The following is a 49,876-nucleotide window of genomic DNA, read 5'->3' as shown; positions in this document are numbered from 1 at the left end:
CCTTCAAAACGTCGAAACTCCGGGCTAAATAAATGAAGTCCGAAATTCCCCATGTTTACGTTCCCTATTGTGCACCAACAACTGGTTACATTTTTCTGAACGAACGTATTTTGTATCATATCCCATTATAGACAACGATACAAAATTTATACAGAAAAATTAAACGCGGCGACGTTTTGGCGGACGGCATCCGTTATGAGGAACTGGAGTAACGTCTCTGATTGCAGTAACCTCAAGACCGGCAGCTTGAAGAGCACGGATGGCAGCTTCACGTCCAGCTCCAGGTCCTTTAACTGTTACTTCAAGAGTTTTCAAACCGTGTTCCTGGGAAGCTTTTGCAGCAGTTTCAGCAGCCATTTGTGCTGCGAAAGGAGTAGATTTACGAGAACCTCTGAATCCTAGTGAACCTGCACTTGACCATGCAACAGCGTTTCCGTGAACATCAGTGATAGTTACGATTGTGTTATTAAATGTAGAACGAATGTGTGCAATACCAGCTTCGATATTCTTTTTCACACGACGTTTACGAGTGTTAGTTTTACGTGCCATGTTAAGAAGTAACCTCCTTTACCTATTATTTTTTCTTGTTTGCTACAGTCTTACGAGGACCTTTACGTGTACGAGCGTTGTTCTTCGTATGTTGTCCACGAACAGGTAGTCCACGACGGTGACGAAGACCGCGGTATGAACCGATTTCCATAAGACGTTTGATGTTTAGAGAGATCTCACGACGAAGATCACCTTCAACCTTTAATTTATCAACGATATCACGAATCTTTCCTAGTTCGTCTTCAGTTAGATCACGAACGCGAGTATCTGCAGAGACACCAGCTTCTGAAAGAATTTGTTGTGCAGTATTTTTACCAATACCGTAGATGTATGTTAATGAAATGACAACACGTTTGTCACGTGGAATGTCTACACCAGCAATACGTGCCATAGTGATAGCGCACCTCCTTTAAGTTTAGCCTTGTTTTTGTTTGTGTTTAGGGTTTTCACAGATAACCATGACTTTACCTTTTCTGCGGATGACTTTACACTTTTCGCAGATCGGCTTAACAGATGGTCTAACTTTCATCTTATTCTAACCTCCTTAATAGTACGGAGTGCAATGAATTATTTATAACGATAAGTGATTCTACCACGAGTTAAGTCATACGGTGATAATTCAACTGTCACCTTGTCACCAGGTAAGATACGGATGAAATGCATACGAATCTTTCCTGAAACATGGGCCAGAACTGTATGACCATTTTCTAATTCTACCTTAAACATCGCGTTAGGCAAAGTCTCGGCGACCGTACCTTCCACTTCAATTACATCATCCTTAGCCATCGAACATGTCTCCCTTCTTCTCATCAATTAATACTTCATTCACAAACTTTGTAACAGCATAGCGCAGTTTACCGTTCGTTACTTTTCCTGTTTCGATAATACTGTTTTGAACTTCTGGAGAAACATAGTCAAACAGTTGAAGATGTCCGATATTCTTTCGCTTGGCGCGGTCGAATTTCCTTCTATCTCCGTCTGCTATGAGTACAAAACGTTCATCCAATTGCTGAACAACGACCGAATACGTTCCAGCTTCCCTGCCCTTAAGCGGCAGGACGATCTGGCCTATACTCGGAACCGTCGAATCTGACTCGATCAATCCAATCACCTTCACTTAGGCTTTCGTCAATATCTCATAGCCGTCTTCAGTAATTGCAATGGTGTGTTCAAAGTGCGCACACATTTTATCATCAACTGTCACGACTGTCCAGTTATCCGATAACGTTCTAACATATCGACTTCCTGCATTAACCATTGGTTCAATCGCCAGTACCATGCCAGGCTTCAAGCGAGGACCTTTGTTAGGCGGTCCATAATGAGGAATCTGAGGGTCCTCATGTAAGTCTTGACCAACTCCGTGTCCCACATACTCTCGAACGATAGAAAAGCCATTTGCCTCAACAAAAGTTTGAATACTATGAGAGATATTCGACAGACGTTCGCCTGGTTTAGCTTCCTTAAGCCCCAGATATAAAGATTCCTCTGTTACATCCAGAAGCTTGCGGGTTTCATCATCAATCTTCCCAACTGGATAGGTCCAGGCGGAGTCACCGTGATAGCCGTTATATTTCGCACCGATATCGATACTGATTATATCGCCATCTTTCAGCACCCGATCTCCCGGAATTCCATGTACCAGCTCGTTGTTGACCGAAGCACAGATGCTGCCACGAAACCCATTATACCCTTTAAAAGATGGAATTGCATCATGTTTACGAATGAATTTTTCAGCAATTGCATCCAATTCTTTCGTCGATATTCCAGGAAGAATATGCTTTTGCAATTCCGCATGAGTCAGTGCCACGATTTTGCCAGCGTGACGCATGATCTCAATCTCTCTCGGAGTTTTACAAATGATCATACTGAAAGGCCTCCAAGTAGTACATCAATGTCAGCAAACACTTTATCGATGTCTTGTTGACCGTCAATGTTTTTGAGATAGCCTTTATCTTCGTAGTATGCCAAAAGCGGCTGGGTTTGTTTGATGTTTACATCCAGGCGGTTTTGAACTGTTTCTTCGTTATCATCAGCACGCTGATACAGTTCTCCTCCACAGCGGTCGCAAACGCCCTCTTCTTTTGGCGGATTAAAGACAAGATGATAAGTAGCGCCGCACTCTTTACAGATTCTGCGACCTGTCAAGCGCTCCATCAGGATGTCCTTATCTACATCTATATTAATGACATAATTCATTTTTTTACCAAGATCAGCGAGAATGTTTTCAAGTGCTTCTGCCTGGGCTACCGTTCTCGGGAACCCGTCAAGCAAGAAGCCCTTTTCACAGTCCTCTTTGCTTAATCGTTCACGGACGATTCCGATTGTCACTTCATCAGGGACAAGATCGCCGTTATCCATGAATGATTTAGCCTTCAAGCCAAGCTCAGTGCCATCTTTGATAGCAGCACGGAACATGTCACCAGTCGAAATATGAGGGATACCATATTTTTCAACGATTTTCTCAGCTTGAGTGCCTTTTCCTGCGCCTGGTAAGCCCATAAGAACAATATTCACTCGAACTCCCCCTCAATGTCTATAAAATGGCTTCAGGAACTGGACGTTCCCGAAAACCCTCTTATTTAATGAATCCTTTGTAGTGACGCTTCACTAGCTGTGCTTCCAATTGCTTCATTGTCTCAAGTGCCACACCGACTACGATGAGCAGGCTTGTTCCGCCAATTTGTGCCGCAGGCGGCAGACCGGCGAAGTTAATGAAAAGCATTGGGAGAATTGAGATCACAGATAAGAATATAGCCCCTACAAATGTTAGGCGGTACAGAACGCGAGTGAGATACTCCTGAGTGGTTTTACCCGGTCGGATACCAGGGATATATCCACCCTGCTTCTTCAAGTTCTCCGCCATTTGTTCCGGATTTACTTGAATGAAAGCATAGAAGTAAGTAAACGCGACGATCAATGCAACATAGATGATCATACCGACCGGCTTCGTGTAATCAAAGATGTACTGGATCGTACTTGTCACATCATTATCTCCAAAGAAAGTCGAGATGGTCTGAGGTGTAATGATAAAGGAAATCGCGAAGATTACCGGAATAACACCTGCAGCATTGACTTTCAAAGGAAGATGCGTTGATTGTCCGCCAACCGGACTGCGCCCCACTAAACGTTTTGCATATTGAATCGGGATTTTACGAAGTGCTTGTTGAATGAACACTGTACCAACCACGATTGCAATAACTGCCAAAAGTATAAGTGCAAGAACCACAATGCGAAGGAAAAGCTGCTCGCCTGCACCTTCGATTTGTTGAGCATAAATTTGGTTTACAGTGTTAGGAATCGCAGCTACGATACCTGCAAAGATCAGGATCGAGATACCATTTCCAACACCCTTAGCCGTGATTTGTTCACCCAGCCACATAAGAAAAGCCGTACCGGCTGTCAATACCAAAGCGATTAACAGGTACGTGCTTACTCCAGGGCTTTGGATAAGCATTCCACCATAAATTCGGTTAAAGCCGTAGGACATACCCAGAGCTTGGATGAAACCGAGAATGATTGTGAAATAACGAGTGAACTGAGCTAATTTACGGCGGCCTACTTCACCTTGCTTCGACCATTCAGTGAACTTAGGGACAACGTCCATTTGAAGCAGCTGAACAATGATCGAAGCCGTGATGTAAGGCATGATTCCCATCGCGAAGATGGAGAAGTTCTGCAGCGCACCACCGCCAAAAGTATTCAGGAATCCGAGAATTCCTGCCTGGTCTTGCATCTTCAATACATTTGCGTCTACGTTTGGCACCGGAATGAAGGTACCAAGACGGAAGACGACTAACATTAAAAGGGTGAAGATAATTTTATTTCTTATATCACCCACGCGCATAAAATTGGAGATAGTTTGGAACATTAGATCACCTCAGATGTACCGCCAGCAGCTTCGATAGCTTCTTTAGCAGTGGTTGAGAATTTGTGTGCTTTTACTGTAAGCTTTTTCTCGATTGAACCTTTACCAAGAATCTTGATTCCTGCTTTTTCGTTACTTACTAGACCAGTTTCAACTAGTAGAGTAGGAGTAACTTCTGTACCATCTTCGAAGCGATTCAATGCGTCAAGATTGACGATTGCATATTCTTTACGGTTGATGTTGGTGAAACCGCGTTTAGGTAAACGTTGGAATAAAGGAGTTTGACCACCCTCGAATCCTGGGCGAGTTCCTCCGCCTGAACGAGCGTTTTGTCCTTTATGACCTTTACCGGCAGTTTTACCATTACCAGAACCAATTCCACGTCCTACGCGATTGCGGACTTTACGTGAACCTTCTGCAGGTTGTAACTCATGTAATTTCATGTCGGCACCTCCTTGTTATCGAAAGAAATCGATTATTTTTCTGTTACCGTTACAAGGTGAGCAACCTTGTTGATCATTCCGCGGATAGCAGCGTTGTCTTGTTGCTCAACTGTTTGATGCATTTTACGAAGTCCTAAGGCTTCAACAGTCTTACGTTGGTCTTGTGGACGTCCGATTACACTGCGAGTGAGGGTAATTTCTAGTTTGTTAGCCATCGTTATCCCTCCCTTATCCTAGTAGTTCTTCTACTGATTTACCACGTAACTTAGCTACGTCTTCAGCACGCTTTAATTGTTTTAAACCTTCGATTGTTGCACGAACCATGTTGATCGGAGTGTTGGATCCTAGTGATTTAGAAAGGATATCTTGTACCCCTGCTAATTCTAGTACCGCACGAACAGGTCCACCAGCAATAATTCCTGTACCCGCAGAAGCAGGCTTGATAAGAATTTGACCAGCACCAAATCGTCCAGTTACTACGTGAGGAGTTGTACCTCCTACCATAGGAACTTCAACAAGATTCTTTTTCGCATCTTCAATTGCTTTGCGGATTGCCTCAGGTACTTCTTGAGCTTTACCCGTTCCGAAACCAACGTGACCGTTTTTGTCGCCTACTACTACAAGAGCAGCGAAACGGAAACGACGTCCACCTTTAACAACTTTCGCAACACGATTGACTGTAACTACGCGTTCTTCAAATTCTAGTTTGCTTGGATCAATATTACGCATCTGGATTGTCCCTCCTTTTTATTAAAATTCTAAGCCGTTTTCACGAGCTGATTCAGCTAGAGCTTTGATACGGCCATGATATAGATATCCACCACGGTCAAATACTACAGATTTTACACCTTTATCTGCCGCACGCTTCGCAACTAGTTCTCCAACTTTAGCAGCTGCATCAACAGTTGCTGTGGATTCTAATCCGAAATCTTTATCTTTAGAAGATGCACTTGCAAGAGTAACACCGTTCATATCATCGATAATTTGAGCATAGATGTTTTTGTTAGAACGGAAAACGTTCAGACGAGGACGAGTTTCAGTTCCAGTAATTTTTGAACGTACACGGGCATGTCTTTTCTTACGTGTTTTGTTCTTATCTGGCTTAGTAATCACCTACGGTCACTCCTTTCTTTTGCCTACGCGGCATTATTTACCTGTTTTACCTTCTTTACGACGAACATATTCACCTTCGTAGCGAATACCTTTTCCTTTGTAAGGCTCAGGAGAGCGTACTGCACGAATGTTAGCTGCTAATGCACCAACACGTTCTTTGTCGATCCCTTTGATAGAGATCTTTGTATTTGCTGGTACTTCGATTTCGATACCTGCTTCAGGCTCGATTTCAACCGGGTGAGAGTACCCAACGTTAAGCACAAGCTTAGTACCTTGTTTTTGAGCACGGTAACCTACACCGACAAGCTCAAGATTTCTTTCGAATCCTTTAGATACACCTTCAACCATGTTCGCGATCAAGGCACGAGTTGTACCGTGTAACGCGCGGTGTTCTTTTGCATCAGAAGGACGCGTAACTGTTACTGTGTTACCTTCTAATTCAACTTTAATATCAGAACTGAATGTACGAGAAAGTTCACCTTTTGGTCCTTTTACAGTTACTAGGTTGTCTTCACCTACTGTAAGAGTAACGTCAGATGGCATTTCGATAGGCTGTTTTCCTACACGTGACATCCTGTTGCACCTCCATTCATTTAAAAACTATTACCAAACGTAAGCTAATACTTCTCCGCCCACTTGTTGTGCACGAGCTTCTTTATCAGTTAAAACACCTTGAGAAGTGGAAACAAGTGCGATACCTAATCCGTTTAATACTTTAGGTACTTCTGTAGATTTTGCATATACACGTAAACCTGGTTTAGAGATACGCTTTAATCCAGTGATTACGCGCTCGTTGTTTGCTCCATATTTTAAGAAAATGCGGATAACACCTTGTTTGTTATCTTCAACATATTCTACGTCACGTACGAAACCTTCACGCTTGAGGATTTCGGCGATTTCTTTCTTGATGTTAGAAGCAGGAACTTCCAGTCTTTCGTGACGAACCATGTTCGCATTACGGATGCGAGTAAGCAAATCTGCAATTGGATCTGTCATTGTCATAATAATTTACCTCCTTCCCAATATAGGGTATTACCAACTAGCTTTCTTAACGCCAGGAATCTGACCCTTGTATGCAAGTTCACGGAAACAAATACGGCAAAGCTTGAATTTACGGATTACTGAATGAGGACGTCCGCAACGTTCGCAACGAGTGTACGCTTGAACATTATGCTTTGGCGTGCGTTTTTGTTTCGCAATCATTGATTTTTTAGCCACATTTTCGCCTCCCTTATATAGCGATTACTTTTGGAATGGCATTCCGATTTGAGTCAATAGCTCACGAGCTTCTTCGTCTGTGTTAGCAGTAGTAACGATAACGATATCCATACCGCGTACTTTAGACACTTTATCATAATCAATCTCAGGGAAAATCAATTGCTCTTTCACACCAAGAGTGTAGTTACCGCGACCGTCGAATGCTTTTTTAGAAACACCGCGGAAGTCACGTACACGTGGAAGTGATACAGAGATCAATTTATCTAAGAATTGGTACATACGCTCTCCGCGTAGAGTAACTTTTGCACCGATAGGCATACCTTCACGAAGACGGAAGCCTGCGATAGATTTTTTAGCTTTTGTTACAACTGGTTTTTGACCAGTGATTTGAGTCAATTCGTCAACTGCTACATCAAGAGCCTTTGAGTTTTGAACTGCATCACCGATACCCATGTTGACAACGATCTTTTCAACTTTAGGTACTTCCATTACTGATTTGTAATTGAATTTGCTCACTAGAGCTGGGCTGATTTCACTTTGAAATTTTTCTTTTAGGCGGTTCATTCAGAATACCTCCCTTCTTAATCGTACTATTTATCTAGAACTTCACCTGATTTTTTTGCTACACGTACTTTTTTACCGTTTTCCGTTTTGTAACCTACACGAGTTGCCTCGTTAGATTTCGGATCTAGAAGCATAACGTTTGATACGTGGATAGATGCTTCCTGGCTGATGATTCCGCCTTGCGGGTTCATCTGTGAAGGCTTAGCGTGTTTTTTCACAACGTTGATTCCTTCAACAAGCACTCGGTCGTTCTTAGGGAACGCAGCAAGAACAGTTCCTGTTTTGCCTTTGTCTTTCCCAGTAATGACCACTACTTTATCGCCTTTTTTCACATGCATTTCATCGCACCTCCTTGATTGGCCAATGCTAATCTATTAAAGAACTTCTGGAGCTAAAGATACAATTTTCATAAAGTTGCTGTCACGTAATTCACGAGCAACAGGTCCGAAGATACGAGTTCCACGTGGTCCTTTATCGTCACGGATGATTACACATGCGTTCTCGTCGAACTTGATGTAAGTACCGTCTTGACGGCGCACACCAGACTTCGTACGAACGACAACTGCCTTTACTACGTCACCTTTTTTAACAACGCCACCTGGTGTTGCTTGTTTTACTGTACATACGATTACATCACCGATGTTAGCAGTCTTGCGTCCAGAACCACCAAGAACTTTAATCGTTAATACTTCACGAGCACCAGAGTTGTCAGCAACTTTTAAACGTGATTCTTGTTGAATCATGTAGGTTACCTCCCTTCGGAATTACAAATTATCCGAGCAAATATATTAGATAATAACTGCTTTTTCAACAACTTCTACTAAACGGAAACGTTTCGTAGCAGATAGTGGACGAGTCTCCATGATACGTACGATATCGCCTACTTTTGCTTCGTTGTTCTCATCATGAGTTTTGAACTTCTTAGAGTACTTTACGCGCTTGCCGTATAGAGAATGCTTTTTATAAGTTTCTACCATAACCGTTACTGTTTTATCCATTTTGTCGGAAACAACACGGCCAGTGTAAACCTTACGTTGGTTGCGGTCACTCATTTAAGCAAACCTCCTCTCATTTATCGATTGTTAACCCCGATCTCTCTTTCACGGATTACAGTTTTCATACGAGCGATCCCTTTGCGGACTTCACGGATGCGGGCTGTGTTTTCAAGTTGGCCAGTCGCAAGTTGGAAGCGAAGGTTAAATAACTCTTCTTTCAGAGTTTTTACTTTTTGTTCAATTTCGGCAGTGGTTAGGTCACGAATTTCATTAGTTTTCATTTGATTCACCACCAATTTCTTCTCGTTTTACAAACTTGCATTTAACAGGAAGTTTGTGTGCTGCAAGACGAAGAGCTTCACGAGCAACCTCTTCAGAAACACCAGCTACTTCAAACATGATTTTTCCAGGCTTAACTACTGCTACCCAACCTTCTGGAGCCCCTTTACCAGAACCCATACGTACTTCTAGAGGTTTAGCAGTGTAAGGTTTATGAGGGAAGATTTTAATCCATACTTTACCGCCACGTTTCATGTAACGAGTCATAGCGATACGAGCTGATTCGATTTGACGGTTTGTGATCCAAGAAGCTTCAGTAGCTTGAAGACCGTATTCACCGAACGCAACTTCCTGACCGCCTTTAGCACGACCACGCATTTTACCACGGTGTTCGCGACGATGTTTAACGCGTTTAGGTAATAACATAATTATTTGCCTCCTTCCTCAGATTTCTTTCTTGTAGGAAGAACTTCTCCACGGTAGATCCATACTTTAACACCAAGCTTACCGTAAGTTGTGTCAGCTTCTGCGTGAGCATAATCAATGTCAGCGCGAAGAGTATGAAGTGGAACAGTACCTTCACTGTAATGTTCAGCACGAGCGATGTCAGCTCCGCCAAGACGACCAGATACTTGTGTTTTGATTCCTTTTGCACCAGCACGCATCGCACGTTGGATGGCTTGCTTTTGAGCACGACGGAATGAAACACGGTTTTCCAGTTGGCGAGCAATGTTTTCTGCTACTAATTTAGCATCAACGTCAGCTCTCTTGATTTCAACGATATTGATGTGTACACGTTTTGAAGTAAGTTCGTTAAGTGCTTTACGAAGAGCTTCAACTTCAGTACCACCTTTACCGATAACCATACCAGGTTTTGCTGTATGAACAGTAATGTTGATACGGTTTGCAGCGCGTTCGATTTCTACTTTAGAAACAGATGCGTCTACTAAACGTTTTGCAATATATTCACGTACTTTTAAGTCTTCGTGTAAAAGTGTAGCGTAATCTTTGTCTGCGTACCATTTAGACTCCCAATCACGAATTATACCGACACGAAGTCCGACCGGATGTACTTTTTGACCCACGGATTATCCCTCCTTCTTTTCTGATACTACAAGTGTAATGTGACTTGTACGTTTGTTGATTTGACTTGCACGACCCATCGCACGTGGACGGAAACGTTTAAGTGTTGGTCCTTCATTTACATAAGCCTCAGTTACGATCAGGCTGTTAATATCCATGTCATAGTTATGCTCTGCGTTTGCGATAGCAGATTTAAGTACTTTTTCAACGACTGGTGAAGCTGCCTTAGGCGTGTGCTTAAGAATCGCAACTGCTTCTCCAACTTGCTTACCTCGGATTAGATCGATGACTAAACGTACTTTACGAGGAGCAATACGTACTGTTCTAGCAACAGCTTTTGCTTGCATTAGGATACCCTCCTCTCAATTAGCGTCTTGTTTTCTTATCATCACTGCCATGACCTTTGTAAGTACGAGATGGTGCAAATTCACCAAGCTTGTGTCCTACCATGTCTTCAGTGACGTATACAGGTACATGTTTACGACCATCGTAAACTGCGATAGTGTGACCGATGAATGCTGGGAAGATCGTTGAACGGCGAGACCAAGTCTTAACAACTTGTTTGCCTTCAGTTTCGTTCAATTTTTCGATCTTTGTCATTAAATGATCATCAACAAAAGGTCCCTTTTTTAAGCTACGACCCATGTTTGAACCTCCCTTCGTGATTGTGCTACGGTTCTGTGAACGAACCGTAGTTCAATCCCGTTATTTTTTGCGGCGACGCACAATAAATTTATCAGATTTGTTGTTCTTCTTACGTGTCTTGTATCCAAGAGTAGGTTTGCCCCATGGAGACATTGGTGACTTACGTCCGATTGGCGCACGTCCTTCACCACCACCGTGTGGGTGATCGTTAGGGTTCATAACAGAACCACGAACTGTTGGGCGCTTACCTAACCAGCGAGAACGTCCTGCTTTACCGATGTTGATAAGTTCGTGCTGTTCGTTTCCAACTTGACCTACTGTAGCGCGGCAAGCAGAAAGGATCATACGAGTCTCACCAGAGTTAAGGCGTACAAGAACGTATTTACCTTCTTTACCAAGTACTTGTGCAGATGTACCAGCAGAACGTACCAGCTGACCACCTTTACCTGGTTTAAGTTCGATATTGTGTACTACTGTACCAACAGGAATGTTGATAAGCGGTAACGCATTACCTGTTTTGATATCTGCTTCTGGTCCAGACATTACTTCCATACCTACTTCGATTGACTTAGGTGCAAGGATGTAACGCTTTTCTCCATCAGCGTAATTGATTAGTGCAATATTTGCAGAGCGGTTTGGATCGTATTCGACCGTAGCAACGCGTCCAGGTATACCATCTTTATCACGCTTGAAGTCGATGATACGGTATTGACGCTTATGACCGCCGCCTTGATGACGAACTGTTAACTTACCTTGGTTGTTACGGCCACCCTTTTTATGCAGGGGTGCTAAAAGTGACTTTTCCGGAGAATCCGTAGTGATTTCAGCGAAATCAGATGAAGTCATACCGCGACGACCATTAGAGGTAGGTTTGTACTTTTTAATCGCCATGTTTTTCCCTCCTCTTCTTAATTAAGTGAATTATACTTCAAAGAATTCGATTTCTTTACTATCAGCAGTAAGTTTAACGATTGCTTTACGACGCTTGTTAGTGTAACCAGCGTGTTTACCCATACGCTTGAACTTACCTTTGTAGTTCATGATGTTGACTTTATCTACTTTAACGTCAAAGATTTCTTCGACAGCATCTTTAACTTGAGTTTTGTTCGCTCTAGTATCAACTTCGAACGTGTACTTTTTCTCAGACATAAGATCTGTAGAAGCTTCTGTGATTACGGGGCGCTTAATGATTTCACGTACATCCATTATGCAAGCACCTCCTCTACTTTTTCGACAGCTGTTTTAGTCATCACTAGTTTGTCGTGTCCTAATACATCTAGAACGCTGATTCCATCTGCAGGAACAACAGTCACACCAGGGATGTTACGAGCTGAAAGTGCTACGTTTTCGTCAAGACCGTCAGTCACAACTAATGTTTTAGCGTTAATTGAAAGACCTTTAAGAACGTTAGCAAATTCTTTTGTTTTTGGAGCATCAAATGATAATGCTTCTAATACTAAGATGTTCTCTTCCACTACTTTAGAAGAAAGAGCAGATTTGATCGCTAAGCGACGAACTTTCTTAGGTAATTTATAGCTGTAGCTGCGTGGAACTGGTCCAAATACAGTACCACCGCCGCGCCATTGTGGAGAACGGATTGACCCTTGACGAGCACGACCTGTTCCCTTTTGACGCCAAGGCTTGCGCCCACCGCCACGTACTTCAGAACGATTTTTTACTTTATGATTTCCTTGACGTAAAGAAGCTCTTTGCATTAATACTGCTTCGAACAGTACATGCTTGTTTGGTTCGATACCAAATACAGAATCATTAAGTTCGATATCACCAACTTTAGAACCTGTTTGGTTAAATAATGCTACTTTCGGCATTCTTGTTTCCTCCTTTCCTGAGAAGTTCTATTATTTAGCTGCTTTGACAGCTGTTTTTACTTTGATAAGTTGTTTCTTAGGTCCAGGTACATTACCTTTTACCAAGATAAGGTTGCGTTCTGCATCCACTTTTACGATTTCAAGGTTTTGAATCGTGATTTGTTCTCCACCCATGCGTCCAGGTAGTAATTTACCTTTGAATACGCGGTTCGGATCGACAGGACCCATTGAACCAGGACGACGGTGATAACGAGAACCGTGAGACATAGGTCCGCGAGATTGGTTATGACGCTTGATAGCACCTTGGAAACCTTTCCCTTTTGAAACTCCTGTTACATCTACTACATCGCCTGCAGCGAAAATATCAACTTTGACTTCTTGACCAACTTCGTACTCTTCTACGTTTACACCGCGGATTTCACGGATGAAGCGCTTAGGAGCAGTTTCAGCTTTAGCAACGTGGCCTTTCGACGGTTTGTTAGAAAGCTTGTCGCGTTTGTCTTCGAAACCTACTTGGATCGCTTCATAGCCATCAACTTCAGTAGTTTTCTTTTGAAGAACAACGTTTTGAGCAGCTTCGATAACTGTTACCGGGATAAGATCACCGTTTTCAGCAAAAACTTGAGTCATACCAATCTTTCTTCCTAAGATTCCTTTGGTCATAAGTCACACCTCCTGTTAATGTTGTTTTTATAAAATTAAAGTTTGATTTCGATATCTACACCAGATGGTAAGTCTAAACGCATTAGCGCATCAACTGTTTGTGGTGTTGGGTTCACAATGTCGATTAAGCGTTTGTGTGTACGCATTTCGAATTGTTCACGAGAATCTTTGTATTTGTGCACAGCACGCAAGATTGTGTAAACAGACTTTTCAGTCGGTAGTGGGATCGGTCCTGAAACCGCCGCACCTGAACGTTTTGCTGTTTCAACAATTTTCTCAGCTGATTGATCAAGAATTCTGTGATCATAAGCCTTTAAACGGATACGAATCTTTTGTTTTGCCATTATTTTCCCTCCTTTTTCGCCTATTTTTAAATAGACATTCTCCATGGAAATTTCCCACACACTCGCCATGGCAAAGCGGCCGGGTGTGTCAGCAACCTTCCATTTCATCGCAGTCAAAGACCAACATTGTCTATTATAACTAAAACACCTAGAAGATGCAAGGGTTTCTTGCAGAATCTATATGTTTCGCACACTTTCTCTATTATACAAAGTGGGTAGGTGAATATCAAGGGTATGGGGAGTTTTCATAATATTTAATAATGGTTGATGGGTTTGAGGATTTGGTTTTGTATTTTGGCGGGTTATTTATATAGAAGAAAGTCGGTTTTAAATGAAGTATTTTAGTTTTTTGAATGGTGACAATGAGCAGTGGATGATTTTTTGAGTAGTTCCAGTTCAAGTTAGGTTTCATTACAATTATTCTTAGAGGATTATAAATTGGAAAATAGGAACGTATTTTTGATATTAGGAATGTATATCCCAGATTAGGATCATAAAATTCAGATCAGGATCATAAATCTTGAAAATTGAACGTAAAATTTTATAAAGGGTCGTACACCACTGTGAAACTTGTATTGTCATTGATCCAGAAACAAATTTCAGCAGCTTTATGTAAAATTAGTTCATTTTCTTTCTCCAACTTTTCATTTTAACTAATACTCCTTACAGACCCCCTGCATATTTAGTCCACAATAAAACTTAAATATAAAAAAGCAGGCGGACAAAATGCCCGCCTGCTTTTGAAAAATCAATACTACTCAGTGATTGTAGCTACTACTCCAGCACCTACAGTACGTCCACCCTCACGGATAGAGAACTTAGTACCTTCTTCGATCGCGATTGGCGCGATTAGCTCAACAGTCATTTCGATGTTGTCGCCAGGCATAACCATTTCTACGCCTTCAGGAAGGTTACAGATACCAGTTACATCAGTTGTACGGAAGTAGAACTGAGGACGGTAGTTAGAGAAGAATGGAGTGTGACGTCCACCTTCTTCTTTAGAAAGAACATAAACTTCTGCTTTGAACTTTGTGTGTGGAGTGATTGTACCTGGCTTAGCAAGTACTTGTCCACGTTGGATATCGTCACGGGATACACCACGAAGCAGCGCACCGATGTTGTCTCCAGCTTCAGCATAGTCAAGAAGCTTACGGAACATTTCTACACCTGTAACAGTAGTCTTTTTAGACTCTTCAGAGATACCGATGATTTCGATTTCGTCACCGACTTTAACTTGTCCACGCTCAACACGTCCAGTAGCAACTGTACCACGACCAGTGATTGAGAATACGTCCTCAACTGGCATCATGAATGGCTTGTCAGTGTCACGCTCTGGAGTTGGGATGTAGCTGTCAACAGCTTCCATAAGTTCGAAGATTTTCGCTTCCCACTCAGGATCTCCTTCAAGAGCTTTAAGAGCAGAACCTTTGATTACTGGTACGTCATCTCCAGGGAAATCGTACTCAGAAAGAAGGTCACGTACTTCCATTTCTACTAGTTCAAGTAGCTCTTCGTCGTCTACCATGTCACATTTGTTCATGAATACAACTAGGTAAGGTACACCTACTTGACGAGAAAGAAGGATGTGCTCACGAGTTTGTGGCATTGGACCATCAGCAGCAGATACTACTAGGATTCCGCCGTCCATTTGCGCAGCACCAGTGATCATGTTTTTAACATAGTCAGCGTGTCCTGGGCAGTCAACGTGTGCATAGTGACGAGTGTCAGTTTCGTACTCAACGTGTGCAGTAGAGATTGTGATACCACGTTCTCTTTCTTCTGGTGCACCATCGATTTGGTCATAAGCCATTGCAGTTCCACGACCATACTTCTTGTGAAGTGTAGTTGTGATTGCAGCAGTTAAAGTAGTTTTACCATGGTCAACGTGACCGATTGTACCGATATTCGCATGTTGCTTGGAACGATCAAATTTTTCCTTACCCATTTGAAAATCCTCCTTTAATTTTAAAAGAAATAAGTATATTGTTTGGTTATTTTCAGAAGTGGATTGCTCCACCCCTGAAAATGTACTAGCTTACAATAGTAGTTATACTTTATAAAAATGAATAAATCAATTATTCACCTTTATTTTTTTTGATGATTTCTTCAGAAATCGATTTAGGTACTTCTTCGTAGTGATCGAAGTGCATGGAGTACGTTCCGCGCCCTTGTGTGTTTGAACGAAGTGACGTAGCGTAACCAAACATTTCAGATAGAGGTACGAACGCTTTAACGACTTGTGCGTTACCGCGTGCTTCCATACCTTCTACACGTCCACGACGGGAAGTGACGTCACCCATGATATCTCCAAGGTATTCCTCAGGGATAACAACCTCTACCTTCATCATTGGCTCAAGGATTACCGGCTTACATTTAGAAGCGGCATTCTTAAGTGCCATTGAAGCAGCGATCTTAAACGCCATTTCAGAGGAGTCAACATCATGGTATGATCCATCGAATAATCTTGCTTTAACATCAACAAGTGGGAAACCAGCAAGTACACCATTTTCAAGTGCATCTTCAAGGCCGGCTTGTACTGCAGGGATGTATTCACGTGGAACTACACCACCGACGATACCGTTCTCGAATTCGAATCCTTTACCTTCTTCGTTAGGTGCGAATTCGATCCAAACGTGTCCGAATTGTCCACGTCCACCAGATTGACGAGCGAACTTACCTTCAACTTTAGCCGTATCACGGAAAGTCTCACGGTAAGATACTTGAGGAGCACCAACGTTTGCTTCTACTTTGAATTCACGTTTCATACGGTCAACGATGATATCTAAGTGAAGCTCACCCATACCCGCGATGATAACCTGTCCAGTTTCCTGGTCAGTGTGAGCGCGGAATGTAGGATCTTCCTCTTGAAGTTTTTGCAGTGCAGTAGTCATTTTATCTTGGTCAGCCTTGGATTTAGGCTCAACAGATAGAGAGATAACAGGCTCTGGGAAGACCATAGATTCAAGAATGACAAGATTCTTTTCATCACATAGTGTATCTCCAGTACTTGTATCTTTAAGACCAACTGCTGCTGCGATATCCCCAGCGTAAACGCTTGAGATCTCTTCACGGGAGTTAGCGTGCATTTGAAGGATACGCCCTACACGTTCACGCTTGCCTTTTGAAGAGTTTCTTACGTATGAACCTGACTCTAAGATACCAGAGTACACACGGAAGAATGTTAATTTACCAACATAAGGGTCAGTTGCAACTTTGAACGCCAAAGCAGAGAATGGAGCATCGTCTGAAGATGGACGAGTTACTTCTTCTTCTGTTTCAGGAACAAAGCCTTTGATATCTTCAACATCAGTTGGTGCTGGAAGATAATCGATAACTGAGTCAATTAGTAATTGAACCCCTTTGTTTTTGAAGGCAGATCCACATACTACCGGATAGAACTCAACAGTTAGAGTTGCTGTACGGATAGCAGCTTTAAGCTCATCATTTGTAAGCTCTTCGCCTTCTAGGTATTTCATCATTAGCTCTTCATCAAGTTCAGAAACTGCTTCAATTAACTTTCCGCGGTATTCTTCAGCTTGATCTTTGTACTCATCAGGAATGTCACGAGCTTCTGCACGAGTTCCAAGGTCATCTTCGTAGAAGTAAGCTTTCATTTCCACTAGGTCGATAATACCTTCGAAATCATCTTCAGCACCGATTGGAAGCTGAATTGGGTGTGCATTCGCTTGTAAACGCTCATGAAGAGTTTTTACAGAGTAAAGGAAGTCAGCACCGATTTTGTCCATTTTGTTTACGAACACAACACGGGGAACCCCGTAAGTTGTTGCTTGGCGCCAAACTGTTTCAGTTTGAGGCTCAACACCAGATTGAGCATCAAGAACTGCTACTGCACCATCAAGTACACGAAGTGAACGTTCAACTTCAACAGTGAAGTCTACGTGTCCAGGTGTATCGATGATGTTGATACGATGGCCTTTCCATTGAGCTGTTGTCGCAGCAGATGTGATCGTGATTCCACGTTCTTGCTCCTGCTCCATCCAGTCCATTTGAGAAGCACCTTCGTGAGTTTCTCCGATTTTATGGATACGACCAGTGTAAAATAGGATACGCTCAGTTGCAGTTGTTTTACCGGCATCGATGTGTGCCATGATACCGATATTACGAGTGTTTTCTAAGGAGAACTCTCTTGGCATGTGGTCTTTCTCCTTCCTTATATGGGTGTGATTTGATTGAAATTAAAGATTACCAGCGATAGTGAGCAAACGCTTTGTTCGCTTCAGCCATCTTGTGTGTATCTTCACGCTTCTTAACAGAAGCACCAGTGTTGTTAGCTGCATCAAGGATTTCGTTAGCTAAACGCTCTTCCATTGTCTTCTCACCGCGAAGACGGGAATAGTTTACTAACCAACGAAGACCTAGTGTAGTACGGCGCTCAGGGCGGACCTCAACTGGTACTTGGTAGTTTGAACCACCAACACGACGAGCTTTTACTTCCAATACCGGCATGATATTTTTCAAAGCTGCATCGAATACTTCCATTGCATCTTTCCCAGAACGCTCGCTGATGATATCAAACGCAGAGTATAATTTCTTTTGAGCTTTACCTCTTTTACCGTCAATCATGATTTTGTTGATTAAACGGGTAACTAATTTAGAATTGTACATAGGATCAGGTAAAACGTCTCTTTTTGCTACAGGACCTTTACGTGGCATGTGATTTCCTCCTTTCAACGAGAAATGAATTTATGATTTGTCGATTATTTTTTAGCTGCTTTAGGGCGCTTAGTTCCGTATTTAGAACGTCCTTGCATACGGCCTTCAACTCCAGCTGTATCAAGCGCACCACGTACGATATGATAACGTACCCCCGGTAAATCCTTTACACGTCCTCCACGGATAAGCACGACACTGTGCTCTTGAAGGTTGTGTCCGATACCAGGAATGTAAGCAGTAACCTCGATTCCATTAGTCAAACGAACACGTGCATATTTACGAAGCGCGGAGTTCGGTTTCTTTGGAGTCATAGTACCTACACGAGTACAAACACCACGTTTTTGTGGAGAAGACAAGTTAGTGTGCACTTTCTTAAAGCTGTTGTAACCTTTGTTAAGTGCTGGTGACTTAGACTTTGTAGATTTTGACTGACGAGGCTTGCGAACTAATTGGTTAATAGTTGGCATTATGTTTTCCTCCCTTCTTACTTGGTAAGCCCACACATCCAGGTGGATCATTTTTGGGTAAAAGTAAAGTTTTTGCAGAGTCGTCTACAAAAACTATTTTACTGTATAATCGCAACAGCTGCTGCTCCAACATCTATTCCGCACGATTTCCCAAGCTTCTTCATAGAATCCACTTTGTTAACCGGTACTTCAAGATCTTCAGCGGCCTGCACTACTTTCGCTATCACCCTCGGATCAGCATCTTCCGCGACGACAACTTCCAGTACATGACCATTCTTCAGAGCTTTCACTGCTTGCTTTGTCCCTACAATAATTTCTTGCGCCTGTGATACTTTTTCATAAGACATTTCATATCCTCCAAAGTAGCAGGTTATTAATAGGAGCAACCTTGAATATATTATCATCTTAAATTTTCAATGTCAACATCGAAATAAAAGATTTATAAAAGCTAACTCTCAGAAAGATGAAATATCCCCTGAGAGTTAGCCTTATTTTATTACTCTACAGTCACTGTCTCTTCCGTGTTTTCTTCAGCGAGGACAGGTTCTGCCTTACGGTAACGCTGCATACCTGTACCAGCAGGAACCAGTTTACCGATGATAACATTTTCTTTCAATCCTAGAAGCTCATCGCGTTTTCCTTTAATTGCAGCATCCGTCAACACGCGGGTTGTTTCTTGGAATGAAGCTGCAGATAAGAAGGAATCCGTCTCAAGGGAAGCTTTTGTGATTCCGAGCAATACAGGTCTGCCTGTTGCCGGGATGCTTCCATCAAGCAATGCTTTTTCATTCGCATCTCTGAACTGATGAATGTCCATAAGAGTACCTGGAAGTACCTCAGTTTCACCAGCGTCGATCACGCGAACTTTTCGAAGCATTTGACGAACCATTACTTCTACGTGCTTATCGCCGATTTCAACCCCTTGCATACGATATACTTTTTGTACTTCGCGCAGCAAGTATTCTTGAACGGCAGATACATCACGTACTTTAAGTAATTCTTTCGGATCGATCGAACCTTCAGTAAGCTCTTGTCCGCGGGCAACTTTATCGTTGACACCGAACTTGAGGCGAGCTGTATAAGGAGCTGTATAGCTTCTTGTTTCGACATCACCTTGGACAGTGATTTCATATTGACGGTCTTTTCCTTCACCGATGGAAGTAATGACACCGTCCATTTCAGAGATGACAGCCTGACCTTTAGGGTTACGCGCTTCGAAGATCTCTTGGATACGCGGTAAACCTTGGGTGATATCGTCCCCTGCAACACCACCGGTATGGAATGTACGCATTGTAAGCTGTGTACCAGGTTCCCCGATGGATTGTGCAGCGATGATACCGACTGCTTCTCCCACTTCTACTTTTTGACCAGTAGCAAGGTTTGTTCCATAACATTTCTCACATACACCGTGGCGGGTGTTACATGTGAATGCAGAACGGATCGAAACGTGTTCGATTCCTGCATCTACGATCATTTTAGCCAAATCTTCCGTGATCAGCTGGTTCTCATCGACAAGAATCTCGTCTGTTTCAGGGTGACGCAATGTCTTGCGTGAGTAACGGCCGAGAAGACGCTCTTCAAGAGGCTCGATGATCTCGGTGCCTTCCTTGATGGAGCCGACGAGAAGTCCTCTGTCAGTTCCACAGTCTTCCTCACGTACGATGACATCCTGGGCCACATCTACAAGACGGCGTGTCAGATATCCTGAGTCGGCTGTCTTCAGTGCTGTATCGGCAAGACCTTTACGGGCACCGTGGGTAGAGATGAAGTATTCAAGGACCGTCAGACCTTCACGGAAACTTGATTTGATCGGTAATTCAATGATACGTCCAGCCGGGTTGGCCATCAGACCACGCATACCGGCAAGCTGAGTGAAGTTAGATGCGTTACCACGGGCACCTGAGTCACTCATCATGAAGATCGGGTTGCGTTTATCAAGGGTAGCCATCAGCTTACCTTGGATCGTATCTTTCGCAGCACTCCAGATCGAGATGACACGGTCGTATCTCTCATCTTCTGTAATCAGACCACGTTTGAATTGCTTCAATACGTTGTCTACTTTACTTTGTGCTTCAACCAGGATCTGTTCTTTTTCAGCCAATACAACGATGTCGGCGATACCGACCGTAATACCTGCTTTCGAAGAATATTTGAATCCTAAGTCTTTCATTTTATCGAGCATCCTTGAAGTTTCGGTGATCGCAAACTTCTTGAATACTTCTGCAATGATGTTTCCTAAGAAACCTTTTTTGAACGGATTGATCAACTCACGGTTTTTAAATTCTTCTTTGATGTCTGTACCAGGCTCTACAAAGTAATGTTCTGGAGTTACTTCTTCCAGGTTCGTCTTTGTCGGTTCATTAATGAACGGGAAGGAGTCCGGCAAGATTTCGTTGAAGATTACTTTACCAACCGTCGTTAATAGCATTTGGCTGTTTTGCTTTTCAGTGAACGTTTTGTTATGAAGTGTGCCTGCATTGATTCCAATACGTGTATGCAAGTGTACATATCCATTTTGATAAGCAAGCAGTACTTCATTTGCATCAGAGAAGACCATGCCTTCGCCGACAGCATCTTCACGTTCAAGAGTAAGGTAATAGTTACCCAGTACCATATCCTGTGATGGTGTAACAACAGGTTTACCGTCTTTAGGGTTCAGGATGTTCTGAGCGGCAAGCATAAGCATGCGCGCTTCAGCCTGTGCTTCAGAAGACAACGGTACGTGGACCGCCATCTGGTCACCGTCAAAGTCCGCGTTGTATGCAGTACATACGAGCGGGTGAAGACGGATCGCACGGCCTTCGACAAGAGTTGGTTCAAAGGCTTGAATACCAAGTCTGTGAAGGGTAGGTGCACGGTTCAATAGAACAGGGTGTTCTTTGATTACCTCTTCTAAAACATCCCATACTTCCGGCTGCACGCGTTCAATCTTGCGTTTTGCACTCTTGATGTTGTGAGCCAACCCTTTTTCAACTAGTTCTTTCATGACAAATGGCTTGAATAATTCAAGTGCCATTTCTTTTGGAAGACCACATTGGTACATTTTCAGGTTTGGACCAACAACGATTACAGAACGGCCTGAATAGTCAACACGCTTACCAAGAAGGTTTTGACGGAAACGTCCCTGCTTCCCTTTAAGCATGTGAGAAAGAGATTTCAATGGACGGTTACCTGGTCCTGTTACCGGACGTCCGCGGCGGCCGTTATCGATCAGAGCGTCTACTGCTTCTTGAAGCATACGCTTCTCATTCTGCACGATGATGCTTGGGGCACCAAGATCTAATAAACGTTTCAAACGGTTGTTACGGTTGATGACACGACGATATAAGTCGTTCAAATCAGATGTTGCAAAACGTCCCCCATCCAGCTGAACCATAGGACGAAGCTCAGGAGGGATGACAGGAAGTACATCAAGGATCATCCAGTCAGGATCATTTCCTGAATTCCTGAATGACTCGACCACTTCAAGACGCTTGATGGCACGTGTGCGTCGCTGACCTTGCGCTGTTTTCAGCTCTTCTTTCAAGAAATCGGCTTCTTTGTCAAGATCGATATCCTGAAGGAGTTTTTTGATCGCTTCTGCACCCATAGCCGCCTGGAACTTCACTCCATATTTCTCACGGTAAGCACGGTACTCTTTTTCAGAAAGCAGCTGCTTTTTCTCAAGAGCCGTATCACCAGGTTCTGTTACTACATAAGAAGCGAAGTAAATGACTTCTTCCAATGCACGGGGGGACATGTCCAAAACAAGACCCATACGGCTTGGGATTCCTTTGAAGTACCAGATATGTGAAACTGGAGCGGCGAGTTCGATGTGACCCATGCGTTCACGGCGGACTTTCGCTTTTGTCACTTCAACACCACAGCGGTCACAAACGACGCCTTTATAACGTACGCGCTTGTATTTACCACAGTGACATTCCCAGTCCTTTGTAGGACCGAAAATACGTTCACAGAACAAGCCGTCTTTTTCCGGCTTTAAAGTACGATAGTTGATGGTTTCCGGTTTTTTGACTTCCCCGTAAGACCACGAACGGATCTTATCGGGGGAAGCTAAACCAATTTTCATATACTCAAAGTTATTTACATCTAGCAAGGGGCCTACCTCCCTTTTAATCTACAGGCTCTAACCCTAATTGCTCTTAATTTATTCCTTTGACCCTACTGTCTCGGATTCTTGCTCATTAGACTCAGATATATTCAGCGTGTCGGCTTGTTGTACTTCTTCTTCGTCTTCCAAGTCACGCATTTCAATCTCTTCTTCGGTGCTTGAAAGGATCTTAACATCCATACCTAAACTTTGAAGCTCTTTGATCAGAACCTTGAACGATTCCGGAACCCCAGGCTCAGGCACGTTTTCACCTTTGACGATTGCTTCGTATGTTTTCACACGGCCGACAACGTCATCGGATTTAACGGTAAGGATTTCTTGCAGTGTATAAGCGGCACCGTATGCTTCAAGTGCCCATACCTCCATCTCACCGAAACGCTGTCCGCCGAATTGAGCTTTACCGCCCAGCGGCTGCTGCGTAACAAGTGAGTAAGGACCGGTAGAACGAGCGTGAAGCTTGTCATCGACCATGTGGGCAAGTTTGATCATGTACATGATTCCAACTGACACACGGTTATCAAACGGTTCACCTGTTCTTCCGTCGTAAAGAACGGTTTTGGCATCGCGTGCCATACCTGCTTCTTCGATCGTATCCCAGACATCTTCCTCACGCGCTCCATCAAATACAGGTGAAGCGACATGGATGCCCAGATATCTTGCTGCCATACCAAGGTGAAGCTCAAGCACCTGACCGATGTTCATACGTGATGGAACCCCAAGCGGGTTAAGCATGATATCGATCGGTGTGCCATCAGGAAGATAAGGCATATCTTCTTCAGGCAGAATCTTAGAGATAACACCTTTGTTACCATGTCGTCCGGCCATCTTGTCACCTTCAGAAATCTTACGCTTCTGAACAATGTAGACACGGACAAGCTGGTTCACACCAGGAGGCAGCTCGTCGCCGTCTTCACGATTGAAGACTTTGACATCGAGGATAATCCCGCCGCCGCCGTGAGGCACTCGCAGGGAAGTATCCCTTACTTCACGGGCTTTCTCACCAAAGATCGCATGTAATAAGCGTTCTTCAGCTGTCAGCTCCGTTACACCTTTAGGCGTTACTTTACCAACAAGCAAGTCGCCATCTTTTACTTCTGCACCGATGCGGATGATTCCGCGTTCGTCAAGGTTGCGCAAAGCATCTTCCCCGACGTTCGGGATATCACGTGTGATCTCTTCCGGTCCGAGCTTCGTATCACGGGACTCAGACTCATATTCTTCAATATGGATGGAAGTATAGACATCGTCTTTCACAAGACGCTCACTCATGATAATCGCATCTTCATAGTTGTAACCGTCCCATGTCATGAAACCAACCATTACGTTGCGTCCCAAGGCTAATTCGCCTTTCTCCATTGAAGGACCGTCAGCAAGGATTTCACCTTTCACTACGCGGTCGCCTTCACTTACGATCGGACGCTGGTTGTAGCAGGTTCCCTGGTTGGAACGGATATATTTTTGCATACGATACTTATCGAGGTCACCTTTTACTTCCTGACCGTCAATTTCTTTCACACGGCGGACCCAAACTTGTTTCGCCTCAACTTTTTCGACAATACCTTCATACTTACAGATGACTGCAGCTCCGGAATCTTTAGCCGATACGTGTTCCATACCGGTTCCGACAAGCGGTGATTCAGGATTTAAAAGAGGCACTGCCTGACGCTGCATGTTCGCTCCCATCAGGGCACGGTTGGAGTCATCGTTTTCCAAGAAAGGAATACATGCTGTCGCAGCTGATACTACTTGTTTAGGAGATACATCCATGTAGTCGATGCGGTCACGTCTCATAGCCGTGTTCTCACCGCGGAAACGCGCGATTACTTCCTCATCAAGGAATGAACCGTCGTCGCCCAGACGTGCGTTCGCCTGTGCCACTACATAGTTATCTTCTTCATCTGCCGTTAAGTAATCGATACGGTCGGTAACTTTGCCCGTATCAGGATCTACACGGCGGTAAGGTGTTTCGATGAAACCGAATTTATTCACTTTCGCAAATGAAGAAAGTGAGTTGATCAGTCCGATGTTCGGACCCTCTGGTGTTTCGATCGGACACATACGGCCGTAGTGGGAATAGTGAACGTCACGCACTTCGAATCCGGCACGTTCACGAGTAAGACCACCAGGTCCGAGTGCTGACAGACGGCGCTTATGCGTCAATTCCGCAAGCGGGTTCGTCTGGTCCATGAATTGAGAAAGCTGTGAGCTTCCAAAGAATTCTTTCATCGATGCGATAACCGGACGAATGTTGATCAGCTGCTGAGGAGTGATCGTATTCGTATCCTGGATGGACATTCTTTCACGAACGACACGCTCCATACGGGAAAGACCGATACGGAACTGGTTCTGAAGCAATTCGCCAACCGAACGTAAACGACGGTTGCCCAGGTGATCAATATCATCTGTAAATCCTACTCCATGCAATAAATTGAAGAAATAAGAGATGGATGAAATGATGTCAGCAGGTGTGATGTATTTGACTTCCTCTTCTACATACGCGTTGCTGATTACATTAATCTCTTGTTCTCCTTCTTCATTAGGAGAGTAGATTTTGATAGATTGGAGAGTCACATCATCCTCCAACACTCCGCCGGACTGCTGATAAGTCTTGAAGCCGATACCTTCTTCTAAATAAGGGATGACTTTGTCTAGAGTACGACGGTCCAGAACCGTGCCCTTCTCTGCAAGAATCTCGCCCGTTTCCGGATCTGCAAGAGTTTCTGCTAGAGTCTGACCGAATAAACGGTTCTTAATGTGAAGCTTTTTATTCATCTTATAACGTCCAACGTTTGCCAAGTCATAACGCTTTGGATCAAAGAAACGTGAAACGAGTAAACTTTTAGCATTTTCTACTGTAGGAGGTTCTCCCGGACGCAGACGCTCGTAGATTTCGAGCAATGCTTTGTCGATACCTTCCGTATTGTCTTTCTCGAGCGTGTTACGAATGTACTCATTGTCACCGACCAGATCGATGATTTCTTGATCAGAGCCAAACCCAAGGGCACGTAAAAGAACCGTTACCGGCAGTTTGCGAGTTCGATCAATTCGCACATAAACAACATCTTTTGCATCTGTTTCATACTCAAGCCAAGCTCCGCGGTTTGGTATAACGGTAGCAGTAAACCCTTTCTTTCCGTTCTTATCTACTTTTCCGCTGAAATACACACTAGGTGAACGTACAAGCTGAGAAACGATTACACGTTCAGCTCCGTTAATGACAAAAGTACCTGTATCTGTCATAAGCGGGAAGTCACCCATAAATACGTCTTGATCTTTCACTTCTCCAGTTTCCTTATTCACAAGACGGACTTTCACCCTAAGCGGCGCAGAGTAAGTTACATCTCTTTCCTTTGATTCTTCCACCGAGTACTTTGGCTCTCCCAGACTATAATCAATAAATTCCAAAGAGAGATTACCAGTGAAGTCCTCAATCGGAGAAATGTCACGGAACATTTCTCTTAACCCCTCATCAAGAAACCATTGATACGAGGAAGTTTGAATTTCGATTAAATTCGGCAATTCTAAAACTTCACTGATACGCGCAAAACTTCTGCGTTGGCGGTGTCGTCCATACTGAACTAGTTGACCTGTCAACTGATTCACCCCTCAAATCAAGCGTTTTGGTTGTGTCTATATGTCTAAGACAGAATGCACTCTGTCCAAGACAAAAAGAAAAAGGGTTTTAATGATAAAACCTCATTTTCATATGACGAACTATTATTTTATAATCTTTTCCAATTTATCCAATATGTATACATATGGACACAATACCGGAAAATAATATTTTTGCATTTTATAATGTTATCATAGCGGATTAGCTACGTCAACGGATTTCTTTTACCGATCTCAGAATGTAGTAACCTTTTTTTCTTGCAGCGATTTCTACATTCGAGAACAATTCTTCCATTTTATCCATGGCGGATGGAGCACCCTGCTTCTTCTGAATAACGACCCATAATTCACCTTTATCCGCCAGATGGTCATAGCTTCCTGAAAGGATGGAATGAACGGTATCTTTCCCCGCCCTGATAGGCGGATTTGTAAGGATTGCCGCAAAGCCCTTCTCTTTAACATTTTGATAGCGGTCGCTTTGGTAGATGCTCACGTTTTCCACGCCGTTAGCTTTCGCGTTTTCACCCGCAAGCGAAAGGGCTCTTTCGTTAACATCGACCATATGAATCGTGCGGTCACCAAAATCTTTCGCCAAAGCAAGGCCAATCGGTCCGTAACCGCACCCGACATCGAGCAATGCACCTTTTGTCTCCGGCAGTACGAAGTTTTCGATCAACGTCCTTGAACCGAAATCCACTTCCTTTTTCGAAAAGACTCCCTGATCCGTCTTGAACCGAAAGGAATGCCCGCGCAATTCAAATTGAATGCTTTGAGGATTACTTTCCACTTCCGGCTTGCTGGAATAGTAGTGATTAGTCATTATTACACCTCCATCTTTCATGTACTTAAAGTAAGAATGCATTTAAGCCTGCATCAATTAATTTAAGTGAATAGCAGCTGTTGGTTGGAGTGCAAGACGCAGACTCCTAATAGAAATGCGGAAGGGCTTTGTACAGAGGCGGGTGGCATAAGACGGACCGGCCTGGAAGGCGCTCTTTGCCTTCTTGGTCGGTTTGGCTTATGACATGTGCCTCTAAGCCCTGCAGCTAGACAGTTCCTACCTTAACCGAGGAGGCTCACCAGCCGCCCGCGGAAAGCGAAGTCTTGCACGGAAACCTACAGCGGCAGTATAAAGTGATAACCAAAAGAAGAAAAAAGCCCGCTTATAAAGCGAGCTTTTCTTCTATGCGGTTATTACTTAACTTCTACGCCAGCGCCAACTTCTTCAAGTTTAGCTTTAAGCTCTTCAGCTTCTTCTTTAGAAATGCCTTCTTTAAGAGCTTTTGGAGTGTTGTCAACAAGTTCTTTCGCTTCTTTAAGTCCAAGACCTGTGATTTCACGAACAACTTTGATAACTTTGATCTTTTGAGAACCAGCGCTCTCAAGAACAACGTCAAATTCAGTTTTTTCAGCAGCAGCTTCTGCTCCGCCACCAGCTACAGCTACAGGTGCAGCAGCAGTTACTCCGAATTCTTCTTCGATAGCTTTTACTAGATCGTTCAGTTCAAGAACGGACATTTCTTTAATCGCATCAATGATTTGCTCTTTACTCATTTTAAATTTCCTCCTTAGTGTGTTGGTACTTTTTATTATTTAAGCGACTCTGTTTAACTTACGCGCCTTGTTCTTCTTTTTGGTCTGCAACGGCTTTTGTTGCCAATGCGAAGTTGCGCATTGGAGCTTGAAGCACGCTGAGTAGCATAGAAAGAAGTCCTTCGCGGCTTGGAAGTTCAGCGATAGCTTTAACATCTTCAACAGATGTGATTGTTCCTTCGATAACACCAGCTTTGATTTCAAGTGCTTCGTGATCTTTAGCGAAGTTATTAAGGATCTTGGCAGGAGCTACAACTTCTTCCGTACTGAACGCGATTGCGTTTGGACCAGTTAGGAATTCGTTTAACCCTTCAAGACCAGCTTCTGCTGCCGCACGACGAGTCATAGTGTTTTTGTACACTTTGAAGTCGATGCCAGCGTCACGAAGTTGTTTACGAAGCTCAGTTACTTCAGAAACATCAAGGCCACGGTAATCTACAATGATTGTAGATACACTGTTCTTTAGCTTGTCAGAGATTTCTCCAACGATGTGTTGCTTTTGTTCTAGAATGCTGCTCATCATTACACCTCCTGTAGATTGACTGATGAACATTTATACCGTCATCCAATAAAAAATGCCCTTATATCAAGGTAGACATAAGGGCATCGCTAACACGCACAGGGCGCATTTTTTATCGCAATTACCTCGGCGGGAAATTAAGCTCCGGGGAGCACCAGCTGTCTACGGTACAAATGTATTCGTTTTTTAACAACAGAACTAATTATAATGATTAGTTCATGTTAAGTCAATACCAAATTATGCCTTAACTGCGAAAGTTGAAGGATCAACTTTAACACCAGGACCCATAGTTGAAGTAACAGCGACGTTCTTCATGTAAGTTCCTTTAGCTGCAGAAGGTTTAGCTTTAAGCATTGTGTCGTACATAGTTGTGAAGTTCTCAACTAATTTTTCGCTGTCGAAAGAGATCTTTCCAACAGGAACGTGTACGTTGCCAGCTTTATCAGCACGGTATTCTACTTTACCAGCTTTGATTTCGTTAACAGCTTTTTCGACGTCGAAAGTAACTGTTCCAGTTTTAGGGTTTGGCATTAAGCCTTTAGGTCCCAATACGCGTCCAAGCTTACCAACTTCACCCATCATGTCCGGAGTTGCAACGATTACGTCGAACTCGAACCATCCTTGTTGGATTTTGTTGATCATGTCCGCATCGCCAACGTAGTCAGCACCAGCAGCTTCTGCTTCTTTTGCTTTTTCACCTTTAGCGAATACAAGGACTTTTTGAGTTTTACCAGTACCGTGAGGAAGCACGACTGCTCCACGGATCTGCTGGTCATTCTTACGAGTATCTACACCTAAGCGGAACGCCACTTCTACAGTTGCGTCAAACTTAGCGATGTTTGTTTTCTTAACTAGTTCGATTGCTTCTTCAACTGAATAAGCTGTAGTACGATCTACAAGCTTTTGAGCTTCAAGAAACTTTTTACCTTTTTTAGCCATTTTTAAAATTTCCTCCTCGATGTGGTTTTAGCGGAATAACCTCCCACGAAATAAGGTTGCGAGAGTGAAACAGTACATTTCATCATCGCAACCTCGTTCAACAGGAACATTCAATTGAGCGAAGCTGGATTAGTCTTCGATGACGATACCCATGCTGCGCGCAGTTCCTTCTACCATGCGCATAGCTGATTCAACGCTAGCTGCATTTAAGTCAGGCATTTTTGTTTCAGCAATTTCACGTACTTTATCGCGTTTAAGTGTTGCCACTTTTTTGCTGTTAGGTTCGCCTGAACCAGACTCGATACCAGCAGCTTTCTTAAGAAGAACAGCAGCAGGTGGAGTTTTTGTGATGAATGTAAATGAACGGTCTTCAAAAACCGTGATTTCAACAGGAATGATTAAGCCAGCTTGATCTGCTGTACGAGCATTGAATTCCTTACAGAATCCCATGATGTTAACACCTGCTTGACCTAATGCAGGACCAACCGGTGGAGCTGGATTAGCTTTACCCGCAGGAATCTGCAATTTAACCATTTTGATAACTTTTTTAGCCACGAGACACACCTCCTTAAGTCCGTGATGTGGTTATTGGGTTTTTCACCCTCCCACTCAAATGTAAAAAATGTCTTTATCAAACATAAAGAACGTTTATTAGTTTCAGTATCTCTTGTCGAGACGCACTGACTTATGAAATATTATCACTTTTTTTGAGTGATTTCAAGTTCTTTTCCATTATAATTTATCAATTTGAGAGAAATCAAGTTCTACCGGGGTATCCCGTCCGAACATATTCACATGGACTTTCACTTTTGATTTAGCCGAATCGATCTCTTCGATTGTTCCTGTGAAGTTGGCAAACGGCCCTTCGTTCACTTTTACCGTCTCACCCAATTCGAAGTCTATTTCAACTTTCTTGTCGGCCATACCCATTTGTTTCAAGAGATATGTCGCTTCTTCCGGAAGCAGCGGCGTAGGCTTTGATCCCGATCCTGTTGAACCGACGAAACCTGTCACTCCCGGGGTATTGCGGACTACATACCATGAATCATCCGTCATGACGATCTCAACGATGACATAGCCTGGGAATACTTTCTTTTTCACTACTTTTTTCTTACCGTTCTTAATATCCGTCTCTTCTTCTTCAGGTACGAGTACGCGGAAGATCTTATCCTGCATCCCCATTGATTCAACACGCTTCTCAAGGTTCGCTTTGACCTTGTTCTCATACCCTGAATAAGTATGGACTACATACCAGTTTTTCTCCATCTGATAGGACTTAGCGTCCGTCCCTCCTCGCTATTTAAAGAATACTCTCTGACTTTTTTCTCCAAATGAAAAAACCCGTAAAAGTGAACGGGCTTAAAGGTCATGTACTCTATTAATGTTCATTATACCATGCTTTGGCATGTTATATACAACTAATTCTATCTTTCTATCGGGCTCATTTCGAATACTTTATTGCTTTGCACCCGTGTAAATGCCTGAACTTGGGTATCTACGGCTTGTCCGTCCGTCTTTCATTTGAACTTGAGTTCAAAAAGAGCACGCCCACAAGCTATATTCAGGCTGCAAGCAAATTTAAAAGCAACAACCTTATAGAAAACAGCCTATTTAGAACCGATGATCAGACGCATCAATTCGGAAATGCCTAAATCGATCACGGCAAAGAATAGAGCAACGAATACAACCGTCGTGATAACAGTGATCGTGTAGCGCGTTAATTCTTTACGTTTCGGCCAGCTGACCTTTCTCATCTCTGATGCAACATTGCGAAAGAAATTAACCATCCTTTTGTAACCTCCAACTTATATCAATACGCAGGACTTTCCACCCGCCTATTTCGTTTCTCTGTGCAGGGTGTGAGCATTGCATGTATTGCAGAACTTCTTCAATTCCAGCCTCACCGATTGATTGCGGTTACTTGGAACACTGTAATTTCTGGAACCGCACACCGAACAGGCCAGTACTAGTTTAGCAGTCATATCATTCACCTAAAATTCACATAGTAAGTCCTATCAAAAATAACACGAGCACCAATTTGTGTCAATAACACAATTACATTGTAATCTCCCGTACTTCAAGATATCTTTCAAGCTTCCGCTTCACACGCTGTAAAGCGTTATCAATCGATTTGACATGACGGTTCAATTCTTCCGAAATTTCCTGATAGGATTGTCCATCGAGATAAAGTGCCAGGACTTTCCTCTCAAGGTCTGAGAGCAGCTGGGCCATCTTATCTTCCATGTTATCGAACTCTTCACGATTGATGATCAATTCTTCGGGATTCATCACCTTCGTACCTGAAATCACATCCAGCAGTGTCCTGTCAGATTCATCATCATAAATGGGCTTGTCCAGTGATACATACGAATTGAGCGGTATATGCTTCTGTCGGGTCGCCGTCTTGATCGCCGTGATGATCTGCCTCGTGATGCATAGTTCGGCAAATGCCTTGAAAGAGGTAAGCTTGTCCTCTTTATAGTCACGGATTGCTTTATAAAGACCAATCATGCCTTCCTGGACGATATCTTCCTTATCCGCCCCGATCAGAAAATAGGAGCGGGCTTTCGCTCTCACAAAATTCCGATATTTTTTGATCAGGAAATCCAGGGCTTCACTATTCCCCTGATGGACCGCTTCTATGATTTCTTCATCATCCATCTTTTCAAATTGACCGGCAATCGCATCCTTCTTGGTGATATTGCTCACACACATCCCCCCGAGCAAAACAATAGATAGAAATATTATACATTACAGAAAATTCAATCGTCAACCGCTCATCGTTCCCCTCGGCGCCATTTTTCGAAAATTTCCGCAACTTCATCGGATAATTGAATCTTGGAAGAAGGCTTATCATCAGTGGATTTACGGACTTTTCTCTCAATCTTTTTTTCAATCACATTTATTTCTGTTAAAAGTTCCCTCGCCGACTTGCGGAGGGCCCCCTGACCGAAGATCGCCCATTGTTCTGTGAAGTCGGAAGTCGCCACATGGATCTGGGTTTTTATGTTCCCGAGTTCGATGGCGAGCTTCTCGATGCGTTCATCTGCGGTTTCATTTTCTCTTGTGAATAACACTTCCACCTTATAATTCTTGTACTTGCGCGCGATGCCCTGTACATAGTAGGCATCGAAGACAACGATAACCCGGTAACCGGTATACCCCTGATATTCCGCCATCTGTTCGACCAGACGGTCACGGGCCGCGGCCAGATCTTTATTCTTCAATTCATTCAGTTCCGGCCAGGCACCGATGATGTTGTATCCATCCACAAGGAGAATATCCATTATTCCCTATTCTCCCAGCGGATGGCGATTCCGGTAAACCTCGTACATCAAGATACTGGCTGCCACCGAGGCATTCAGGGACGTGACGCGGCCGACCATTGGAAGCTGGACGAGGAAGTCACACTTATCACGGAGAATCCTGCTCATCCCTTTCCCTTCACTGCCGATAATAAGACCGATCGGCAATGTCCCGTCAAGCTGGCGATAATCCTGCTTGCCTTTTGCATCCGTTCCGGCAACCCACACCCCGCGCTCTTTAAGCTCGTCCACCGCTCGCGAGAGGTTGGTGACCCGTGCAACAGGGATATGTTCGATGGCCCCCGTTGAAGCTTTTGCCACGGTCGAGGTCAATCCCACTGCCCGCCGTTTAGGAATGATGATCCCATGTGCGCCTGACGCATCCGCCGTCCTCATGATGGAGCCGAGGTTATGGGGATCTTCAAGCTCGTCCAGGATGAGGATGAACGGGTCCTCCCCTTTTTGTGCCGCTTTATCGAAAATGTCATCGATCTCGGCATATTTATAAGCAGCAACAGACGCCACGACTCCCTGATGATTTTCTGCGACCATCTGTTCGATTTTCTTTTTTGGTACATATTGGACCATCACGCCTGCTTCTTTCGCAAGGCCGAGGACCTGCTGGATCGAACCCTTCTGGGAGCCTTCGGCAATCCAGATCTTATTAATTTCCCTCCCCGATTTCAGTGCTTCGATGACGGGATTTCTTCCACCGATAAAATCTTTGCTCATCGCTTACTCCTCCTTTCCTTTCTGTTCGAATATGATGGTGATCAGCTCTTCCAGCCGCTCAGTCCTATTCAGTAAAAATAAATACCCGATCAGCGCTTCAAAAGCGGTACTGTGGTTATACGTCTGTACATCGGTATTCTTTGGGACGCTTCCCGATTTCGCATTGCGCCCGCGCTTGACGATATTGATTTCTTCCTCACTCAGCAGATCTTCATCAAACAGTTTCTTCAATGACGCAGCCTGCGCCTTTGCCGACACATAATTGGTTGCGGCGCGGTGAAGCTGGTTCGGCTTTATTTTCCCTTTCGTCAATAGGAGCTGCCGTACATATGTTTCATAGACGGCATCTCCCATATAGGCAAGGGCAAGGGCATTTATTTGTTTAGCGTCGATCTTTTCATTTGTTTCGTATATCATCAGGATCCCCTTTTCCAGCGTGTACCCTGCGGTGTGTCTTCTAAAATGATATTCATTTCCTTCAGCGTATCACGGATTTCATCAGCAAGCTGGAAGTTCCGGTCTTTACGGGCCTGAATGCGCTTTTCGATCAATTCTTCGACTTCTTCATCCAGAAGTTCCGCTTCAGCTTGCAGGCTGAGACCCAGCACCTCGAAGAAATCTTCGAATTGGTGAAGGAAGGAATCGATGACCTGTACGGCTGTATTCTTCTCCATCAGATAATAGTTCGCCTGGCGTGAAAGTTCAAACAGCACTGAAATTCCATTCGCTGTATTAAAATCATCATCCATTTCGGAGATGAATTGTTCTTTCAGTTCTGCAATCTTATCAAGCCATTCCTGATTGTTATCCGTCAGGTCCGTGCTTGATTCCTTGCGGTGCTTCAGGTTCTCGTATGCAGTCTTGATCCTGTCGAGGGCCGTGTCGGCATTTTGCAGGAGCTCCAGATTATAGTTGATTGGATGGCGGTAATGAACCGACAGCATGAAGAAACGGAGGACTTGTGGATCCTGTTCCTTGATGATGTCGTGAACGAGGACGAAATTCCCCAGCGACTTCGACATTTTTTCGTTATCGATATTAATGTAGCCGTTGTGCATCCAGTACTTTGCGAACGGCTTCCCTGTCAGCGCTTCTGACTGCGCGATTTCATTTTCATGATGAGGGAAAGTGAGATCCTGTCCCCCGGCATGGATATCGATGCTGTCGCCGAGGTAACGCTTAGCCATCGCCGAGCATTCGATATGCCAGCCCGGACGTCCTTCGCCCCACGGGCTATCCCATGAAATCTCGCCTTCTTTCGCAGCTTTCCAAAGGACGAAATCAAGCGGATCTTCTTTCTTGTCGCCCAAATCGATGCGTGCCCCCGCTTTCAGCTCATCGATCGGCTGATGGGAAAGCTTTCCGTATCCTTCGAATTTCCTTGTACGGTAATACACATCACCTTGTGATTCATAAGCATATCCCTTTTCGATAAGAGCCGATACAAAGTCGATGATCGTTTGAATGTTATCGGTAACGGTCGGGTGGATATCCGCCTTTTTGCAGCCGAGCGCCCCCGTGTCCTCGAAGTATGCCTCGATGAAACGCTTGGCGATCGCAGGCACCTCTTCGCCCAATTCGTTCGCTGCTTTGATCAGCTTGTCGTCGACATCTGTGAAATTGGATACGAATTGGACATCATACCCTCTATATTCCAAATAACGTCTGACTGTATCAAATACGATGGCAGGACGGGCATTTCCGATATGAATATAGTTGTATACGGTCGGCCCGCACACATACATCTTCACTTTACCCTCTTCCAGCGGCTGAAATTCCTCTTTCTTTCTGGTTAACGTATTATATAAACGAATCGTCACAATGATCGACTCCTTCCCTCATGGTCCTTAAGTAGTGTTTTCAGTTCATCGATTTCTTCCTGCATCTGTTTCATCCGGTCGTAAACAGGATCGGGCAGATTGCTGTGATTCAGGTCCTTCTGCACCTTTACTCCATCCCTTATCACAATTCTTCCCGGTATGCCGACAACAGTGGAGTTCGGGGGCACATCCTTCAACACAACAGATCCGGCACCGACTTTGGAATTCTCGCCGACTATGATCGAGCCCAGTACCTTCGCACCGGTTGCAACCAGTGCATTATCATGGATCGTCGGATGGCGTTTCCCTTTTTCCTTGCCGGTCCCCCCAAGGGTCACCCCCTGGAAAATCGTCACATTATCGCCTATCTCACACGTTTCCCCGATCACCACTCCCATACCGTGGTCAATGAAGAACCTGCGGCCGATCTTCGCCCCCGGATGGATCTCGATCCCGGTGAAGAACCGGCTGATTTGTGAAATCACCCTGGCCAGGAAGAAAAACTTCCGTTTGAAAAACGCATGCGCGATCCGGTGGGACCAGATGGCATGAAGGCCCGAATATGTCAGAATCACTTCGATATAGCTCCTGGCAGCCGGATCCTGATCGAACACCACATCGATATCTTCCTTGAATGTCTTAAACATCGTCTTCCCTCCTATCTGGAAAAGCGCAAACACTTTGTTCAGGCCCGACCAACGATTTTGTTCCGACCAGTGAAGTCGTTCTTTGACTTCATTGTCAGTCCGGAACGTCTCGATTTGCCGGGCACTGGAGCTGGCCACTTCTTAGATTTGAATTATTTTTCTTGAAAATAAAAAAACGCCCCTGTCATAACGACAGAGACGCATCGGCAGCGCGGTTCCACTCTGATTGAGAAGCATAAATCTCCTCCACCTCGACCTGTTAACGGCAGGAAACCGCCGCTGCCTACTTATTTCAGCAGCGGGCTCTGAGGTGCATTTCAGAAAGGGAGAGGCCTGAACCACTTTCAGCCGGTGATGGTTCTCTCTTCTAAGCGTCCTTTTCTTACTTCTCCTCATCAACGCGATATCATTAATTAATTGGTACTCTTACTATATTACATTTATCCAGAAATGTTAACCTAAAAGGCTCTGTAGACGATGCTTTACTTTATCTTTCCCTAAAAGCTCGATTGCATTCGGCAATTCAGGACCGTGTGTCTGACCGGTAACGGCAGCACGGATCGGCATGAACAGCTTTTTCCCTTTATGTCCGGTCGATTTTTGAACGGCCTTGATCGATTTTTTGATTTCAGCCGCTTCGTAGTTTTCAAGCGCATCAATCTCTTCAAGGAATGCCTTAAGGACTTCCGGCACCTGCTCTTCATCCAGGACAGCCTTTGCATCTGCATCATAGTCAAGGTCCGTCTTGAAGAACATCTCGGACAATTCCACAATCTCTGCACCAAAGCTCATTTGCTCCTGATAAAGTGAAATGACGCCTTTTGCCCATTCACGCTTCTCATCTGTCATCGGCTCTTCAAGCTTGCCCGCCTTAACCAGATGAGGAAGTGAAAGTTCCACCACTTGATCGAGCTCAAGATTCTTCATGTATTGATTGTTCATCCAAGTCAGCTTCTGGTTGTCAAACAGCGCTGAAGAAGTCGATAAACGTTCAGGATCGAAGATTTCAATGAACTCTTCTCTCGAGAACAATTCCTCTTCCCCTTTAGGCGACCAGCCCAATAGCGCAATGAAGTTGAATAACGCTTCCGGCAGATAGCCGAGGGCTTCATACTGTTCAATGAATTGAATGATGCTTTCATCACGCTTGCTCAACTTTTTGCGGCTTTCATTTACAATCAATGTCATATGACCATATACAGGCGCTTCCCACCCAAATGCTTCAAAGATCATCAGCTGTTTAGGTGTATTCGAGATATGGTCTTCACCGCGAAGGACGTGAGAGATCTTCATCAAATAATCATCCACTGCCACCGCAAAGTTATAAGTAGGCGTTCCGTCCTTCTTCGCAATGACGAAGTCACCGATCCCATCGGATTCGAAGGAAACGTCTTCTTTCACGATATCATTGAACGTATACACTTTGCCTGCAGGCACTCTGAAACGAATGCTCGGCTGGCGGCCTTCAGCTGCAAGGCGCTCCTGGTCTTCCTGCGTTAAATTACGGCATTTGCCGGAATACCGCGGCATCTGGCCTGCTTCCGTCTGCGCTTCACGCTCCGCTTCAAGTTCTTCCTCGGTGCAGTAGCACTTATAGGCCTGACCGCTTTCTAACAGCTCGTTCAAATACTGCTCATAGATATGGTTACGCTCTGATTGGCGGTACGGTCCGTATTCACCTGGTTTATCGACGCTTTCATCCCAGTCGATCCCGAGCCATTGAAGGTATTTCAGCTGGCTTTCTTCGCCACCTTCAATGTTTCTCTTTTTATCTGTATCTTCAATACGGATGATGAATTTACCGTTTACGCTGCGGGCAAACAGGTAGTTGAACAGGGCTGTCCTTGCATTACCGATATGTAAATGTCCCGTTGGACTCGGGGCATAACGTACACGAACTTCATTTGTCATGGGTGTTTCCTCCTTTAGATACGTGCTAGAATCCTCTGCTTATTTTAACATCGTTGTGAGAGGGAATAAAGCGGATTTTTATATGGTTATTTCTATGTGAAGACTTCTAACTGAGTCCGTTGATTTCCGCGGCAGGCACTCGCTTTCCGCGGGCGGTCCGGGAGCCTCCTCGGCGCTCTGCGCCTGTGGGGTCTCCCTCGACTCGCTTTTCCCGCAGGAGTCGAGTGCCTTCCGCAATCAACTTAGTGGCAGGAACAATGATTCCCTTCTTAATCGCTCTATCAAAAAACAGTACATTTATATAAAAGCTTCTTATTCTTAGTTAAACGCCTTTCTTTTGTATCAACACCGTAGTCTGGGCGGCTATTCCTTCTCCGCGGCCGGTGAAGCCGAGTTTTTCTGAGGTTGTAGCTTTGACGTTTACCTGGGTGATGTCAGCTTCAAGGAGTTCTGCGATGCGTCCCCTCATCTGATCGATGTAAGGTGCCATTTTTGGCTTTTGGGCGATGATGGTACAGTCGATGTTTCCAAGCTCATAGCCTTCATCCTTCACAAGCATCCAGACGTGCTGCAGAAGTTTGGCGGAGTCCGCATCCTTGAATTCAGGGTCTGTATCAGGGAAGTGCTTACCGATATCCCCTGCTGCAACCGCACCAAGGCATGCATCCGCCACGGCATGAAGCAGTACGTCGGCATCTGAGTGCCCCAATAGTCCTTTTTCATACGGGATGGTGATCCCGCCCATGATCAATGGTCTGCCTTCTGTTAATTGATGTACATCAAAACCTTGTCCGATTCTAAACATATTTATTTCCTCCACTCATTTCCTCTTGCTTCTTCACAATCGCTTCTGCAAAATACAGATCTTCAGGTGTTGTCAGTTTTATATTATCGTAGTCGCTTTCCACGATCGATACATCGATGCCAATCCTTTCAGCGAGGGAAGCATCATCAGTCCCAAGGAATCCGTCCGCGGCCGCTTCACTATGGGCACGTTTGAGTAATGGCAATCGAAATGCCTGCGGGGTCTGCACCATCCACAAGCTTGAGCGTTCGATCGTTTCCTCGACCGTGCCGCCCTTTACTTTCTTGATCGTATCTTTCACCGGGACAGCGGCAATCGCCGCTCCGGAAGATTCCGCTTCCTCTGTGAGTTGATGGATCGTCGCCTGTTTGATGAATGGTCTTGCTCCGTCATGAACAAGGACGATACCCCCATCGATCTCAAGAACTGCGTTATAGACAGAGTGCTGCCTTTCTTCACCGCCGTCGACCAGTTTCACTACCTTTTTGATGCTGAAGCGCTGGATCAATTCCTGGAGCGTTTCACGGTCGCCGGGATGGATGGCCAAATAGATGCCTCTGCAGGCCGGATCACGGTCAAACACCCGCAGTGTATGGATGATGACGGGGCAGTTATTCAGCTCGAGCAGCAATTTATTTTTACCTGCTTTCATTCGTTTTCCTTGTCCGGCAGCAGGGATGACAACTCTATACTCCATACCTTAACTCCTTTGTCTCTTTCGTTGGTCAGTCTTTATTATAGCTTACCGTATTGGGGGAGTCAGGGCAAAGTTGGTGAATGATTATAGGATGCGAGAAAAAATACCCGCTGAATACCGCTATTGATTTCCGTGGAAGACTTCGCTTTCCGCGGGTGACCCGTGAGCCTCCTCGGCTTCGCCTGCGGGTTAGAAAAGCGGAAGGGCTTTGCTCAGAGGCGGGTGGCATAAGGCGAATCGACCACGAAGGCGTTCTTTGCCTTCTTGGGCGAGTTGACTTATGTCATGTGCCTCTAAGCCATGCAGCTGGACAGGTCTCACCTAACACGCTTCTCCCGCAGGAGTCTACGCCCTGCACTCCAATCAACCGCTGGGTATGGCCTGATACACTTCCGCTATACAATATGTATAATTTCTTCCAGTGAAATCTGCCAATAAAAGTTATAAAATAAGCCAGCCTGAAAGATTTGGAGACCTTTCAGACTGACTTGGTTTATTGATATTGTTCAGCTTGGACGGCAAGCCGCTTCCACTTTTATTTGTTAGAGTGCTTTTTCGAGTTGTTTGGGTTTGGCGAAGATCATTCGGCCTGCGGATGTTTGCAGGACGCTTGTTACAAGGACGTCGATGTATTTGCCGATGTAGTTGCGGCCTTCTTCGACGACGATCATCGTTCCATCGTCCAAGTATGCGATACCTTGATTATGTTCCTTACCGTCTTTTATCACCTGGACCTTCAATTCCTCTCCAGGGAGGACAACAGGCTTCACGGCATTTGCAAGATCATTGATATTTAATACTTGTACACTTTGAAGATCGCAGACTTTATTCAGGTTGAAGTCATTTGTCACGACGATGCCGTTCGTAAGCTTTGCCAGTTTCACAAGCTTCGAATCAACTTCCTGGATTTCTTCAAAGTCTCCTTCGTAAATCTGAACCTCGACCGGCAGTTCTTTCTGGATACGGTTTAAGATATCAAGTCCTCTTCGTCCACGGTTTCGTTTTAACACATCCGATGAATCGGCAATATGCTGAAGCTCTTCCAAGACAAATTGAGGAATGACAACGATTCCTTCAAGGAATCCGGTCTGACAGATATCCGCGATACGTCCGTCGATGATTACGCTTGTATCCAAAATCTTAAGTGTTTTAACCCCGTTTTCTTCAAGGTCTTCCTCAGACCCCTTTTTCCTGCCTTTGCCGGCAGCCGGAAACAGGTTCATCAGTTCATCTCTCTTTTTAAAGCCAACCTGGAATCCCAGATAACCAAGAATCAAAGTTAATAGAATGGGAACGACCGTGTTCACGATCGGAATTTCCATCTGGTTAAAAGGAATACCAAATAAATAAGCTACAAAAAGTCCGATAATCAAGCCGAGGCTTCCGAATAATAAATCAGTTACAGGCGCCTTTACAAGACTATCTTCAAACCACTTAACGAAATTGACTACGTACTCGACCGCCCAAAACGTAAGAATATAAAAGATAATGGCACCAAATATGGCAGTCATATAAGGGTTATTTAACAAAGGAATGTCAGATAAATTTAGTACGGTTAACAATTCGGGAAGAAGAAAGATCCCAAGTGTCCCGCCTACGATAAGGAAGCATGCTTTCACGATATTCTTTAACATTCCCTCACCTCCTCCTACTCATTATAAACAATTTACTATTTTTAAAACGTCCGAAATAGGAAAACTTCGTGAATTTAACCCAAAAGAAATATTTTGATACAGTGGACCCAATTCTAATGAGGGTCTTAAAAAAAGGCTAACATGTCCGGGTCTGACTGTCAATTTTTTGAAAAAGATACCATTGTACCATAACAGGGCCTTTATGACTAGCTTTTACAATTGACGGTCTGCGAACGTCTGTTCTTTTATGAGTTTGAGACCTTCTTTGATTTTTCTTGCCCTTACTTCCCCGATTCCTTCCACTTCGTCCAGGTCATCCACTGAAGCACTGCACACTTTCGGCAGTGACTCGAATTCCGTGATCAGGTTTTCAATGATGACAATCGGAAGACGGGGGATCTTATTCAGCACGCGGTATCCCCGCGGGCAGATGGCATCATCGTGATGCACATAGCCATGGTGGCCGAGAAGTTTTAGGAGGACATTATCATCGAGTACCTCAGAGTGTACAAGTTCCTGGAATTTATACAGCACTTCAAATGGCTTGATGTCCCGGTTATGTGCATAATCCCTGATGATGAGCATCGCTTCCTCTTCAATGTCCGCAAGCAGCTCATTCATCTGCAGGCGGATCAGCCTTCCTTCCGTCCCAAGCTCACTCAGGTACGTCAGCAGTTCATTCTTGATGCGCAGAACCATCTCAAATCGGTGAAGTACCTGAAGAAGGTCGCCATAGGTGACAAGCTCTTCAAACTCCAGGACAGACAGATTTGAAATACTCTGATCAAGTACGACTTTGTACTTTTCCAATGTCTGAATGGCCTGATTTGCCTTTGTTAAAATAACCGAAATATCCTTGAGCGCATATCGGAAACCACCCTGATAAAGCGTTATGACATTGCGTCTCTGTGAAATGGCAATCACGAGGGCATTTGTCTGCCTCGCAACCCTCTCCGCCGTCCGGTGCCTCATTCCGGTTTCAGTGGAAGGCACGTACACATCAGGAGCCAGCTGGGCATTGGCATACAGAATCTTCGTACCGGCATCATTTAAAATAATCGCGCCGTCCATCTTTGCAAGTTCATACAAATAGCTCGGGGAAAAAGGGCTGTTAATATGAAATCCGCCATCGACCACAGATCTGACTTTGTCATTATAACCGACAACGATCAGCCCTCCCGTTTTTGCCCGAAGCACATTATCTATACCCTCTCTGATCGGCGCACCGGGCGCGACAAACTGCAATATATCAGAAATCGATTTCTCGGTTTTTTTCTCTTCCATACCTCTTTATCCTCCTAAAATAAGGGACAATGCCTCATTTATCGTGGCTACTCCCACTACATTGATATCAGAAGGCGGGTGCCATCCGCTCAAATTATTTTGGGGTACGATCACACGTTTGAACCCTAATTTGGCTGCTTCCTGGACCCGTTGTTCAATTCTCGAAACTCTCCTGATCTCACCGGTAAGCCCTACTTCCCCGATGATGCAGTCATGGGGGTTGGAAGCTTTATCCCGGAAACTGGAAGCGATGCTCGCAGCCACCGCCAAGTCGATTGCCGGTTCGTCAAGCTTCACCCCGCCGGCCACTTTGAGATAGGCATCCTGCTGCTGCAAGAGCATTCCCACACGCTTCTCCAATACAGCCATGATCAAGGAAACCCGGCTGTGCTCGATCCCGGTCGCCATACGGCGCGGATTATTAAAACTTGTCGGCGTGACCAGCGCCTGGATTTCAACAAGCACAGGCCGCGTCCCTTCCATCGAAGCGACGACGGTGGATCCTGTCGCTCCTTCAGAACGCTCCTCAAGGAATATCTCAGAAGGATTGGCCACCTCTTCAAGCCCCAATTCTTTCATTTCGAATATACCCATCTCATTCGTCGATCCAAAACGGTTTTTCACCGCTCTTAAAATACGATAGGAATGATGGCGCTCTCCTTCAAAATAAAGAACCGTATCAACCATATGTTCGAGCAGTCTCGGTCCTGCAATCGAACCTTCTTTAGTAACATGCCCCACAATGAAGATCGCAATGCCTTTCGTTTTTCCGATTCTCATCAAATCCGCCGTACATTCACGAACCTGGGAAACGCTGCCCGGGGCGGATGTCACTTCAGGATGATAAATCGTCTGTATGGAGTCGATGATCACAAAATCAGGCTCCAGATGCTCGATCGTCTGGTGGATGGATTCCAAATTAGTTTCTGCATAAATATATAGTTCGTCGCCCTTTATATTCAATCGATCAGCTCGCAGTTTTGTCTGCTTGATCGATTCTTCCCCTGAAATATACAAGACTTTCTGATTTTGCTGTGCCAGCTGCGAGGAAACCTGAAGCAGTAAAGTAGATTTCCCTATACCCGGATCTCCCCCTATTAAAACCAGCGAGCCAGGTACAACACCGCCGCCGAGGACCCGGTTCAATTCCCGGGATTCGGTCAGTACCCGCGGCTCCTGTCTGGTTTCGATGGATGATAGTTTCTCAGCCTTCGAAGGTCCCGTTTTCTCGCTGTGCATAAAAGCAGCCCTGGGCTGTTTCCCGGTGATGGCCACCTCTTCTACCATCGTATTCCACTCACCGCACCCTGGACATTTCCCCATCCATTTAGGAGATTCGTATCCGCACGAAGAACATACAAATTTCGTCTTTTTCTTTGCCAAATCAGTCTTCTCCTCTTCTACTCTATTTTAACGAACGTCGATTCATACCAATCCTATTGGATTGATTGTAACGATTTTGTGTAATCCTTTCAATGAAAAGCCCTTCGGGTGTATGTATGAAAGATTTCCAGTCTTGCACTTACAATACCGCTTTTGATTTCCGTGCAAGACTTCGCTTTCCGCGGGTAGCCCGTGAGCCTCCTCGGCTTCGCCTGCGGGTCGGAAAAGCGGAGGGGCTTTGCTCAGAGGCGGGTGGCATAAGGCGAATCGGCCATGAAGGCGTTCTCTGCCTTCTTGGGCGAATTGACTTATGTCATGTGCCTCTAAGCCCCGCAGCTAGACAGGTCTCACATTGGCCACTTCTCCCGCAGGAGTCTTCGTCTTGCACTCCAATCAACCGCTGGAGCAGATTAAGAAATCCCAACAAATCATCAATAATAAATTATCAAAAAAGAGGTACACGCCTTTCTTGTACGTGTACCTCTTTTCACCAGGTGATTAGGTAGTGGTATTTGCTTCTTCTTTTACTTTTACGACGAATTCTTTATCTTCGACGTCTATCAGGATATTTTGGCCTGTCAGGACTTTTCCTCTGAGAAGCTCTTCTGACAGCTTATCTTCGACGTGCTTTTGAATCGCACGGCGCAGCGGTCTGGCCCCGTATTCAGGATCGAATCCTTCATCCGCAATCTTTTCTTTTGCAGCGGATGACAGCTCGATATGGATATCCTGTTCCTTCAGGCGTTTTGTTAGCTGATCGGACATCAGCGTGACGATTTCTTTTAAATGATCTTTCTCTAAAGAGTGGAAGACGATGATTTCATCGATACGGTTAAGGAACTCGGGACGGAATGCTCTCTTAAGCTCTTCCATGACCTTCCCTTTCATATCTTTGTAATCTTCTTTTCCATCCTGGATGTTGAAGCCGACATACTTATTGCTCTTCAGCGACTGTGCACCGACGTTCGATGTCATGATGAGCACAGTATTCCTGAAGTCGACCGTTCTGCCTTTCGAGTCAGTCAATCGCCCGTCTTCAAGTACTTGAAGCAGGATATTGAAGACATCCGGGTGAGCTTTTTCAATCTCATCCAGCAGGATGACGGAGTAAGGCTTGCGGCGCACTTTTTCCGTCAGCTGTCCGCCTTCATCGTACCCCACGTAGCCTGGAGGAGACCCGACGAGTCTTGAAGTCGAATGCTTTTCCATGTACTCGGACATGTCAATCCGGATCATCGCTTCCTCATCACCGAACATGGACTCTGCGAGCGCGCGGGCAAGCTCGGTCTTCCCTACACCGGTAGGCCCGAGGAATATGAAGGAACCGATCGGACGCTTAGGGTCCTTCAGTCCAGCGCGGGCACGGCGTACAGCTTTTGAAACGGCCACTACCGCTTCAGACTGGCCGATCACCCTTGAATGAAGGATTTCTTCGAGCTTCAACAGACGGTCCGTTTCTGTCTGCGCAAGTTTAGATACAGGCACTCCCGTCCAGTTTGATACGACTGTCGCGATATCTTCGACGGTCACCTCTGTATTTTCCTGTCCCTGCTTTTCTTTCCACGTATTCTTGGTCTCTTCCAGCTCTTCGCGAAGCTTCTGCTCTGTATCCCGAAGTGACGCGGCTTTTTCAAACTCCTGGCTTTGAACCGCAGCATCTTTTTCTTTGCGGATCTCTTCAAGCTTTGATTCAAGCTCCTTCAGATTCGGAGGGGTTGTATATGAACGAAGGCGGACTTTAGAGCCTGCTTCATCTATTAAATCAATCGCTTTATCCGGCAGGAACCGGTCTGAAATGTAACGGTCTGATAATTTGACCGCAGCCTCAATTGCATGATCCGTGATCGATACACGGTGGTGGGCTTCATAGCGGTCACGGAGACCCTTCAAGATCTGGATGGACTCCTCTGCTGTCGGCTCATTCACCTGGATAGGCTGGAAGCGGCGTTCGAGGGCTGCATCCTTTTCAATATACTTGCGGTACTCATCAAGCGTAGTCGCGCCGATACATTGAAGTTCACCGCGTGCAAGTGACGGTTTAAGGATATTGGAAGCATCGATCGCTCCCTCTGCCCCGCCGGCACCGATCAAGGTATGAAGCTCATCGATGAAGAGGATGATGTTTCCTGCCTGACGGATTTCATCCATCACTTTCTTCAGGCGGTCTTCAAACTCTCCGCGGTATTTCGTACCCGCAACAACCGTTCCCATATCGAGCGTCATAACGCGCTTGTCACGGAGGATCTCCGGAACTTCGTTAGCGATGATCTGCTGGGCAAGCCCTTCTGCAATCGCCGTTTTACCTACGCCGGGCTCCCCGATCAGTACCGGGTTGTTTTTCGTGCGTCGGCTCAATACCTCGATGACACGCTGGATTTCCTTGCTTCGCCCGATAACGGGATCAAGGCTTCCTTCACGGGCAATTGCAGTCAAATCACGGGCCAGGCTGTCTAGCGTCGGGGTGTTCGCATTGGTGCTGCCGCCTCCCTGATGATTGTTCGAATCATTACTGCCAAGAAGCTGAAGCACCTGCTGCCTTGCCTTATTCAAGCTGACGCCGAGGTTTCCAAGTACTCTCGCTGCCACGCCTTCACCTTCACGGATCAAACCGAGTAAAATATGTTCCGTACCTACATATGAGTGGCCAAGCTTGCGCGCTTCATCCATCGACAGTTCGATGACCTTCTTCGCTCTCGGTGTATAGTGGATCGTCTGGGACTTCTCGGTGCCTTTCCCGATGAGGCCTTCTACTTCCTTCTGGATTTTTTCCGGGCTTAGTCCCAGTGCAGTCAAAGCTTTTGCTGCAATACCTTCGCCTTCACGGACAAGTCCCAATAAAATATGTTCAGTGCCAATATTACTGTGCGCCAAGCGGATTGCTTCTTCTTGAGCAAGTGCCAATACCTTTTGTGCTCTTTCTGTAAATCGACCAAACATCATATTATTCTTCCTCCTCACATGCGTCTTTATCTAATTTAATTCGCTCTCGTATCAAAGAAGACCTTCTTATGTCTCGTTCATTCGGTCTGAGGGGCCCTCCCGAGTATTGCTGAAGGAACCCCGGCTGAGTCAAAATCATTAGTTCATTCAATATATTCTTGGATATGTTTTTGATGTATCCTAAATCGATTCCAAGTCTTACATCGGATAAACATTTCGCTGCTTCCTTGGACTCGATGATGCGGCTGTGTTCGAGCACCCCGAGAGACCGGAACACTCTGTCTTCTAATTGTATGTTTGATGTCTTGACTAATGCTTCCCGTGCGGACTCTTCTTTTTCGATGATCTGCCTTACGACGCTTAATAAGTCTTCCACAATATCCTCTTCAGATTTTCCTAACGTGATCTGATTCGAAATTTGAAAGATGTTTCCGAGGGCTTCACTTCCTTCACCGTAAATACCCCTCACCACCAGCCCGAGCTGGTTGATAGCAGGAATGATGCGGTTCAACTGCTGGGTCAGTACAAGCCCGGGAAGGTGCATCATGACAGAGGCCCTGAGGCCCGTGCCAACATTCGTCGGGCACGTCGTTAAGTATCCGTGTTTCTCATCAAACGCATAATCGAATTCACTTTCAAACCAATCGTCGATTTCATTGGCCCGGTTCAACGCTTCTTTCAGCTGCAATCCCGGATATAGACACTGTATTCGAATATGGTCTTCTTCGTTTATCATAATGCTTACATCTTCTTCATTTGATAAAAGAACTGCACCTTCATTCTCGTTTTCCGCTAAATTCGGACTAATGAGGTGTTTCTCCATCAATACCCTTTTTTGAAGAGGTTGAATCTCATTCGTGGCCAGAAATTCTAATTGACCTAAAGCTTTTGGGTAATGAGGGACTTTACCCCTCACCGTGCTCACAATTTCTTTCGCTTCTTCCGCTGAATACAGCGTTGAGAAACGGAAATCGGTAAAATTGCGGGCTAGTCGGACCCGGGAGCTGAGTACGATATCCGAATTCGGACCTTCATCATTCATCCAAGAGCTGACGGCATTACTTAAGAATCTCTCAAGACTCATTGCGCATCCCCTCCCTCTTTTTTAACCTCTTTTTCAAGGGAGCGGATTTCATCTCTGATTTCGGCCGCTTTCTCAAACTCCTCATTTTCGATCGAGTTCTGTAAATCTGTCCTCAATTCCAGAATCTTTTTCTTTATATGGATGGCCCCGCCCATTCGTTCGGGAACTTTCCCGTGATGTTCGACATTGCCGCTGTGCACTCTTTTTAAAATGGGATCAAGCTGGGATTTGAAGGTCTCGTAACAGTGAGCACATCCAAACCGCCCCACTTTGACGAACTGCTGAAACGTCATCTTGCATTTTTCACATTGTAAAACCTCTTGCTGAGGAACCTCTGAAGTTTTCGCCTGCTTTAAGGCAGGTGATATATTAAGGAGTCCGGCCAATAAGTTGTTAACTGAAAATCCAGGTGAAGAATCAAACATAAACTGATCTCCCTTGTCCTGGGCACAGTGTTCACACAAATGCACTTCCGTCTTTTCCCCGTTCACCACTTTTGTAAAATGAAGAGTGGCCGGCCTCTCATTGCATTCTTGACATATCATCCAACTCACCTCTCAACCTTACTCATACTTCAAGCTATCAAGCATAGCCTTTAACATTCTGCCGCGCAGTATATCCCTTTCAGGCAATTCAACCATGATCACGGAACGATCCATTACGCTCAGCATGATCTTGGCTTCCCGCGCAGAAATGATATCTTCCTCTACCAGTCTGAAAATAATATCTGCTGCCGTAGTTTGACTGACCGCTTTCGTCACCAGTGATACAAGCTGATCTATAAGATGGACCTGATCATGGGCCTTTACCTTCATAATCCGGATATAGCCCCCTCCGCCCCTTTTACTCTCAACCACATACCCTCTCTCGATTGTGAAACGGGTATTGATCACATAATTAATTTGAGAAGGAACACATTGAAACTTATCCGCAATTTCGCTTCTTTTTATTTCGACTATTTCACTTTCACTGAGATCCAAAACATTCTTTAAATAATTTTCAATGATGTCGGAAATGTTCCTCATCAGACCTCCTCCTCATTTTGACTTTGACTATATTTGACTATAATTATACAATCGAGCCCCGAACTTTGCAATTGAGAACTCACTCTTAGAAGTTTTCCTGTTTTGGAAAACTTTTAAACGTATAAAATGGATGTTGTTTGAGATTGTGATGGGTGTTTGATGCTGCCTGGGATAGTGTATGTTTTGGGGATGTGGGGGGTTAATGGGTGATGTTTTAGTGGTTGGGTTGGAACTTGGTTAGAGGGCGGATATGGTTTGCCGGTATGGAAGGTCGGTGTATTGTAGGAGATTGTTGGCGGCGGGTACGGGGTTGATCTACCGGTTGGCATATTCGATATTAAAGGAGGCGTTATATATTTGGACTCTTGATAAAGTCTCAGTTTCGGTTTTGATAGTAAATGCAGGTTTGCGCTAATAAGAAGACGGAGTCGATAATATCGTAATGCATTTGAAAAAAGGATTTTCTGTTTCGATAATAAAAGTTCGATTTCCGATAATACATTCGTTGATTTCGATAATAAAAAGTCGATCTTCGATAATATCTTGGATCTAGCCACCAACCTGATTCTCAATTTATTGATATTTATACAAAATGGGCACGTTTTTAATAAGAACATGACTTACTTTTCCAACCAGGCCGAGGTTTTTTATTAAAATAGACAAATAACGGGCTTGAATGGAGGAAATTTGATGCTTTTAATAAAATAAATGAGAAGACGTTTTTAGTTAACATTATACACTGCTATACCTTTATCGTTTTACTCCATACAACAACACAAAAAAAGAACAACTCCTAAGAGCTGCCCTTTTTTCTATTTGCCTGGCGATGTCCTACTCTCACAGGGGGAGATCCCCCAACTACCATCGGCGCTGAAGAGCTTAACTTCCGTGTTCGGCATGGGAACGGGTGTGACCTCTTCGCCATAATCACCAGACGAATATTCAATTGAAGGGTTTGTTCCTTCAAAACTAGATAAAGAATTGATGTCAAGAATACCGGTATTGCCGTGTTGTTCATTTAAAAATGACTCTTTGTGGTTAAGTCCTCGATCGATTAGTATCAGTCAGCTCCACATGTCGCCATGCTTCCACCTCTGACCTAT

Annotated in this window: 60 protein-coding genes, 1 rRNA gene and 2 other annotated features; all 61 genes read right to left on the bottom strand. The window is 44.6% G+C overall.

Annotated features, from left to right (window positions below; genetic code table 11):
* Positions 1-159: 159 nt before the first annotated feature.
* The 61 genes from rpsK to rrf all read right to left on the bottom strand — a co-directional run bounded on the left by rpsK (position 160) and on the right by rrf (position 49,708).
* Positions 160-549 (bottom strand): 30S ribosomal protein S11, encoded by a 390-nt coding sequence (gene rpsK, locus AS034_RS21525; protein ID WP_032085294.1) that lies wholly within the window; start codon positions 547-549, stop codon positions 160-162.
* Between the two features lie 25 nt (positions 550-574).
* Complete coding sequence (rpsM, locus tag AS034_RS21520) at positions 575-940, bottom strand: 30S ribosomal protein S13 (protein ID WP_032085293.1); 366 nt, start codon at positions 938-940, stop codon at positions 575-577.
* A 24-nt stretch (positions 941-964) separates the two neighbouring features.
* Entirely contained in the window at positions 965-1,078 is a 114-nt protein-coding gene (gene rpmJ, locus AS034_RS21515; protein ID WP_003156543.1) for a 50S ribosomal protein L36, read from the bottom strand.
* Positions 1,079-1,116: 38 nt separating this feature from the next.
* A complete protein-coding gene (gene infA, locus AS034_RS21510; protein ID WP_003217190.1) occupies positions 1,117-1,335 on the bottom strand; it encodes a translation initiation factor IF-1 in 219 nt (72 codons plus the stop codon).
* Positions 1,328-1,651: a KOW domain-containing RNA-binding protein gene (locus AS034_RS21505; protein ID WP_032085292.1), complete on the bottom strand. Its 324-nt coding sequence runs from the start codon at positions 1,649-1,651 to the stop codon at positions 1,328-1,330. Before AS034_RS21505 ends, infA begins: the two co-directional genes overlap by 8 nt.
* Before the next feature lie 15 nt (positions 1,652-1,666).
* Complete coding sequence (gene map, locus AS034_RS21500; protein ID WP_032085291.1) at positions 1,667-2,413, bottom strand: type I methionyl aminopeptidase; 747 nt, start codon at positions 2,411-2,413, stop codon at positions 1,667-1,669.
* The gene (locus AS034_RS21495; protein WP_032085290.1) at positions 2,410-3,063 is read right to left on the bottom strand and encodes an adenylate kinase; all 654 of its coding nucleotides are present in this window, start codon (positions 3,061-3,063) and stop codon (positions 2,410-2,412) included. Before AS034_RS21495 ends, map begins: the two co-directional genes overlap by 4 nt.
* A 61-nt stretch (positions 3,064-3,124) precedes the next feature.
* The gene (gene secY, locus AS034_RS21490) at positions 3,125-4,417 is read right to left on the bottom strand and encodes a preprotein translocase subunit SecY (protein ID WP_032085289.1); all 1,293 of its coding nucleotides are present in this window, start codon (positions 4,415-4,417) and stop codon (positions 3,125-3,127) included.
* Positions 4,417-4,857 (bottom strand): 50S ribosomal protein L15, encoded by a 441-nt coding sequence (gene rplO / locus AS034_RS21485; protein WP_032085288.1) that lies wholly within the window; start codon positions 4,855-4,857, stop codon positions 4,417-4,419. The genes secY and rplO overlap by 1 nt, the downstream gene beginning before the upstream one ends.
* A 32-nt stretch (positions 4,858-4,889) precedes the next feature.
* Entirely contained in the window at positions 4,890-5,072 is a 183-nt protein-coding gene (rpmD, locus tag AS034_RS21480) for a 50S ribosomal protein L30 (protein ID WP_032085287.1), read from the bottom strand.
* Between the two features lie 13 nt (positions 5,073-5,085).
* The gene (gene rpsE / locus AS034_RS21475; RefSeq protein ID WP_032085286.1) at positions 5,086-5,586 is read right to left on the bottom strand and encodes a 30S ribosomal protein S5; all 501 of its coding nucleotides are present in this window, start codon (positions 5,584-5,586) and stop codon (positions 5,086-5,088) included.
* Between the two features lie 21 nt (positions 5,587-5,607).
* On the bottom strand, positions 5,608-5,970 hold the full coding sequence (rplR, locus tag AS034_RS21470) for a 50S ribosomal protein L18 (protein WP_032085285.1): 363 nt from the start codon (positions 5,968-5,970) through the stop codon (positions 5,608-5,610).
* A gap of 33 nt (positions 5,971-6,003) precedes the next feature.
* Entirely contained in the window at positions 6,004-6,543 is a 540-nt protein-coding gene (gene rplF / locus AS034_RS21465) for a 50S ribosomal protein L6 (RefSeq protein ID WP_032085284.1), read from the bottom strand.
* 30 nt (positions 6,544-6,573) lie between these two features.
* Positions 6,574-6,972, bottom strand: coding sequence for a 30S ribosomal protein S8 (gene rpsH / locus AS034_RS21460; protein WP_032085283.1), 399 nt, complete (start codon positions 6,970-6,972; stop codon positions 6,574-6,576).
* Between the two features lie 30 nt (positions 6,973-7,002).
* Complete coding sequence (locus tag AS034_RS22570; RefSeq protein ID WP_010191505.1) at positions 7,003-7,188, bottom strand: type Z 30S ribosomal protein S14; 186 nt, start codon at positions 7,186-7,188, stop codon at positions 7,003-7,005.
* A 24-nt stretch (positions 7,189-7,212) separates the two neighbouring features.
* Positions 7,213-7,752 carry a 50S ribosomal protein L5 gene (gene rplE, locus AS034_RS21455; protein WP_032085282.1) on the bottom strand — a complete coding sequence of 180 codons (540 nt, stop codon included), beginning with the start codon at positions 7,750-7,752 and terminating at the stop codon, positions 7,213-7,215.
* 26 nt (positions 7,753-7,778) lie between these two features.
* A complete protein-coding gene (rplX, locus tag AS034_RS21450; protein WP_032085281.1) occupies positions 7,779-8,090 on the bottom strand; it encodes a 50S ribosomal protein L24 in 312 nt (103 codons plus the stop codon).
* Between the two features lie 36 nt (positions 8,091-8,126).
* Positions 8,127-8,495, bottom strand: coding sequence for a 50S ribosomal protein L14 (rplN, locus tag AS034_RS21445; protein ID WP_032085280.1), 369 nt, complete (start codon positions 8,493-8,495; stop codon positions 8,127-8,129).
* 45 nt (positions 8,496-8,540) lie between these two features.
* Positions 8,541-8,804: a 30S ribosomal protein S17 gene (rpsQ, locus tag AS034_RS21440; RefSeq protein WP_032085279.1), complete on the bottom strand. Its 264-nt coding sequence runs from the start codon at positions 8,802-8,804 to the stop codon at positions 8,541-8,543.
* Positions 8,805-8,824: 20 nt separating this feature from the next.
* Positions 8,825-9,028, bottom strand: coding sequence for a 50S ribosomal protein L29 (rpmC, locus tag AS034_RS21435; RefSeq protein ID WP_032085278.1), 204 nt, complete (start codon positions 9,026-9,028; stop codon positions 8,825-8,827).
* Positions 9,018-9,452: a 50S ribosomal protein L16 gene (rplP, locus tag AS034_RS21430; protein WP_032085277.1), complete on the bottom strand. Its 435-nt coding sequence runs from the start codon at positions 9,450-9,452 to the stop codon at positions 9,018-9,020. Before rplP ends, rpmC begins: the two co-directional genes overlap by 11 nt.
* Before the next feature lie 2 nt (positions 9,453-9,454).
* Entirely contained in the window at positions 9,455-10,111 is a 657-nt protein-coding gene (gene rpsC / locus AS034_RS21425) for a 30S ribosomal protein S3 (protein ID WP_032085276.1), read from the bottom strand.
* Between the two features lie 3 nt (positions 10,112-10,114).
* Positions 10,115-10,456 carry a 50S ribosomal protein L22 gene (rplV, locus tag AS034_RS21420; protein ID WP_032085275.1) on the bottom strand — a complete coding sequence of 114 codons (342 nt, stop codon included), beginning with the start codon at positions 10,454-10,456 and terminating at the stop codon, positions 10,115-10,117.
* A 19-nt stretch (positions 10,457-10,475) separates the two neighbouring features.
* Entirely contained in the window at positions 10,476-10,754 is a 279-nt protein-coding gene (gene rpsS / locus AS034_RS21415; protein WP_032085274.1) for a 30S ribosomal protein S19, read from the bottom strand.
* 60 nt (positions 10,755-10,814) lie between these two features.
* Positions 10,815-11,645 carry a 50S ribosomal protein L2 gene (rplB, locus tag AS034_RS21410; protein ID WP_032085273.1) on the bottom strand — a complete coding sequence of 277 codons (831 nt, stop codon included), beginning with the start codon at positions 11,643-11,645 and terminating at the stop codon, positions 10,815-10,817.
* A 30-nt stretch (positions 11,646-11,675) separates the two neighbouring features.
* Positions 11,676-11,960, bottom strand: a complete 285-nt coding sequence (gene rplW, locus AS034_RS21405) for a 50S ribosomal protein L23 (RefSeq protein WP_058300085.1) — start codon at positions 11,958-11,960, stop codon at positions 11,676-11,678.
* Complete coding sequence (gene rplD / locus AS034_RS21400) at positions 11,960-12,583, bottom strand: 50S ribosomal protein L4 (RefSeq protein ID WP_032085271.1); 624 nt, start codon at positions 12,581-12,583, stop codon at positions 11,960-11,962. The genes rplW and rplD overlap by 1 nt, the downstream gene beginning before the upstream one ends.
* Before the next feature lie 30 nt (positions 12,584-12,613).
* Positions 12,614-13,246, bottom strand: a complete 633-nt coding sequence (gene rplC, locus AS034_RS21395) for a 50S ribosomal protein L3 (protein ID WP_032085270.1) — start codon at positions 13,244-13,246, stop codon at positions 12,614-12,616.
* A 35-nt stretch (positions 13,247-13,281) separates the two neighbouring features.
* Positions 13,282-13,590 carry a 30S ribosomal protein S10 gene (gene rpsJ / locus AS034_RS21390; RefSeq protein ID WP_007085291.1) on the bottom strand — a complete coding sequence of 103 codons (309 nt, stop codon included), beginning with the start codon at positions 13,588-13,590 and terminating at the stop codon, positions 13,282-13,284.
* A gap of 754 nt (positions 13,591-14,344) precedes the next feature.
* The gene (tuf, locus tag AS034_RS21385) at positions 14,345-15,535 is read right to left on the bottom strand and encodes an elongation factor Tu (protein ID WP_032085269.1); all 1,191 of its coding nucleotides are present in this window, start codon (positions 15,533-15,535) and stop codon (positions 14,345-14,347) included.
* A 130-nt stretch (positions 15,536-15,665) separates the two neighbouring features.
* Positions 15,666-17,744: an elongation factor G gene (gene fusA / locus AS034_RS21380; RefSeq protein ID WP_032085268.1), complete on the bottom strand. Its 2,079-nt coding sequence runs from the start codon at positions 17,742-17,744 to the stop codon at positions 15,666-15,668.
* A gap of 49 nt (positions 17,745-17,793) precedes the next feature.
* Positions 17,794-18,264, bottom strand: coding sequence for a 30S ribosomal protein S7 (gene rpsG, locus AS034_RS21375; protein ID WP_032085267.1), 471 nt, complete (start codon positions 18,262-18,264; stop codon positions 17,794-17,796).
* A 44-nt stretch (positions 18,265-18,308) separates the two neighbouring features.
* A complete protein-coding gene (gene rpsL / locus AS034_RS21370; RefSeq protein WP_032085266.1) occupies positions 18,309-18,731 on the bottom strand; it encodes a 30S ribosomal protein S12 in 423 nt (140 codons plus the stop codon).
* Between the two features lie 98 nt (positions 18,732-18,829).
* Positions 18,830-19,078 (bottom strand): 50S ribosomal protein L7ae-like protein, encoded by a 249-nt coding sequence (locus AS034_RS21365; protein WP_032085265.1) that lies wholly within the window; start codon positions 19,076-19,078, stop codon positions 18,830-18,832.
* Positions 19,079-19,227: 149 nt separating this feature from the next.
* A complete protein-coding gene (rpoC, locus tag AS034_RS21360; protein WP_032085264.1) occupies positions 19,228-22,827 on the bottom strand; it encodes a DNA-directed RNA polymerase subunit beta' in 3,600 nt (1,199 codons plus the stop codon).
* Between the two features lie 51 nt (positions 22,828-22,878).
* Positions 22,879-26,436 (bottom strand): DNA-directed RNA polymerase subunit beta, encoded by a 3,558-nt coding sequence (rpoB, locus tag AS034_RS21355; RefSeq protein ID WP_032085263.1) that lies wholly within the window; start codon positions 26,434-26,436, stop codon positions 22,879-22,881.
* 229 nt (positions 26,437-26,665) lie between these two features.
* Positions 26,666-27,274 carry a class I SAM-dependent methyltransferase gene (locus AS034_RS21350; RefSeq protein ID WP_058300084.1) on the bottom strand — a complete coding sequence of 203 codons (609 nt, stop codon included), beginning with the start codon at positions 27,272-27,274 and terminating at the stop codon, positions 26,666-26,668.
* A gap of 374 nt (positions 27,275-27,648) precedes the next feature.
* Positions 27,649-28,008 (bottom strand): 50S ribosomal protein L7/L12, encoded by a 360-nt coding sequence (gene rplL / locus AS034_RS21345; protein WP_032085261.1) that lies wholly within the window; start codon positions 28,006-28,008, stop codon positions 27,649-27,651.
* A 58-nt stretch (positions 28,009-28,066) separates the two neighbouring features.
* Complete coding sequence (rplJ, locus tag AS034_RS21340; RefSeq protein WP_032085260.1) at positions 28,067-28,567, bottom strand: 50S ribosomal protein L10; 501 nt, start codon at positions 28,565-28,567, stop codon at positions 28,067-28,069.
* 42 nt (positions 28,568-28,609) lie between these two features.
* Positions 28,610-28,753: a sequence feature (ribosomal protein L10 leader region), on the bottom strand.
* A 51-nt stretch (positions 28,754-28,804) separates the two neighbouring features.
* The gene (gene rplA / locus AS034_RS21335; protein ID WP_032085259.1) at positions 28,805-29,506 is read right to left on the bottom strand and encodes a 50S ribosomal protein L1; all 702 of its coding nucleotides are present in this window, start codon (positions 29,504-29,506) and stop codon (positions 28,805-28,807) included.
* Between the two features lie 129 nt (positions 29,507-29,635).
* On the bottom strand, positions 29,636-30,061 hold the full coding sequence (gene rplK / locus AS034_RS21330) for a 50S ribosomal protein L11 (RefSeq protein ID WP_032085258.1): 426 nt from the start codon (positions 30,059-30,061) through the stop codon (positions 29,636-29,638).
* Between the two features lie 177 nt (positions 30,062-30,238).
* On the bottom strand, positions 30,239-30,772 hold the full coding sequence (gene nusG / locus AS034_RS21325) for a transcription termination/antitermination protein NusG (protein ID WP_032085257.1): 534 nt from the start codon (positions 30,770-30,772) through the stop codon (positions 30,239-30,241).
* 341 nt (positions 30,773-31,113) lie between these two features.
* The gene (gene secE / locus AS034_RS21320; RefSeq protein ID WP_032085256.1) at positions 31,114-31,293 is read right to left on the bottom strand and encodes a preprotein translocase subunit SecE; all 180 of its coding nucleotides are present in this window, start codon (positions 31,291-31,293) and stop codon (positions 31,114-31,116) included.
* A 48-nt stretch (positions 31,294-31,341) separates the two neighbouring features.
* Positions 31,342-31,488, bottom strand: coding sequence for a 50S ribosomal protein L33 (gene rpmG, locus AS034_RS22565; protein WP_074440105.1), 147 nt, complete (start codon positions 31,486-31,488; stop codon positions 31,342-31,344).
* Positions 31,489-31,561: 73 nt separating this feature from the next.
* On the bottom strand, positions 31,562-32,221 hold the full coding sequence (sigH, locus tag AS034_RS21315; RefSeq protein WP_052011214.1) for an RNA polymerase sporulation sigma factor SigH: 660 nt from the start codon (positions 32,219-32,221) through the stop codon (positions 31,562-31,564).
* 62 nt (positions 32,222-32,283) lie between these two features.
* On the bottom strand, positions 32,284-32,793 hold the full coding sequence (locus tag AS034_RS21310) for an NYN domain-containing protein (RefSeq protein ID WP_032085255.1): 510 nt from the start codon (positions 32,791-32,793) through the stop codon (positions 32,284-32,286).
* 6 nt (positions 32,794-32,799) lie between these two features.
* On the bottom strand, positions 32,800-33,543 hold the full coding sequence (gene rlmB / locus AS034_RS21305) for a 23S rRNA (guanosine(2251)-2'-O)-methyltransferase RlmB (protein WP_032085254.1): 744 nt from the start codon (positions 33,541-33,543) through the stop codon (positions 32,800-32,802).
* Positions 33,544-33,546: 3 nt separating this feature from the next.
* Entirely contained in the window at positions 33,547-33,960 is a 414-nt protein-coding gene (locus AS034_RS21300; protein ID WP_064563536.1) for a Mini-ribonuclease 3, read from the bottom strand.
* Positions 33,960-35,363, bottom strand: a complete 1,404-nt coding sequence (gene cysS / locus AS034_RS21295) for a cysteine--tRNA ligase (protein ID WP_058300083.1) — start codon at positions 35,361-35,363, stop codon at positions 33,960-33,962. Before cysS ends, AS034_RS21300 begins: the two co-directional genes overlap by 1 nt.
* Positions 35,360-36,010: a serine O-acetyltransferase gene (cysE, locus tag AS034_RS21290; protein ID WP_032085252.1), complete on the bottom strand. Its 651-nt coding sequence runs from the start codon at positions 36,008-36,010 to the stop codon at positions 35,360-35,362. Before cysE ends, cysS begins: the two co-directional genes overlap by 4 nt.
* 191 nt (positions 36,011-36,201) lie before the next feature.
* Positions 36,202-36,418, bottom strand: a binding site (T-box leader).
* A 45-nt stretch (positions 36,419-36,463) separates the two neighbouring features.
* Positions 36,464-37,921, bottom strand: coding sequence for a glutamate--tRNA ligase (gene gltX, locus AS034_RS21285; RefSeq protein WP_058300082.1), 1,458 nt, complete (start codon positions 37,919-37,921; stop codon positions 36,464-36,466).
* Between the two features lie 322 nt (positions 37,922-38,243).
* Positions 38,244-38,726: a 2-C-methyl-D-erythritol 2,4-cyclodiphosphate synthase gene (gene ispF / locus AS034_RS21280; protein ID WP_058300081.1), complete on the bottom strand. Its 483-nt coding sequence runs from the start codon at positions 38,724-38,726 to the stop codon at positions 38,244-38,246.
* Positions 38,719-39,423 carry a 2-C-methyl-D-erythritol 4-phosphate cytidylyltransferase gene (ispD, locus tag AS034_RS21275; RefSeq protein WP_032085249.1) on the bottom strand — a complete coding sequence of 235 codons (705 nt, stop codon included), beginning with the start codon at positions 39,421-39,423 and terminating at the stop codon, positions 38,719-38,721. The genes ispF and ispD overlap by 8 nt, the downstream gene beginning before the upstream one ends.
* 542 nt (positions 39,424-39,965) lie before the next feature.
* Positions 39,966-41,057, bottom strand: coding sequence for a PIN/TRAM domain-containing protein (locus AS034_RS21270; protein WP_032085248.1), 1,092 nt, complete (start codon positions 41,055-41,057; stop codon positions 39,966-39,968).
* Between the two features lie 213 nt (positions 41,058-41,270).
* Positions 41,271-42,341, bottom strand: a complete 1,071-nt coding sequence (gene disA, locus AS034_RS21265; protein WP_058300080.1) for a DNA integrity scanning diadenylate cyclase DisA — start codon at positions 42,339-42,341, stop codon at positions 41,271-41,273.
* A gap of 6 nt (positions 42,342-42,347) precedes the next feature.
* A complete protein-coding gene (radA, locus tag AS034_RS21260) occupies positions 42,348-43,724 on the bottom strand; it encodes a DNA repair protein RadA (protein WP_058300079.1) in 1,377 nt (458 codons plus the stop codon).
* Between the two features lie 498 nt (positions 43,725-44,222).
* Positions 44,223-46,664, bottom strand: a complete 2,442-nt coding sequence (gene clpC / locus AS034_RS21255; RefSeq protein ID WP_032085245.1) for an ATP-dependent protease ATP-binding subunit ClpC — start codon at positions 46,662-46,664, stop codon at positions 44,223-44,225.
* Position 46,665: 1 nt separating this feature from the next.
* Positions 46,666-47,748: a protein-arginine kinase McsB gene (locus AS034_RS21250; protein WP_058300078.1), complete on the bottom strand. Its 1,083-nt coding sequence runs from the start codon at positions 47,746-47,748 to the stop codon at positions 46,666-46,668.
* On the bottom strand, positions 47,745-48,293 hold the full coding sequence (locus tag AS034_RS21245; protein WP_058300077.1) for a protein-arginine kinase activator protein McsA: 549 nt from the start codon (positions 48,291-48,293) through the stop codon (positions 47,745-47,747). Before AS034_RS21245 ends, AS034_RS21250 begins: the two co-directional genes overlap by 4 nt.
* Before the next feature lie 18 nt (positions 48,294-48,311).
* Positions 48,312-48,773, bottom strand: a complete 462-nt coding sequence (locus AS034_RS21240; protein ID WP_058300076.1) for a CtsR family transcriptional regulator — start codon at positions 48,771-48,773, stop codon at positions 48,312-48,314.
* An 818-nt stretch (positions 48,774-49,591) separates the two neighbouring features.
* Positions 49,592-49,708: ribosomal RNA gene (gene rrf, locus AS034_RS21235) — 5S ribosomal RNA — on the bottom strand.
* Between the last annotated feature and the right edge of the window lie 168 nt (positions 49,709-49,876).

It is taken from the genome of [Bacillus] enclensis, assembly GCF_001456935.1.
Taxonomy (GTDB): domain Bacteria; phylum Bacillota; class Bacilli; order Bacillales; family Bacillaceae_B; genus Rossellomorea; species Rossellomorea enclensis.
The sequence above is the reverse complement of the archived record's forward strand: the minus strand, read 5'-3'. Positions and strand labels throughout refer to the sequence as shown.

Excerpts from the sequence above, each read along its gene's own strand:
- rpsK (WP_032085294.1), bottom strand. The coding sequence starts at position 549 with ATGGCACGTAAAACTAACACTCGTAAACGTCGTGTGAAAAAGAATATC.
- rpsM (WP_032085293.1), bottom strand. The coding sequence starts at position 940 with ATGGCACGTATTGCTGGTGTAGACATTCCACGTGACAAACGTGTTGTC.
- rpmJ (WP_003156543.1), bottom strand. The coding sequence starts at position 1,078 with ATGAAAGTTAGACCATCTGTTAAGCCGATCTGCGAAAAGTGTAAAGTC.
- infA (WP_003217190.1), bottom strand. The coding sequence starts at position 1,335 with ATGGCTAAGGATGATGTAATTGAAGTGGAAGGTACGGTCGCCGAGACT.
- map (WP_032085291.1), bottom strand. The coding sequence starts at position 2,413 with ATGATCATTTGTAAAACTCCGAGAGAGATTGAGATCATGCGTCACGCT.
- secY (WP_032085289.1), bottom strand. The coding sequence starts at position 4,417 with ATGTTCCAAACTATCTCCAATTTTATGCGCGTGGGTGATATAAGAAAT.
- rplO (WP_032085288.1), bottom strand. The coding sequence starts at position 4,857 with ATGAAATTACATGAGTTACAACCTGCAGAAGGTTCACGTAAAGTCCGC.
- rpmD (WP_032085287.1), bottom strand. The coding sequence starts at position 5,072 with ATGGCTAACAAACTAGAAATTACCCTCACTCGCAGTGTAATCGGACGT.
- rpsE (WP_032085286.1), bottom strand. The coding sequence starts at position 5,586 with ATGCGTAATATTGATCCAAGCAAACTAGAATTTGAAGAACGCGTAGTT.
- rplF (WP_032085284.1), bottom strand. The coding sequence starts at position 6,543 with ATGTCACGTGTAGGAAAACAGCCTATCGAAATGCCATCTGACGTTACT.
- rpsH (WP_032085283.1), bottom strand. The coding sequence starts at position 6,972 with ATGACAATGACAGATCCAATTGCAGATTTGCTTACTCGCATCCGTAAT.
- rplE (WP_032085282.1), bottom strand. The coding sequence starts at position 7,752 with ATGAACCGCCTAAAAGAAAAATTTCAAAGTGAAATCAGCCCAGCTCTA.
- rplX (WP_032085281.1), bottom strand. The coding sequence starts at position 8,090 with ATGCATGTGAAAAAAGGCGATAAAGTAGTGGTCATTACTGGGAAAGAC.
- rplN (WP_032085280.1), bottom strand. The coding sequence starts at position 8,495 with ATGATTCAACAAGAATCACGTTTAAAAGTTGCTGACAACTCTGGTGCT.
- rpsQ (WP_032085279.1), bottom strand. The coding sequence starts at position 8,804 with ATGAGTGACCGCAACCAACGTAAGGTTTACACTGGCCGTGTTGTTTCC.
- rpmC (WP_032085278.1), bottom strand. The coding sequence starts at position 9,028 with ATGAAAACTAATGAAATTCGTGACCTAACCACTGCCGAAATTGAACAA.
- rplP (WP_032085277.1), bottom strand. The coding sequence starts at position 9,452 with ATGTTATTACCTAAACGCGTTAAACATCGTCGCGAACACCGTGGTAAA.
- rplV (WP_032085275.1), bottom strand. The coding sequence starts at position 10,456 with ATGCAAGCAAAAGCTGTTGCTAGAACAGTACGTATTGCTCCTCGTAAA.
- rpsS (WP_032085274.1), bottom strand. The coding sequence starts at position 10,754 with ATGGGTCGTAGCTTAAAAAAGGGACCTTTTGTTGATGATCATTTAATG.
- rplB (WP_032085273.1), bottom strand. The coding sequence starts at position 11,645 with ATGGCGATTAAAAAGTACAAACCTACCTCTAATGGTCGTCGCGGTATG.
- rplW (WP_058300085.1), bottom strand. The coding sequence starts at position 11,960 with ATGGATGTACGTGAAATCATTAAGCGCCCCGTAATCACAGAAGCTTCT.
- rplD (WP_032085271.1), bottom strand. The coding sequence starts at position 12,583 with ATGCCGAAAGTAGCATTATTTAACCAAACAGGTTCTAAAGTTGGTGAT.
- rplC (WP_032085270.1), bottom strand. The coding sequence starts at position 13,246 with ATGACCAAAGGAATCTTAGGAAGAAAGATTGGTATGACTCAAGTTTTT.
- rpsJ (WP_007085291.1), bottom strand. The coding sequence starts at position 13,590 with ATGGCAAAACAAAAGATTCGTATCCGTTTAAAGGCTTATGATCACAGA.
- tuf (WP_032085269.1), bottom strand. The coding sequence starts at position 15,535 with ATGGGTAAGGAAAAATTTGATCGTTCCAAGCAACATGCGAATATCGGT.
- fusA (WP_032085268.1), bottom strand. The coding sequence starts at position 17,744 with ATGCCAAGAGAGTTCTCCTTAGAAAACACTCGTAATATCGGTATCATG.
- rpsG (WP_032085267.1), bottom strand. The coding sequence starts at position 18,264 with ATGCCACGTAAAGGTCCTGTAGCAAAAAGAGACGTTTTACCTGATCCT.
- rpsL (WP_032085266.1), bottom strand. The coding sequence starts at position 18,731 with ATGCCAACTATTAACCAATTAGTTCGCAAGCCTCGTCAGTCAAAATCT.
- AS034_RS21365 (WP_032085265.1), bottom strand. The coding sequence starts at position 19,078 with ATGTCTTATGAAAAAGTATCACAGGCGCAAGAAATTATTGTAGGGACA.
- AS034_RS21350 (WP_058300084.1), bottom strand. The coding sequence starts at position 27,274 with ATGACTAATCACTACTATTCCAGCAAGCCGGAAGTGGAAAGTAATCCT.
- rplL (WP_032085261.1), bottom strand. The coding sequence starts at position 28,008 with ATGAGTAAAGAGCAAATCATTGATGCGATTAAAGAAATGTCCGTTCTT.
- rplJ (WP_032085260.1), bottom strand. The coding sequence starts at position 28,567 with ATGAGCAGCATTCTAGAACAAAAGCAACACATCGTTGGAGAAATCTCT.
- rplA (WP_032085259.1), bottom strand. The coding sequence starts at position 29,506 with ATGGCTAAAAAAGGTAAAAAGTTTCTTGAAGCTCAAAAGCTTGTAGAT.
- nusG (WP_032085257.1), bottom strand. The coding sequence starts at position 30,772 with ATGGAGAAAAACTGGTATGTAGTCCATACTTATTCAGGGTATGAGAAC.
- secE (WP_032085256.1), bottom strand. The coding sequence starts at position 31,293 with ATGGTTAATTTCTTTCGCAATGTTGCATCAGAGATGAGAAAGGTCAGC.
- rpmG (WP_074440105.1), bottom strand. The coding sequence starts at position 31,488 with ATGACTGCTAAACTAGTACTGGCCTGTTCGGTGTGCGGTTCCAGAAAT.
- sigH (WP_052011214.1), bottom strand. The coding sequence starts at position 32,221 with ATGTGTGTGAGCAATATCACCAAGAAGGATGCGATTGCCGGTCAATTT.
- AS034_RS21310 (WP_032085255.1), bottom strand. The coding sequence starts at position 32,793 with ATGGATATTCTCCTTGTGGATGGATACAACATCATCGGTGCCTGGCCG.
- rlmB (WP_032085254.1), bottom strand. The coding sequence starts at position 33,543 with ATGAGCAAAGATTTTATCGGTGGAAGAAATCCCGTCATCGAAGCACTG.
- AS034_RS21300 (WP_064563536.1), bottom strand. The coding sequence starts at position 33,960 with ATGATATACGAAACAAATGAAAAGATCGACGCTAAACAAATAAATGCC.
- cysE (WP_032085252.1), bottom strand. The coding sequence starts at position 36,010 with ATGTTTAAGACATTCAAGGAAGATATCGATGTGGTGTTCGATCAGGAT.
- gltX (WP_058300082.1), bottom strand. The coding sequence starts at position 37,921 with ATGACAAATGAAGTTCGTGTACGTTATGCCCCGAGTCCAACGGGACAT.
- ispF (WP_058300081.1), bottom strand. The coding sequence starts at position 38,726 with ATGTTTAGAATCGGACAAGGTTTTGATGTACATCAATTAACAGAAGGC.
- ispD (WP_032085249.1), bottom strand. The coding sequence starts at position 39,423 with ATGGAGTATAGAGTTGTCATCCCTGCTGCCGGACAAGGAAAACGAATG.
- AS034_RS21270 (WP_032085248.1), bottom strand. The coding sequence starts at position 41,057 with ATGTTAAAGAATATCGTGAAAGCATGCTTCCTTATCGTAGGCGGGACA.
- disA (WP_058300080.1), bottom strand. The coding sequence starts at position 42,341 with ATGGAAGAGAAAAAAACCGAGAAATCGATTTCTGATATATTGCAGTTT.
- clpC (WP_032085245.1), bottom strand. The coding sequence starts at position 46,664 with ATGATGTTTGGTCGATTTACAGAAAGAGCACAAAAGGTATTGGCACTT.
- AS034_RS21250 (WP_058300078.1), bottom strand. The coding sequence starts at position 47,748 with ATGAGTCTTGAGAGATTCTTAAGTAATGCCGTCAGCTCTTGGATGAAT.
- AS034_RS21245 (WP_058300077.1), bottom strand. The coding sequence starts at position 48,293 with ATGATATGTCAAGAATGCAATGAGAGGCCGGCCACTCTTCATTTTACA.
- AS034_RS21240 (WP_058300076.1), bottom strand. The coding sequence starts at position 48,773 with ATGAGGAACATTTCCGACATCATTGAAAATTATTTAAAGAATGTTTTG.